44 protein-coding genes and 1 pseudogene (1 of these 45 only partly in view) are annotated in these 57,671 nt (G+C 66.1%); 26 read left to right on the forward strand and 19 right to left on the reverse strand.

All coding sequences use genetic code 11. The annotated features are described in order from the left end of the window. From AB5T46_RS12980 to AB5T46_RS12990, 3 genes are all read right to left on the reverse strand, one after another. On the reverse strand, nucleotides 1-1,447 hold the start of the coding sequence (locus AB5T46_RS12980) for an amino acid adenylation domain-containing protein (RefSeq protein WP_370564408.1). Its footprint begins 2,351 nt before the window's first position; the window shows 1,447 of its 3,798 coding nt (coding positions 1-1,447); it begins with the start codon at nucleotides 1,445-1,447; its stop codon lies off the left edge, out of view. A gap of 111 nt (nucleotides 1,448-1,558) precedes the next feature. Beyond that, nucleotides 1,559-2,221: a glutathione S-transferase family protein gene (locus AB5T46_RS12985; protein ID WP_370564409.1), complete on the reverse strand. Its 663-nt coding sequence runs from the start codon at nucleotides 2,219-2,221 to the stop codon at nucleotides 1,559-1,561. Between the two features lie 42 nt (nucleotides 2,222-2,263). Continuing rightward, nucleotides 2,264-2,584, reverse strand: a complete 321-nt coding sequence (locus AB5T46_RS12990; protein ID WP_370564410.1) for a DUF6958 family protein — start codon at nucleotides 2,582-2,584, stop codon at nucleotides 2,264-2,266. A gap of 609 nt (nucleotides 2,585-3,193) precedes the next feature. Between AB5T46_RS12990 and AB5T46_RS12995 the strand changes: the two genes are divergently transcribed. The 3 genes from AB5T46_RS12995 (at nucleotide 3,194) to AB5T46_RS13005 (ending at nucleotide 4,680) form a co-directional block, all read left to right on the forward strand. Further along, complete coding sequence (locus tag AB5T46_RS12995; RefSeq protein ID WP_370564534.1) at nucleotides 3,194-3,403, forward strand: helix-turn-helix transcriptional regulator; 210 nt, start codon at nucleotides 3,194-3,196, stop codon at nucleotides 3,401-3,403. Nucleotides 3,404-3,408: 5 nt separating this feature from the next. After that, a complete protein-coding gene (locus AB5T46_RS13000) occupies nucleotides 3,409-4,254 on the forward strand; it encodes a hypothetical protein (RefSeq protein WP_370564411.1) in 846 nt (281 codons plus the stop codon). Nucleotides 4,255-4,404: 150 nt separating this feature from the next. Continuing rightward, the gene (locus AB5T46_RS13005; RefSeq protein WP_370564412.1) at nucleotides 4,405-4,680 is read left to right on the forward strand and encodes a hypothetical protein; all 276 of its coding nucleotides are present in this window, start codon (nucleotides 4,405-4,407) and stop codon (nucleotides 4,678-4,680) included. Nucleotides 4,681-4,877: 197 nt separating this feature from the next. Here AB5T46_RS13005 and AB5T46_RS13010 read toward each other — a convergent pair whose 3' ends face one another. From AB5T46_RS13010 to AB5T46_RS13030, 5 genes and pseudogenes are all read right to left on the reverse strand, one after another. Next, on the reverse strand, nucleotides 4,878-5,357 hold the full coding sequence (locus AB5T46_RS13010; protein WP_370564413.1) for a VOC family protein: 480 nt from the start codon (nucleotides 5,355-5,357) through the stop codon (nucleotides 4,878-4,880). 129 nt (nucleotides 5,358-5,486) lie between these two features. Then, a complete protein-coding gene (locus AB5T46_RS13015) occupies nucleotides 5,487-6,431 on the reverse strand; it encodes an MBL fold metallo-hydrolase (protein WP_370564414.1) in 945 nt (314 codons plus the stop codon). Nucleotides 6,432-6,475: 44 nt separating this feature from the next. After that, nucleotides 6,476-7,168, reverse strand: a complete 693-nt coding sequence (locus tag AB5T46_RS13020; protein ID WP_370564415.1) for a pyridoxamine 5'-phosphate oxidase family protein — start codon at nucleotides 7,166-7,168, stop codon at nucleotides 6,476-6,478. Nucleotides 7,169-7,330: 162 nt separating this feature from the next. Continuing rightward, nucleotides 7,331-7,867: pseudogene (locus AB5T46_RS13025) on the reverse strand (VOC family protein); the annotation flags it as partial. A 197-nt stretch (nucleotides 7,868-8,064) separates the two neighbouring features. Then, nucleotides 8,065-8,778 (reverse strand): TylF/MycF/NovP-related O-methyltransferase, encoded by a 714-nt coding sequence (locus AB5T46_RS13030; protein ID WP_370564416.1) that lies wholly within the window; start codon nucleotides 8,776-8,778, stop codon nucleotides 8,065-8,067. 778 nt (nucleotides 8,779-9,556) lie between these two features. On the opposite strand from AB5T46_RS13030, the gene AB5T46_RS13035 reads away from it, so the two are divergent. After that, complete coding sequence (locus AB5T46_RS13035; protein ID WP_370564417.1) at nucleotides 9,557-10,516, forward strand: hypothetical protein; 960 nt, start codon at nucleotides 9,557-9,559, stop codon at nucleotides 10,514-10,516. Nucleotides 10,517-10,661: 145 nt separating this feature from the next. On the opposite strand, the gene AB5T46_RS13040 is transcribed toward AB5T46_RS13035, so the two are convergent. Beyond that, on the reverse strand, nucleotides 10,662-12,236 hold the full coding sequence (locus AB5T46_RS13040; protein WP_370564418.1) for an MFS transporter: 1,575 nt from the start codon (nucleotides 12,234-12,236) through the stop codon (nucleotides 10,662-10,664). A gap of 104 nt (nucleotides 12,237-12,340) precedes the next feature. On the opposite strand from AB5T46_RS13040, the gene AB5T46_RS13045 reads away from it, so the two are divergent. Continuing rightward, entirely contained in the window at nucleotides 12,341-13,132 is a 792-nt protein-coding gene (locus AB5T46_RS13045; protein WP_370564419.1) for a helix-turn-helix transcriptional regulator, read from the forward strand. A gap of 112 nt (nucleotides 13,133-13,244) precedes the next feature. Here the strand turns inward: AB5T46_RS13045 and AB5T46_RS13050 are convergent, their stop codons facing one another. Next, entirely contained in the window at nucleotides 13,245-15,233 is a 1,989-nt protein-coding gene (locus AB5T46_RS13050) for a metallophosphoesterase (RefSeq protein ID WP_370564420.1), read from the reverse strand. On the opposite strand from AB5T46_RS13050, the gene AB5T46_RS13055 reads away from it, so the two are divergent. Further along, on the forward strand, nucleotides 15,232-15,405 hold the full coding sequence (locus AB5T46_RS13055) for a hypothetical protein (protein WP_370564421.1): 174 nt from the start codon (nucleotides 15,232-15,234) through the stop codon (nucleotides 15,403-15,405). The genes AB5T46_RS13050 and AB5T46_RS13055 overlap by 2 nt on opposite strands. Here the strand turns inward: AB5T46_RS13055 and AB5T46_RS13060 are convergent. Then, nucleotides 15,377-18,175, reverse strand: coding sequence for a TonB-dependent receptor (locus AB5T46_RS13060; protein ID WP_370564422.1), 2,799 nt, complete (start codon nucleotides 18,173-18,175; stop codon nucleotides 15,377-15,379). The genes AB5T46_RS13055 and AB5T46_RS13060 overlap by 29 nt on opposite strands. Before the next feature lie 636 nt (nucleotides 18,176-18,811). Here AB5T46_RS13060 and AB5T46_RS13065 point away from each other — a divergent pair. From AB5T46_RS13065 to AB5T46_RS13075, 3 genes are all read left to right on the forward strand, one after another. Then, nucleotides 18,812-19,336: a hypothetical protein gene (locus AB5T46_RS13065; RefSeq protein WP_370564423.1), complete on the forward strand. Its 525-nt coding sequence runs from the start codon at nucleotides 18,812-18,814 to the stop codon at nucleotides 19,334-19,336. Nucleotides 19,337-19,463: 127 nt separating this feature from the next. Beyond that, nucleotides 19,464-19,739: a hypothetical protein gene (locus tag AB5T46_RS13070; protein WP_370564424.1), complete on the forward strand. Its 276-nt coding sequence runs from the start codon at nucleotides 19,464-19,466 to the stop codon at nucleotides 19,737-19,739. 660 nt (nucleotides 19,740-20,399) lie between these two features. Further along, nucleotides 20,400-20,786 (forward strand): hypothetical protein, encoded by a 387-nt coding sequence (locus AB5T46_RS13075; RefSeq protein ID WP_370564426.1) that lies wholly within the window; start codon nucleotides 20,400-20,402, stop codon nucleotides 20,784-20,786. Nucleotides 20,787-20,865: 79 nt separating this feature from the next. Here the strand turns inward: AB5T46_RS13075 and AB5T46_RS13080 are convergent, their stop codons facing one another. From AB5T46_RS13080 to AB5T46_RS13090, 3 genes are all read right to left on the reverse strand, one after another. Further along, nucleotides 20,866-22,035 carry a PepSY-associated TM helix domain-containing protein gene (locus AB5T46_RS13080; RefSeq protein WP_370564427.1) on the reverse strand — a complete coding sequence of 390 codons (1,170 nt, stop codon included), beginning with the start codon at nucleotides 22,033-22,035 and terminating at the stop codon, nucleotides 20,866-20,868. Between the two features lie 8 nt (nucleotides 22,036-22,043). Beyond that, nucleotides 22,044-24,131 (reverse strand): TonB-dependent receptor, encoded by a 2,088-nt coding sequence (locus AB5T46_RS13085; protein WP_370564428.1) that lies wholly within the window; start codon nucleotides 24,129-24,131, stop codon nucleotides 22,044-22,046. A 268-nt stretch (nucleotides 24,132-24,399) separates the two neighbouring features. After that, nucleotides 24,400-25,212, reverse strand: a complete 813-nt coding sequence (locus tag AB5T46_RS13090) for an alpha/beta fold hydrolase (protein ID WP_370564429.1) — start codon at nucleotides 25,210-25,212, stop codon at nucleotides 24,400-24,402. Nucleotides 25,213-25,417: 205 nt separating this feature from the next. Here AB5T46_RS13090 and AB5T46_RS13095 point away from each other — a divergent pair, with 205 nt between their 5' ends. Next, a complete protein-coding gene (locus AB5T46_RS13095) occupies nucleotides 25,418-26,098 on the forward strand; it encodes an alpha/beta fold hydrolase (protein ID WP_370564430.1) in 681 nt (226 codons plus the stop codon). Nucleotides 26,099-26,192: 94 nt separating this feature from the next. Here the strand turns inward: AB5T46_RS13095 and AB5T46_RS13100 are convergent, their stop codons facing one another. Further along, nucleotides 26,193-26,585: a GFA family protein gene (locus tag AB5T46_RS13100; protein ID WP_370564431.1), complete on the reverse strand. Its 393-nt coding sequence runs from the start codon at nucleotides 26,583-26,585 to the stop codon at nucleotides 26,193-26,195. 270 nt (nucleotides 26,586-26,855) lie between these two features. On the opposite strand from AB5T46_RS13100, the gene AB5T46_RS13105 reads away from it, so the two are divergent. The 5 genes from AB5T46_RS13105 to AB5T46_RS13125 all read left to right on the forward strand — a co-directional run bounded on the left by AB5T46_RS13105 (nucleotide 26,856) and on the right by AB5T46_RS13125 (nucleotide 33,348). Next, a complete protein-coding gene (locus AB5T46_RS13105) occupies nucleotides 26,856-27,896 on the forward strand; it encodes a S66 peptidase family protein (protein WP_370564432.1) in 1,041 nt (346 codons plus the stop codon). Nucleotides 27,897-27,994: 98 nt separating this feature from the next. Beyond that, nucleotides 27,995-28,213, forward strand: coding sequence for a hypothetical protein (locus AB5T46_RS13110; protein WP_370564433.1), 219 nt, complete (start codon nucleotides 27,995-27,997; stop codon nucleotides 28,211-28,213). A gap of 29 nt (nucleotides 28,214-28,242) precedes the next feature. Then, nucleotides 28,243-30,750 (forward strand): diguanylate cyclase, encoded by a 2,508-nt coding sequence (locus AB5T46_RS13115; protein ID WP_370564434.1) that lies wholly within the window; start codon nucleotides 28,243-28,245, stop codon nucleotides 30,748-30,750. Nucleotides 30,751-31,317: 567 nt separating this feature from the next. Continuing rightward, nucleotides 31,318-32,604: a hypothetical protein gene (locus AB5T46_RS13120; protein ID WP_370564435.1), complete on the forward strand. Its 1,287-nt coding sequence runs from the start codon at nucleotides 31,318-31,320 to the stop codon at nucleotides 32,602-32,604. Nucleotides 32,605-32,904: 300 nt separating this feature from the next. Then, nucleotides 32,905-33,348, forward strand: coding sequence for a fasciclin domain-containing protein (locus AB5T46_RS13125; RefSeq protein ID WP_370564436.1), 444 nt, complete (start codon nucleotides 32,905-32,907; stop codon nucleotides 33,346-33,348). A 138-nt stretch (nucleotides 33,349-33,486) separates the two neighbouring features. Here AB5T46_RS13125 and AB5T46_RS13130 read toward each other — a convergent pair whose 3' ends face one another. Next, on the reverse strand, nucleotides 33,487-35,730 hold the full coding sequence (locus AB5T46_RS13130) for a winged helix-turn-helix domain-containing protein (RefSeq protein ID WP_370564437.1): 2,244 nt from the start codon (nucleotides 35,728-35,730) through the stop codon (nucleotides 33,487-33,489). A gap of 175 nt (nucleotides 35,731-35,905) precedes the next feature. On the opposite strand from AB5T46_RS13130, the gene AB5T46_RS13135 reads away from it, so the two are divergent. From AB5T46_RS13135 to AB5T46_RS13150, 4 genes are all read left to right on the forward strand, one after another. Next, complete coding sequence (locus tag AB5T46_RS13135) at nucleotides 35,906-37,399, forward strand: PQQ-dependent sugar dehydrogenase (RefSeq protein WP_370564438.1); 1,494 nt, start codon at nucleotides 35,906-35,908, stop codon at nucleotides 37,397-37,399. A gap of 52 nt (nucleotides 37,400-37,451) precedes the next feature. Further along, nucleotides 37,452-37,928, forward strand: coding sequence for a GlcG/HbpS family heme-binding protein (locus AB5T46_RS13140; protein ID WP_370564439.1), 477 nt, complete (start codon nucleotides 37,452-37,454; stop codon nucleotides 37,926-37,928). Nucleotides 37,929-38,242: 314 nt separating this feature from the next. After that, a complete protein-coding gene (locus AB5T46_RS13145; protein ID WP_370564441.1) occupies nucleotides 38,243-39,106 on the forward strand; it encodes an alpha/beta hydrolase in 864 nt (287 codons plus the stop codon). 257 nt (nucleotides 39,107-39,363) lie between these two features. Next, nucleotides 39,364-40,533 (forward strand): right-handed parallel beta-helix repeat-containing protein, encoded by a 1,170-nt coding sequence (locus AB5T46_RS13150; RefSeq protein WP_370564442.1) that lies wholly within the window; start codon nucleotides 39,364-39,366, stop codon nucleotides 40,531-40,533. A 231-nt stretch (nucleotides 40,534-40,764) separates the two neighbouring features. On the opposite strand, the gene AB5T46_RS13155 is transcribed toward AB5T46_RS13150, so the two are convergent. Beyond that, complete coding sequence (locus tag AB5T46_RS13155) at nucleotides 40,765-41,313, reverse strand: SDR family NAD(P)-dependent oxidoreductase (protein ID WP_370564535.1); 549 nt, start codon at nucleotides 41,311-41,313, stop codon at nucleotides 40,765-40,767. Here AB5T46_RS13155 and AB5T46_RS13160 point away from each other — a divergent pair. From AB5T46_RS13160 to AB5T46_RS13175, 4 genes are all read left to right on the forward strand, one after another. Then, nucleotides 41,282-41,533, forward strand: coding sequence for a heme-binding protein (locus AB5T46_RS13160; protein ID WP_370564443.1), 252 nt, complete (start codon nucleotides 41,282-41,284; stop codon nucleotides 41,531-41,533). The genes AB5T46_RS13155 and AB5T46_RS13160 overlap by 32 nt on opposite strands. A gap of 416 nt (nucleotides 41,534-41,949) precedes the next feature. Further along, nucleotides 41,950-42,621, forward strand: coding sequence for a hypothetical protein (locus tag AB5T46_RS13165; RefSeq protein ID WP_370564444.1), 672 nt, complete (start codon nucleotides 41,950-41,952; stop codon nucleotides 42,619-42,621). Between the two features lie 169 nt (nucleotides 42,622-42,790). Beyond that, on the forward strand, nucleotides 42,791-43,870 hold the full coding sequence (locus AB5T46_RS13170) for a hypothetical protein (protein ID WP_370564445.1): 1,080 nt from the start codon (nucleotides 42,791-42,793) through the stop codon (nucleotides 43,868-43,870). Nucleotides 43,871-43,934: 64 nt separating this feature from the next. Beyond that, nucleotides 43,935-44,372, forward strand: coding sequence for a hypothetical protein (locus AB5T46_RS13175; protein ID WP_370564446.1), 438 nt, complete (start codon nucleotides 43,935-43,937; stop codon nucleotides 44,370-44,372). 704 nt (nucleotides 44,373-45,076) lie between these two features. On the opposite strand, the gene AB5T46_RS13180 is transcribed toward AB5T46_RS13175, so the two are convergent. Next, a complete protein-coding gene (locus tag AB5T46_RS13180) occupies nucleotides 45,077-45,481 on the reverse strand; it encodes an alpha/beta hydrolase (RefSeq protein WP_370564447.1) in 405 nt (134 codons plus the stop codon). Between the two features lie 59 nt (nucleotides 45,482-45,540). Between AB5T46_RS13180 and AB5T46_RS13185 the strand changes: the two genes are divergently transcribed. Then, nucleotides 45,541-46,089 carry a YdeI/OmpD-associated family protein gene (locus AB5T46_RS13185; protein WP_370564449.1) on the forward strand — a complete coding sequence of 183 codons (549 nt, stop codon included), beginning with the start codon at nucleotides 45,541-45,543 and terminating at the stop codon, nucleotides 46,087-46,089. Between the two features lie 82 nt (nucleotides 46,090-46,171). Here the strand turns inward: AB5T46_RS13185 and AB5T46_RS13190 are convergent, their stop codons facing one another. Continuing rightward, nucleotides 46,172-54,829 carry a GH36-type glycosyl hydrolase domain-containing protein gene (locus AB5T46_RS13190; protein WP_370564450.1) on the reverse strand — a complete coding sequence of 2,886 codons (8,658 nt, stop codon included), beginning with the start codon at nucleotides 54,827-54,829 and terminating at the stop codon, nucleotides 46,172-46,174. A gap of 561 nt (nucleotides 54,830-55,390) precedes the next feature. Between AB5T46_RS13190 and AB5T46_RS13195 the strand changes: the two genes are divergently transcribed. Both AB5T46_RS13195 and AB5T46_RS13200 read left to right on the forward strand, forming a co-directional pair. Next, on the forward strand, nucleotides 55,391-56,470 hold the full coding sequence (locus AB5T46_RS13195) for a winged helix DNA-binding domain-containing protein (RefSeq protein ID WP_370564451.1): 1,080 nt from the start codon (nucleotides 55,391-55,393) through the stop codon (nucleotides 56,468-56,470). Nucleotides 56,471-56,600: 130 nt separating this feature from the next. After that, the gene (locus tag AB5T46_RS13200; protein ID WP_370564536.1) at nucleotides 56,601-57,458 is read left to right on the forward strand and encodes an endonuclease/exonuclease/phosphatase family protein; all 858 of its coding nucleotides are present in this window, start codon (nucleotides 56,601-56,603) and stop codon (nucleotides 57,456-57,458) included. Nucleotides 57,459-57,671: the final 213 nt, after the last annotated feature.

Genomic DNA, 57,671 nt, shown 5'->3' on the forward strand with positions numbered 1-57,671 from the left:
GCATGGTCTTGCCACCGCCTACGTCGACGACCGCCGCCGCTGCGTCGTCCACGCCCTGCATCGACTCCAGCGTCGACTCGATCTCTTCCAGTTCGATCCGGAAGCCGCGGATCTTGACCTGCTGGTCGATCCGCCCCAGGAACTCGATCTCGCCGTCTTCCGTCCACCGGCATCGATCTCCGGTCCGGTACAGCCGTTCGTCCGGGATACGCCCGTTTATCGGCCCGTTCGGATCCACCTCGACGAACTGCTCCTTCGTGCGTGCGTCATCGTGGAGGTAGCCCCGTGCGAGCTGGTCTCCCGCAAGGTGCAGTTCCCCCGGGACGCCCACCGGAACCGGTTGCATGGCGTCGTCCAGGATGTACGCACGGGAATTCAACACCGGCTTGCCGATCGTGATCGTCTTCACGCCTGCCGGAACCTCGGTGGCCGTGCAATAGACCGTGTGCTCGGTCGGCCCGTACACGTTGAGCACGCGCGGCCGTTGCGCCAGCGCGTGCAGTTGCTCCACCAGCGGGCGTTTCAGCACGTCGCCCCCGAGCACGACGCAGCGCACGCCTTCCGGCAGCCCGCCGGCCGCGAGCAGCCCCTGCATCGCCGACGGCACCATGATGGTCGTCCGCACCCGGTCTGCCGACGGCAGGTCCGGCAGCGCCAATGCGTTCTCCGACAGCACCACCGTACCGCCAAGCGACAACGTCCCCAGGATTTCCATGACGGAGGTGTCGAAACAGACAGAGGCCGCCGCCAGCACGCCTGCGAGCTCCTCGTCATCCAGCAGCTTGCGCATCGATCGGGTCATCGCAACGACGCTTCGATGCTCGACGGCAACGCCCTTGGGCTGTCCTGTCGAGCCCGATGTGTAGATGACATAGGCGAGGTCTCTCGCCGAGGGCCCGGCCATCGTGTCCGGCGTCCGTTCGCTCACCGCATCGAGCCGTACCAGCTCGGCTGCCCCGGCGCAGAGCTCCGCCGGCTTATCGCCGTCCACGATGACAGCCGCCGCCCGGGCGTGCTCCAGCATGTAGCGCACCCGTTCCCGTGGGTACTCCGGATCCAGCGGCACGTACGCACACCCCGCTCGCAAGACTCCCAGCAGAGTCGCCACCAGTTCCCACTTGCGGCCCAGGCACACGCCGACCAACGCCCCCGGCCGCACGCCCCGCGCCACGAGCTCGCCCGCGATCGCGTTCGCCCGTGCGGCCAGGTGCGCGTAGTCGATCTCCGCGTGTCCATCGATGATGGCCGTGCGTCGCGGATGTGCCTGCGCCTGTTTCTCGACGAGCCCCCAGATCGTTTCCGTCTGGTCGTACGCCTGCGCGGTCCGGTTCCACTCGACGAGCACGCGGTGCGCCGCGTCCCCGTCCAGGGAGGAAGTGCTCTCGGTAGGCGCGATTGTGTCCTGCGTCACATCCTCCGGCACGTGATGTCGTCCAGGCCGCTGCATCGAGCACTCCTTGGGGAAGAAATCGGCTTGGCAGTCTAGTGCCTGCGTCGCCGAAAGGGCACGGAGGTGATGGATATGCAGTGACGCGGTTATTTGCTGCTCAGGACGATCTCACGCATGCCCACTGGTCGCGGCGCTGGCGGTAAACACCGCCCGTTGCGCGGCGAATGCGCGCCGGTAGGCGGGTCGCGCTTCGCCGCGGGCGACGTAGGCGGCGAGGTTGGGGAAGTCTTCCAGAACGCCCATGCCGTCGGTCCGGCGGAGCACCATCACCATCATCAGGTCGCCGGCACTGAACGCGCCGTCGAGCCAGTCGGCATCGCCGAGGCGATTGGAGAGCTGGCCCAGTCGCTCGCGAATCCGGCTTTCGAGCAGGGGCTGGCGTTCCTTGTGCCAAGGCTTGTCGCCTTCCACGTACGGCGCCTGTTCGCGCTCGACGATCGGCGGTTCCACCGTGTTGAGCGCGGCGAACATCCATGCGATCGCGCGCGCGCGGGCGTTGGCGTCCTTCGGCAGCAGGCCCTCATGGCGCTCGGCGAGGTGCAGCACGATTGCCCCCGACTCGAACAGGACGAGATCGCCCGCTTCGAAGGTGGGGATCTGCCCGAAGGGATGAAGCGCCAGGTGCGCGGGTTGCTTCATCCCGCCGAACGACACCAGGCGCACGTCGTAGGGCTGGCCCACTTCCTCGAGCGCCCAGCGCACGCGCATGTCGCGCGCCAGTCCCTGGCCGCCATCGGGCGAGCGTTCGAATGCGGTAATGGTGGTTGTCATGGAGGCTCCTGTGGTGTGGACGACGCGTCCGCCTGGGTGGAATCAGCCGCTGGGTTCCTGCTTGAACAGCCGGACGGGCCGGGTCGGCCCGCGCACGATCACTCCCTTGGCTTCGAGGTCCAACTGGACGGCTTTCAGCCACCAACCGGCCTTGTCGCCGCCAGGAAAGAACTCGTCGGGCAGGGCGGCCAGCAACGCTGCCTTGGCCTCCGCGACCGTGATTCCCGGCGCTGCTTCCGGCAGCACGCCGAGCAGTGCCTTCCGCATGGCCAGGTACTTGGCACGATCTACCCGCTGGACGTGTCCTGGCGAGGTGATGCTCTCGATCTCGATCTTCTCGTCTGCCCGACGGACCAGGGACATGTCGTGCCTCCTCATGGATTTACATCCACGACGGATGGCAGGGTGGGTTTTCGACAGGCGCTGCGACGGGTTGGTGGTGTCGTACGCAGGCCCCCGATGGGGTCTGGATTCCCTAGCCAATTGTCCCTGACACGAATGGCGCTTACTTAAGGTGCTTCGCCCGATTGCGGGATACCACAGCCGTGCGCCGCTGCTGCGTAGGAGCGCGCCATGCGCGCGATGCCGCGCCAGGCAGCCTTCTCCGCTGCAGTATGGCCCGGCCCGTCGCCACGGGCGGTGTAAATAGGCAGCCGAGCCCTTCGCAATGGGCTAGCAAACAAAGGCTTGAAGCGCGGGCTATTCATTGGCGACACCCGTGGCGACGGCCCATCTCCCACCGCGGCGGTAAGGATTGCCTGGCGCGGTATCGCGCGCATGGCGCGCTCCTACGGATATCCGGCCGTGTACCTGGGCCGCCCGGCCGATGCCTTGCATGTCCACGCAGACAGGCGAAGCACCTTAAGTAAGCGCCATTCGTCCCTGACACTTTTTTTGCAGGATCTCTGTAAAGAGCTCTTGACAGGCGTGGAGCGAACCTGTAAAGAGTTCTTTACAGACAGGAGGATCGACTTGGAGAATCGCTTGAAGACGCTGCGCGAAGCGAAGGGGTGGAGCCAGGGCGAGCTTGCCCGGCGGCTCGGCGTCTCTCGGCAGACGATCAACGCGGTCGAAACCGACAAGTACGATCCCAGCCTGCCGCTGGCTCTGCGCATGGCGAAGCTGTTCGGCGTTGCCGTGCCGGAGCTGTTCATCGACCACTGGGAACCGGGAGAGGAATGATGGCCATGGCGACTGACAAGCCCACGCCCAAATGGCGCAGTTTCGCAGCCTGGAGCGGTGTAGGAGCCCTCTTCTACATCCTCGTCGTATGGGGCATCTCCTCGTTCCTGCACGAGGACGGCATGGGCGCGATGCTGCGATCGAAGGAGGTCGCTGCGATGCTGGGCCTAGGCTTGATATTCTCGATGGCGGTGACCGGCTTCACCAGCCGGAAGCGGCCCGTCAGCCTCCGGACTCTCCGCAATTTCGTGATCCGGGACGGAGCGGCCGTCGTCGCCTGCTTGCTCGTCGTGTGGGGCTTCAGCGCGCTCGCCCGCGCAGGCGCCCTGGGCGCGATGGGCGCCTCGGAGTGGGTCGCCGCTGTGGCAGGCTCGGCCCTTGTCGTCTTCGCTGTCCTCGGCACCCTCGCCACCGCGAGCGCTCACACGGGCGCCGATCTCATCGACGACGAGGCTGCCGAGGAGATGCGCGAACGCGGCCGGTTGCTCATTTGCAGCTTCGTCTGGATGGCCGCTTGCGGCCTGTTGCTGATCGTGCTGGGCCTTGCCGGGCCCAGAGGCGTGCTGTCCCCGGCGGCCGCCCTGGCAGGCACGCTGGTCCTGATCGCCGCGCTTACCGTGCTGGGGATTGCTGTTTGGCGGCTGATGGACGAGTTGGATCGCACCCTGTCGTACGAGGCCGGCGATATGGCCTTTCACCTGATCCTGGTGCTCGGCGGCGGTTGGGCGATGCTGGCCCATCTCGGCTTCGTGGCCGGGCCTGCACCGCTCGACTGGCTGACGCTGTTCACCGTGCTGATGTTCGTGGCGAGCGTCATTGCGGTGGGACGCAGGAGACTGCTCGCGCGCTGAGCGCCTCGCGCGCTTCCAGGCAAAAATGGGTGCCCGCCTGACGGAAACGAGAACCAGTGCTCGCTGTAACCCACGCGCTATCTGTTTTTAACGTTACTTTCTCGGAAAGCCGGCAGGGTGCGGGTTCAACCCGACAACATGGAGTGTGCGATGAACAAGTGGCGTCTTTCCGCCTCTGTATTCCTGATGACAGTCGCCTACAGCGCTGCCGCGCTCGCCGACGTTCATCATTTCGAGGTCATCGGGGAAGCTTACGGGCACACCAGCGAAGAGGCGATCGACAACGCGTTGCGCGTGGCAAGCACCAAGTGCTACCAAAGCTGGGGTCGTTCTTCGCAGGAGTACACGGTTCTGGCCGAGTGGGTCGACCCGGGCACGGGGTATCCGTACGCCAGAGTGTCCGTGGGATGCGCGGTCGAGGATTGACCCAGGTTCGAGAGCAGGGAAAACAGGGGTCAGAGTCGACTTTCTCACGCCCCCGTGAGTCGGCAGGCCGCCTTGCGCGGCCTGCCGACCTTTGCAGGGCCGACCGTCGACCCGACCGGGCCTCGATCGCACGGTGGAACCGGCCCGGTCCGTAGAGGTGCCGTCGCTGCAGGTGCAGGCGGGTGCCCCAGCAAGTCTCAACCTCGCCGCGCAGCCTCGATCGCCGCGATGTCGATCTTCCGCATCTCCATCATGGCGTCGAACGCACGCTTGGCCGCCGCCCGGTCCGGATCGTTGACGGCGTCTGTCAGTGCGCGCGGCGTGATCTGCCACGAGAGGCCCCACTTGTCCTTGCACCAGCCGCAGGCGCTTTCCTGGCCGCCGTTGCCGACGATCGCGTCCCACAGGCGGTCGGTCTCGGCCTGGTCGTCGGTGGCCACCTGGAACGAGAACGCCTCGTTGTGCTTGAACGTGGCGCCACCGTTCAAGCCGAGGCAGGGGATGCCGAGCACGGTGAACTCGACCGTCAGCACGTCGCCCTGCTTGCCGTCCGGATAGTCGCCGGGTGCGTGATGGACGGCCGTCACGGCGCTGTCCGGGAAGGTTTCGGCATAGAACGTCGCGGCGTCGAGGGCGGTGCCGTCGTACCAGAGGCAGATCGTGTTCTTGCTGGTCATGTTCGTTCTCCCAGAGGCGCGGGACGGGATGTGCCTGGACGACGAGCGGGGCGGCCGCGATTCGACAGGCCGGGTGGGACGAAGCTGGAATAAGGTGTCAGGGACGAACCTGTCGCGAAAATGTGATGCTTAGACATCGTCATCCTCCGGTGTGTCGAGGTCCAGGCACTGAAGGTCCGACGGCACGAGTATCGGCGCTTGGTAGTAGGTACGGAGACCCTCGATGACGGCTGGCATCGATGAGAGCGACCACACGTGAGCCTCGTCCTGATCGGGTGCGCCAGCCATGAGATGACCGAGCACGACACGCTTTGCCTTCGCTTCCGCGGCTCGTCTGCCAAGAGTCTCGGGTAACGCAACGACCTGAGCGAGTGTATGGCCTGCTGCACGGGGCGACAGCATCGCGTGCAGGACCAGGTAGTCGGCGCCCTGCGCGAACTTCGAGAATCCCGGATCGAGCCCGGTCTGGTCGCCGCCGAACACCACGCTGAAGTCCGGGCCTTCGATGCGATAGGCCAGCGTGGGCGCGCGGCCGTGAGGAACGGGATACGCGCTCACTCGAAGCCCGTTGTGCTCGAATACGCGGCTTGCCCGGGCCTTCACCGTCTCGATGGCGGCGAGTTCGAGCTGGAACGGCTCGCCGCTCAACAGTCCTTTCATGTCGGGGAACGCGCCCTCCGCTCCGAACTGCTTCTCGAGGAAGGCATCCAGCGACCGGAAGTCCTTCGCCCCGGTGGGTCCTGCGATTGCCAGCGGGCGACGTCGACGCGTCACCATCTCGCCCCACAGGAACGCTGGCAGATCGGACACGTGATCCGGATGGAAATGACTGATGAGGACCGCATCCAGTTGTGCTGCCTCGACGCCGGCGCGGGCCAGCGCTACCGTCGTGCCGCCACCGACGTCTATGAGGATGGACGGACGGCCCATCGACCAGAGGAGATAGGCCGCAGATCCGCGTCCCTGCCCATGCATCGGTCCGCCGGAGCCGAGAACCTGAAGTGCGGAGCCGCCATTCCTCCCACAGGTGTCTGCGGGACGCTCCGGAGCGGTTGCATCAAGGACTGCGCTCATCGCAACGACACACAGGAGAGATGGGACGACGACCGCCAGCCGAATCACGAACATCCCACGAGCTTGGGCGTGGCAGGCGGCGAATGCTGCGTGTCGGCACAAGGATCGTCGGCTTGCGGGATGCCCGCATGGAGGGTCAGCGGAATCACGCCGGCCCAAACCGGCCAGTCGACATCGCGCCTGTCCTCGACGTTCTGCCCCTCGCGGACTTTCGCGGAGAACTCCGAGATTTCCAGGTAGAGAATGCGGGTTGCCGCGAGTTCCTGGGGTTTGACCGGACGCAGCGCCGTCCAGCGGCCCGGGTAAAGGGACTCCACCAGGTATTCGAGTTGCGCGAGCCGTTCGGCTCGATCGGTGAGCTCGGCGGCACGGCCGAACAGCACGGCGGACCTGTAGTTGGCGGAGTGATGAAAGGCGGAGCGCGCCAGCACGAGGCCATCCAGATGAGTGACCGTGAGGCAGATCCGAGCGCCGGCGATCGAGCGCAGCATCCGGCTCGCTCTGGAACCGTGCCAGTAGACGCGCGAGCCATTCCGCCAATAGAGCGTCGGGATGACGACGGGAGCGTCCTCGTGCACGAAGCCAATGTGGCAGACGAGCCCGGCATCGAGGATTGCGTCCAAGGTAGCCCGATCATAGCGGCCGCGCTTGGCGAGTCTGCGCACGCGCGGCGCGGCAGCTTGGGATTTCTGCGGGTGCGATGCTGTCACGCGGCGGTCGATCTCTCGGCGAATCATGCCAGTATACTGACGAGGTGGTTACTCGAAAGATCCAATTTTAACCAGCTGGAGATAGCCAATTGCAGGGGCGTGACATCACCGGAAATGCGCTGCTGCATCTGTGCCTGGAGCGCAACGGGCGCGAGTCGATGTCGCGACAACTCTACTTGCAGATCCGCGAGCGGATTCTCTCGCCGCGATGTCGATCTTCCGCATCTCCATCATGGTGTCGAACGCACGCTTGGCCGCCGCCCGGTCGGGGTCGTTGACGGCCTTGGTCAGCGCGCGAGGCGTGATCTGCCACGAGAGGCCCCACTTGTCCTTGCACCAGCCGCAGGCGCTTTCCTGGCCGCCGTTGCCGACGATCGCGTCCCACAGGCGGTCGGTCTCGGCCTGGTCGTCGGTGGCTACCTGGAACGAGAACGCCTCGTTGTGCTTGAACGTGGGGCCGCCGTTCAAGCCGAGGCAGGGGATGCCGAGCACGGTGAACTCAACCGTCAGCACGTCGCCCTGCTTGCCGTCCGGATAGTCGCCGGGTGCGTGATGGACGGCCGTCACGGCGCTGTCCGGGAAGGTTTCGGCATAGAACGTCGCGGCGTCGAGGGCGGTGCCGTCGTACCAGAGGCAGATCGTGTTCTTGCTCGTTGAGATCTCGAACACCGCCGACACCCGCTCGGTGAAGTCGATCGTTGGCTGCAGGTAGCGGCCGCTGTCCATGCGGCTCCCGGTGACCTGGGAGCGGGCATCCGCAGTCGGGGTTCCTGGCTGGAATTGTCCCTCTACAAGCACCGCTACAAGCACGACGAGGGCGCTTGGGTGTACTTGTTTGCATTCAAGGTTGGCAAGGTCGCGGGGCCGACCAAGAAAGCGGGAGACGACTTAATTGCCTCCGTCCCCTTTGTTGCAGTCATTTCCTATCTAAAGACCAGATCGCGCGCGCGGCGAGCAATCCCGCCCAGACGGCCCCCACGAAAACGGTCCCGAAGCGGAACTGCAGGTTTCGGAAGGAGGTCGCCGCCTATGACCTGAAAGAGCGGGCGTTTGTCGATTCTCGTTCCCCAGCCGCTTGGTTCTCGTAAAAACTCAGCGATTCTGACTGTGCGAAGACCAGTCTCGTGTGACCAATCTTCAAAGGCGCGTTTCTCGGATTCCTTTTCCCCGAGAAACTCATCGAAGAGCAGGAGGCTTCCTGATCCCAGCAGAGGCGTCAGCCACCTCAGGGCACACGATGTGGACGAGTACAGATCCGCATCGAGTGAAGCAAATGCAACTCGGCCCACCCTCGCAGCCAACTCTGGGGTGAGGGAGTCCTCGAAATAGCCTTTTACTATTTCTACGCCACGGATTCGCGGCGGGTTACATGCAAAAGTACCTATCTCCGCATTCTCGAACTTCTCTCTGAGCCCTTCGAAGGAATCGCAGGCATAGATGCGCTTCTCCGAACGCCCCAAAGCACGTCGCAGGATTCTGGTTGAATCACCATTCGCGACGCCGAACTCGACGATATTTCCAGGCACGCGCCGAGACAACGCAACACAAAGCTCAAGCACAGACTTCTTGGGAGCGACGGTGATGCGCCTGTTCAGGTATCCCCACTCGAGGCTTTCGGGAGCGACATCCTCATGCATCAGATTCCTCCTGTGCCATCGTGATTCAACGCCGAGCGTGACCAGGTTGTCATCCTGGGTCGTCCCGACCAGACTGCCTACCTTGGCCGGCCACATCTCCTGAGGCCGGCGCGACAAGCCGGCACACTAGGGCAGCGAGAATATCACCACCTTGATAAAGGCGCCCCTCACTGCCGACGACAACGACTTCGCGCCGATCTTGCCCAGTTGGTGCGCCGCAACGATGGTGATGGGGTCGTCACATCACCCCGCTGTCACGTGATTCGAAAAACAATGTCGTCCCGCAATACGCGGGTCGCGTGGCTGAATAGGCGGTCCAGCCCACGCCGCGCTTCGAAGCCGTCTTAACATGCATGAAGCGCGCCAAGTGGCATGGCCTGATCTGGCAAACCCCGCCGTTTGCCTGTTTAGTGCTCCAAGGAGGTCAACTTGATGAACGCGCATCGAGTTCGTTCCGGAGGCCGGCCCCTCGCTCAAGGGATCGACGATTGCCGCAACGCCGGCCCCGACGCCACGCATCCGAACACCAACCCCTTCGTCGGCGCTGATGTTTCGTGCACCCGATCGCGCCAAGGCGCGCGGTTGCACGCAGCGCAGCCCTGGGCTCCCTCACACGCCTGCAGCAAACACATTCCGCAGCGCGGCGCTCCTGGCTTGACCGACCTTGACGGGTGGGGCGGCGCGTAGCCCAGACGCCGACGTCGCGCAGCGGCGACGACGTGCTGATTGCTCGTTCGCGGCATTCGATGGCCGGCATCTCGTTGAAAAGGTGAAAACAATGTCCTTCGAATACCTGCTAGAGAAGATCAACGCGGCCGAATTCGGACATGAGCCGTTTTCGCATCTCTACATCAAGGATTTCTTCAACGACCAGCACCTTTCGCAGATCACGGCTGCGCCGGAAATTGCGCTTCGTGCCCGGGATTCGGACGACCAGCTCTTCGATGAGTTGTTCGAGGCCGGCTACAAGATCATCGATTTCCCAGGCTGCATCACTAACAAGGACACTTATATAAGCTGGCACAGGGTCAAGGGCGCAAAGCAGACGCATAACAATTCGTCGTGTGAAGGCTTCGGGGTGACGCTGCGCCTGATGTCGGCGGGAACACCGTTCATATCCGAGTTGATGCAGTTCATCAACGGCCAACGGCTCCAGGATGTACTCGCTGCGAAATTCGGTATCGACCTGGATGACGTTTTCTACGACACGGGGATCCAGAAGTATCTGGACGGCTATGAAATAAGCCCACACCCGGACATCCGGAAAAAGGCGCTGACGTTCATGGTGAACATCAATCCTGGGCCCGGGTCGGAGGAAAAGGAACACCACACGCACTACCTCGTGTTCCGCGACGCATACAAATATGTCCAGGCCTATTGGGAAGGTCATCCCGAGGCAGAGAGGTGCTGGGTCCCATGGAGCTGGTGCGACACCAGGAAAATGCAGCGGGAAAACAACAGCATCGTGATCTTCTCGCCCACCAACTTCACCATGCACGGCGTCAAAGCGCGCTACGACCACCTCGGCAGTCAGCGCACTCAGCTCTATGGAAACCTCTGGTATCACGCGCAAACCGTGACAAGCCATCCCGAGTGGGAAGACTTTGTCATCACCCAGGCAAAGCCGAAACTGGCGGCCTCCATCAAGAGCAAGGTGAAATCGGTCGTGCCGGCCTCGATGAAGGCTTTCATCAAGAGCCGCATCACCGGCGGCAAGCATGTGGCCAGGAAGTTCTAACGCACCCGCCTTGCGTCCGGGCGATCGGCGGGTGCGGGCAGGCCGGCAGCCATGCCGGATTGCGTCATACGGATTTATGGTCGTGGCGTGATCAGGAATCCATGCGGATCCTCGAGCAACGACGCCGGAGATGTAGCAGGGCCATTCACCTGGCCCCTTTTTCGGGCAGCGGCGGGATTTTCGCACCTGTTGCCCCGACATGCCGCAGGCTGACAATGGAGATCAGCGCCAGCACCAGGGCGACGATGCCGCTCACCGTGGCAGTCACGTTCAGCCCGGCCGTGAAGGCCTGCTGGGCTTGCTGCAACACGCCTTCGGGAAGACGTTCGCCAACCAGGACGGTGGCCCAGAGACTGTCTTCCACGGCACCGGAAAGATTGGCTGCCAGGCCATCGGCCAGGATCCCGCTCATCTGCGTGCGATAGACGAAGGTGGCCAGGCTGCCCAGCAGGGCCACGCCCAGCGCAACACCCAACTCCTGGACCATCTCCGACATGGCCGAGGCCGAACCGGCCTTCTCCGCCGGCGCGGCGCCCACCACTAGGTCCGTGCCCAGCGCGGCAATGGTGCCCAGGCCAAGATAGACCAGCGAGAACCCTGCTATCGCCATGCCCACTCCGCGGGAATCGACCCCAACGCCTGCCAGCAGCCAGTAGCCAATCGTCGACAACGCCAGGGCAGCACCCACGACATGGCCCGGCCGGATGCGGCGCGCGAGCAACGGCGCCCCGATGCCCGCCAGCACCATCGCCAGCGCCGGCAGTCCCATCCATAGCCCCGCCGCCAGCGGTGTGAGCCCCGCCACCAGCTGCAGGTACTGGGTGACCAGCAGCATCACGCCGGAAACGCCAACCAGCCCCACCAGCAATACGACCAGGGCGGCGCTGAACGTGCGGCACGCGAACAGCCGCATATCGAGCAGGGGATCAGCCAGTCGCCGCTGGCGACGCACGAAAGCGGCCGCCAGCAGTCCTCCCGTCACCATGGCCAGTGCAGCGACGGGTTCGAGCCCCGCCCGGGCGATCTCCTTCACGCCATAGATGGCCGGCAACACCGCCGCCAGCGAGAGCAGCACGCTGACCAGGTCCAGTCGCCCGTTGCGTGGCGCGCGATATTCGGGCAACAGCACCGGGGCCGCGATCAGCAGCGCGGCCACCACGGGCACCGCCACCAGGAAGGCCGAGCCCCACCAGAAGCGCTCCAGCAACAGGCCACCCACCACCGGTCCCGCCGCCATGCCCAAGGCGAACATGGTGGCCCAGATGCCGATGGCCAGGGCACGCTGGCGCACGTCGCCGAACATGTTGCTGATCAACGCCAGGGTCGACGGCATCAGTGTGGCGCCGGCAACCCCCAGCACTGCACGCGCGGCGATCAGCATGGCCGCGCTGGTGGCGTGGGCCGCGATCACCGAGGTGATGCCGAAGGCGGCGGCGCCGATCATCAACAGCCGCTGGCGGCCGATGCGGTCGCCCAGCGTGCCCATCGTGATGAGGAAGCCGGCGATCAGGAAGCCGTAGGCATCCATGATCCACAGCGCCTGGGTGCTGCTGGGTTGCAGGTCCGCCGCCAGTGCGGGCAGCGCCAGGTAGAGAATGGTGACATCGAGGCCAAGCAATAAGGTGGGCAGCGCCAACACCCCCAGGCCGGCCCATTCCTTGAGGCCCGCCCGCTGCCTGGCCGAACGTGAAATCGCCTCCTGCCCAGCGTGAGAAGCCATGCCGCCTCCTGTTCGTACCTAATGGGCAGGCATTCTTGGCAAGAAGTTATAGGGTTACAATGTAGCTGGTTATCCTATTACTCCTGGCGACCACCCAGCAGCCCATGGCCGGACACAACCTCGCCAGAACCCGTAGCGACCTCACCGATTTCCTGGTGCGCCACCGGAACAGGCTGACGCCGGCCGACGTCGGTCTGCCCGGTACCGGCCGCCGGCGCACACCGGGGCTGCGGCGCGAGGAGGTGGCCACCCTCGCCGGCGTCGGGCTGACCTGGTACACGTGGTTCGAACAGGGCCGCGACATCAATGTCTCTGAGAGCTTCCTGCTCGGCGTCTCCAAGGCCCTCAGGCTCGACGACGCCGAATGCTGCCATCTTTTCCTGCTCGCGCATCGCCGCCCGCCGCCGGTCGAGGCCTATCAGTGGCAGGCGATTCCGGCACTGGTGCAGACGCTGATGGACGAGATGGCCCGGCCCGCGTACGTGATGAACCTGCGCTGGGACGTCGTCGCCTGGAACGCCGCCGCCGATGCCTTGTTCGACTTCAGCGCCAGGAAGCCCGACGAGCGCAACATGATGCGCCTGCTGTTCGCCGACCCAACGCTGCGCAGGCGTCTTCCCGACTGGCGGCAGGACGCCTCCCGCCTGCTGGCCCAGTTCCGCTGCGGCCTGGCGGCCGCTCCGGATGATCCAGCGATGCTGAAGCTGATCGACGCGCTCAGCAAGTTGTCGCCCGACTTTCGCCGTTGGTGGGAGCAGCCCGACCTGGAGGCCTACGGTTACGGCATCGGCACGATCGTCGATGCCGATTCGAACCACGGGAGATACCAACACGCCATGCTGCTGGTCGACGAGCACCGGCATCTCAGGATGGTGGTGTATGTCGGCGAAGAATAGCGGGGGCAGTTTCGTTTGCCTTGCGTCGCGTTCGTCGACCGGTGCAACAGTCGAAAGCAATCGAGTACACGGCGGGAGCGACCGCAGGTCCGACCACGGCTCAGGCGCGCCATCAATCCCCCGACAGGTCGATCAACGTGTTGTTGCTCAGGTCCAGGCGCACATGCTCCGACGGCGCGCCCGCCGCGAGCTTGCGCATGATGGCCAACAGCGGCTTCAGGCGTGCCTGGAAGAAGTCGCCGGCCGTGTTGTCGCTGCCGACGCGCGCACCGTCCATCCGCAGGCGCGCGTCCGTCCGCTGCAGGGCCCGGGCCAGCAGCCTGTACTGGGCCGCGCGCCCGGCGGGGATGTCGGCGAAGGCCAGGTCCCCGGCGTTGGCCAGGCGGACGAAATCCCCCGCCAGGTCGAGCGCCTGCCAGCGGGCGAAATCCTCCAGCTGCAGTCCGTTGGCCTGCGCCAGCGCGCGGGCCCTGGCCCGGGCGGCGGCCAGGTCGGCCGCAAACGCGGGGTTGCCGGCGCCGCTGCCGCGTGGTCCGGACAGGCAGCCGAAGAAGGCCGTGGACAGCCCGCCATGCGTGCCGGTGTGGGCGAGTTGCTCGAGCGTCACTGCCGTCCGCAGCTGCGACGCCACGAGCAGGTCGGCGCCCGACAGCGGGCTCTTCACCAGTTCGCGCATGTCGCAGGGCCAGTGGTCGTCCAGCAGGCGCAGGCGGACCAGTTCGGTCATGTAGCGATGATTGAAGTCGCCGTAGTCGGACGCCTCCAGGATGGACAGGTCCCACCGCGCCGGCGATGCGTAGGCGTGCTCCGCGCGGTAGAGGTCGAACAGCTCGTCGAAGCGCGGCACGTCGTCCAGGCGCACCGTGCGCACCTCGATCCGGTCGGTGCCGTCCAGCGTCATCAGCTTGTAGGCCGGCACGTAGGCGGCCATGGAGGGGGCCTGGATGTTGAACAGCGCGGTGTCGCCCCCGTAGCGGCGCACGGCCATGTCGTTGAAATGCATGTGGCCGCCCACGTGCACCTTCAGGCCGGTCCCGGCCAGCGCGCGCGTGGTGTCCTCGCCGGGGCGGCGGGCCATCTGCATCGCGCCGGCGCCGAGCAGCGCCTCGATGTCGCCCGACGCGCCGTTGTAGAACCCGGCCATCGGAAAGTGGCTGAACGCGATCACCTGCTTGCCCTGCGCCTCGCCGCGCGCCACCACGTCGCGCAGCCACGCGATCACATGCGGCTTGTGCGTGAGCATCGCGTTGTAGCCCTGGTCGCCCGAACCGGTGAAGTCGTTGGCGCCGGGGCCGGTGGGCACGTAGACGTTGGCGTCCAGGCCGACCAGCCAGACGCCTTCGACCGGTTCGACCAGGTAGGACGTATCGATGACCTGCCGGCAGAAGGTGTGGCCGGCGGGCCTGCCGGGGCCGCCGGCGCCTTCCCGGCAGATCTCGTAGCGGCGGTTGCTCCAGGCGGCCTGGCCCAGCGCCGTCCGGTAGCCGTAGTCGTCGTAGGCGTAGGTGCTGTAGGGCGTTTCGTAGTAGCGGTACTGCGGCCTGGGCATGAGGCCGTGCTGCGCCAGCGCCCGGGTGATGCCCGCGTAGCCCATGTGCAGGACTTCCTGCGTGCAGTAGCTCGCGCCGCTCCTGGCCCAGTCGCCCGCGTACGGGGCGCTGCAGTCGGCGTTGCCGCCGCGGCTGTAGACGGGTTGCGGGGATCCGATCTCGCCGGTGACGGGGTCGCGGCCCAGGTAGTCGCGCTTGCCGTTGGCCTGGTCGAACGGACGCACCGGGTCGTGGTTGCCCGGCGCGGCGAAGAACAGGATGCCGTGCCTGGCCGCGTAGTCGTCCATGATCCTGACCAGCCCGCGCACGTGCACGGGCTGGCCGTCGTCCGAGAAGTCGCCGGGCAGCGCGATGAACTTCACCCCGCGCGCGACCGCATCGTCCAGCGCGGCCAGGAAGGCGAAGTAGTTCTCGTTGAACAGGCGCGTGGACGTCAGCTGCGCCTGCATCGTGCGGATGGTCGCGTTGCGGCCGTTGCGGGGGTTGGGGACGCCCGGGAACGAGCCGTCCCGGAACTCGGCGTAGACATCGTGGAAATGGATGTCGGGCATGAACGCGATCCGGACCGGCCGCGACGGCGACACGGACCGCTCCGCGGCCGCGGCGGCGGTCGGCCTGGTGTGGTCGCTGCCGGCGCAGGCGGCCAGCAGCAACGCACACGACAGCGCCCACGCCGCGCGGGCAGCCGGCCGGATCACAGGTCGAACCGGATCCCCAGGCTGATGCGGCGGCCCGACAGCTCGTACATGGTCGGGAACGACGGATCCATGGTGTAGCCGGTGGTCGCCCGGTCGGTCAGGTTGATGCCCTTCAGGCTGAGCTTGACGCTGTCGGTGAGGCGGTAGCCGATGGAGAGGTCCAGCTGGCCGTAGGCGTCGCGCCAGATCGGGTACAGGTTGTAGCCGATCGACTCCACGTACTCGTCGGTGTGGTTGTAGGACACGCGGGTGTCGAAGCGCTCGTTCTCGTAGTACGCGGTGACGTTGTAGGTCTTCTCCGCCAGGCCGGGCATCGGGGTGCTGATGCCCAGGTCCGACTCGCCGGCCAGCGAGCTTTCCAGCATCGTGTAGTTGGCGTTGATGCCGAAGCCCTCGAGCGCGCTGTGCAGGCCGCCCAGCGGCAGCTGCGCGATCAGCTCGATGCCGTCGACATCGTAGGAGCCACTGGCGTTGACCGGCTGGTACACGTCGAAGTCGTAGTGGCCGGCGAGCGTGCCGTTGGCGTTGTACACCGCCACGTCCTCGACCACGCCGGTCAGCGAGCTGATCACCACGCCGTCGATCCTCTTGCGGAAGTACGACGCCGCCAGCAGGCCGCCGTTGTCGAGGTACTTCTCCAGGCCCACTTCCCACTGTTTGGCGTAGGTGGGCTGCAGGTCCGGATTGCCGTCGGTGAAGCGGTACGAGCTCCAGCTGGCGGTGCGCTTGTAGGCCAGGTCGGTCAGCGCCGGACGAATCAGGGTCTCGGAGGCCGCCGCGCGCAGCAGCAGGCCGCCGGAGAGTTCGGCGGACAGGTTCAGGCTGGGCAGCACATCGGTGTTGCCGCCGGCCTGGGACACCGGCGTATCGGTGTAGCCGGTGCTGCCGTCCGGATTCTGGACGGGGTGGTAGCCGAAGGACTGGACCGAGGTGTCCACGTAGCGCGCGCCGGCATTCACCGCGACCGGCACGCTGCCCACGTCGAAGGCGAAATCGGCCATCGCGTACAGGCTGGTCGTCTCCTCGTCCACGCGGTAGAACTGGCTGTCGTCGAACGGGGTGGAAAAGCCGGGGTAGCGGAAGAAGCCGCGCGCATAGCCGTTGTCGACCTGCTGCCACCGCAGGTCCTTCATGCCGTAGTCGCCGCCCGGCACGATGTCGCCGATCCACTGCAGCGGGCTGTCGGCCAGGGTGCGGGAATCGACCCAGGAGTTGTCGTCGGCGCTCGGGCCGCCGATCTTGCGCTCGCCGTAGCTGCGTTCCTTGGACTTGTCGGTGTAGCGGCCGCCGAACTGCGCGCTGCGCAGGGCCGGCAGGAAGGCCAGGTCGAACGACCTGGCTGCGTTCACCTGCGCGGCGTACTTGTCGTCGCTGGTCTTTTCCAGGGTGGTTTCGTAGGCCTCGAACAGGTAGCGGTCGGCCGCGTCGTACATGTCGATGGTGTCGGGATCCGCGCTGGGCACGGTCTCGCCGCTGCGGCCGGTCCAGCGCGTGCGCGATGGCGCGTAGGCCACGTGCTTGAGGTTGGAGTAGTCCAGGGTCTTCTCCGCGCCGGAGTAGCCGATCAGCGCGTCGAGGTCCCATGCGCCCCCGTTCCAGTCCATGGCCAGGCTGTACTGGGCGAAGTCGGTCTCGTTGATCCGCTCCTTGCTCAGGAACTCGTGCTGGGTGGCGGTGTAGGACACGTCGCGCAGCACGACCATCCCGTACCGCGACAGCGTGTCGGCGTCGTATTCGTGGATGGTGTCCAGGGTGCTGCGGCTGGAGGCGGAGTAGGCGGCTGCGTCGTACTCGTCCTCGGTGGTGTCGTAGCCGCCCACCATCGCGTCGAACGTCAGGCTGAAGTGGTTGCCTGGCCGGTACTGCAGCGACGTGGTGGCGCCCCACTTGTCCTGCTCGTTGAGGAAGACGCGGTCGCCCACCTTGTCCTGGAACACGATCAAATTGGTCTCGTCGGTATCGGTACGGTCGCCGATGACCAGGCCGGCGTCGCGCTCGAGCACCGCCTCCGCCTGCTCTCCGCGGCCGTCCGAGGCGCCGAGGAAACGCGACATCGGCCGGAAGTTGATGCCCGAGGTCGCGTCGGTGCGGTTGGTGCGCCTGGCCTTGGAGAACGACACCAGCGCGCCCCAGTCGCCCCAGGTGTCGGCGGCCAGGAACGAGAACTTGGGGTCGTTCTCTTCCGAGATGGAGTTGTGCGCGCCTTCCAGCGTGGCCACCAGCTTGCGGTCGCTGTAGTCGAACGGGCGCGCGGTCGAGATCTTGACCGAGCCGGCGATGCCGCCTTCCTCGTCGGCGGCCGTGGGCGACTTCACCACGGTCACCTGCTGGATGATCTCGGAGGCGAAGATGTCGAACTCCACGTCGCGGCCGCCGCTGCCCGAGGCCGTGGCGAGATCGTTGATCGAGACGTGGGTGTAGTCGGACGGCAGCCCGCGCACGTTGACCGTGCTGCCCAGCCCCTTGTTGCGCTGGATGGTCACGCCCGGCATGCGCTGCAGCGCCTCGGCCAGGTTCTGTTCGGGAAAGTCCGCCACATCGGTGGCGACGATGGAGTCCGAAAAGCCGATGCTGTAGCGCTTGATGTCGACCGCCTGCTCGAGGCTGCGGCTGTAGCTTCCGGTCACTTCCACTGCGTCCAGTTCCGTCGGCGTTGCTTCGGCATCCGTTTCGCTCTGGGCCAGCGCCGGCAACGACACCGACGTCATGCCGGCGGCCAGCAGGCAGTGGATGGTGCGGCTGAGCAGCCTGGACCGCGGGGTTGGGACACGGGGAAACCGACGGCAATTCGACATGCTGCTCTCTGGGTTGGGTCGCGGGGGGCCCTGCGGCGGAGAAGCGATCGGTCCGAACGGTCCGGAGCCGGTTCCCCGCCGGGGATCCGGACAAGGCTAGGCAGGCAATGTGACGCCGTGATTTCCATCGTGCCGCCATGGAGACTGCTTGGCGCGCACGGCGCGCAGGCGCATGCCCTACGACAACGCGGCGATGGAGCGTCTACCGCGGCATCACGCGCGAAGCTGGCCGGTCGCTCCCAAGGGCGCAGAGATCGTCGACGCGGCGCGGGAACTCGAGCGATCCGTCGCCCTGCGGTCGGCAGCGCTGAGCCCTCCATTTTTCCATTTTCTGACACCATTTTTCGTCGGATTCCTGGTCTCGAAGACCAGCCCTTGCAGGCTTGATCGGCGGCAATGGACAGGTGGCACGCGGCCGGGCTCGTTCGCGACATCAACGCCTGGTCTGGCGAACGACGGTCGATCCCGGCATTGTGGATCGTTCACTAGACGATCCTTTCGACGTTCTGGATGAGGGAAGCCTGCTGGCCCTCGATGCGACGCTGTGCGGGAAGGGCACGGGGCGATCGAGAAGGCAATGCCATGGCATCCCTGAAATCTGCCGGGTCCGGCAGATCGAACGAAGAGGAGAGACGCATGAACATCGTGATACGCAAGCTGTCGGTGAAGAATCCGGGCGTGTTCGTCAAGGCCGCGTCCCTGGTGGTTCCGCTGGAGGATCGCGAGTACCTGGTGGACGATTCGATGTCCGAGTCCGGCCTGGAGGACTATGTGTTCATCGCGCAGCTGTGCTCGGTGATGTCGGTCTTCTGGCTGCTCGGCGAAGTCGGCGTGGAGTACGCGAGGCTGTCGCTGAACAAGCAGCGCGAGATCGCCGAGGTCGTCATCCGCAACGCCACGCCCGCCGATCAGTTCGAGTGGGCCAGGGAGAAGCTCGGATACCGGCTATGCAACAGTTTCGGCGAGGTCAGCAATGCCAATCCGAACGCAGACTTCGCGTTCTATACGGCCCGCCACGTTTGCGCAGGCAGGATTCTGGGGCCTGACCGGGTGGAGATCTACGACCCGGAGACCGCCGAAGCCGAGGAGTACTCCCTCGACGACGCCCGCATTCTCTATTTCAACCACTCCAGCAGCTATCTGTACGAGTGGAACGGCTAGGACGGGCGTTTTTGCCGCCGGTGCTGTCGACTATGCGATCGAGCGCGCCGCTGGCCACGGATGCTCCAGTCACATCGGGATCGCGGCCGGGCAGTGAGCAGGGGCGCGCCATTCCCGTGCGAATCCAATGACCATCAACGAGAAGGAGGGCGCAATGAGTGCTAAAACAGGTTACTTCTGGCTGGCCTACGACCTGAACCAGACGCACAGGGTCGTCACCAGCGAGGAGGTCTTCAGCAAGAAGCATGTCCACGGAATACAGCCTTCCGAGAAGCAGATCCGCGGGAAGCTGCCGGAACTGCGGGACAACGTCAGGGCGAAATGCGAGGAGTTGGGCATCGCCTATCCCGGTGATGCAGTCGTCGACGTTGAAGGGGAAGTTTGCACCCGGAGCGCCCGCTGAACTGGTGCAGGTATCAGTGAAGCGTGCGATGAGCAGAACAGGGTCGCCATTTCGCCGTCCGGGTCAACAGGCGCACAGAAGCTTCTCCCGCTCCCGGGTTGGAGTGACACCTTTCTTACCTTCTGACACCTTTTCTTACCTTTCTTGCCGGACCGCTATCCGTTCGGCGCGCAGTGCATCGAGCAGGAAATGCACGGCCCTGTCGCCCTCTCCGCGCGCGACCAGCTGACGGGCGGTGGCGCCGCCGAGCGCGGCGATGGGAAAAGGTGTCAGGGACAATCTTCGACCTCGTGCTGAGGATCTATCCGCCGGCCGGTTCCAAGCATGGATGGAGGCGCCTGTAAGCAAGTTTACTTGGCCGGCCGGCCAGGGCGTCCCCGGCCGAGGCAAATTGTCCCTGACACCTTTCTTGAGGCCGCTATCGGCGACGCGTACTATTTCGAGCACGACTGACCTGCGAGCTCCTTCACCTGCGGCTGGGACAGTGCGCCCTCGAACTCGCAGACGAGGACCGGGCGAAGGACGAACTCATGCGTGCCTACATGGGCGGCGGCGCGGAGATTTTCGAAGAGGGCGATCCGAAGTGCCTGCAATTCCTCAGACGGCACGCCATCCTCGATTGATGCATACACCCTACCTTGTTCGATCCATGAGACCGCCATGGCCGCCCGCTTCCACCGCCTGTTCGAGATCGAAACCGACAAGTTCCCCGGCGTTGCGCCGCGCCCCGACGCGATCAACGAGATGATCGGCGGCGACGAACTGGCGGCGTGGCTGCACGACCGCCTGATCGCGCAAGGCTACGCCTGCCGCGACATCTACACCGAGGACCACGGCTGGGACTTCGAGGTGACACGGGACCGGCGCCGCTATCGCGTGGTCTGCTCCTGCGATTTCGAGAAGGAAGGCGTACCGGCGAGATGGCATTTCGTGCAGGTTGCGCAGATCAAGGGCGAGCCGGTGGAGCCGGACCCGCTGCTGGCGGAGGTGCGCGTCATCCTCGTCGCCGGCGACGACATCCAGATCGTCGCCGACGAGGCGAAATAGCCGTCTGCCTCAGCTGCAAACCGAAATCCCGCTTATACAGAATTCTGCGCACCCTAGAGCCGAGGAGGAGCAGGTAGATTTACCTGACGCCATTTTCCCGGCCCACGCCCACCGACCGCCGCCTGCGCCACCACAGCCACACCCCGGTGATGCACAGCAGCGCGGTGGCCAGCCCGGCGACGAACACCGTGATCCGCCCGGCCAGCCCGAAGGCCTTGCCGGAGTGCAGGGCGTATTGCCAGACGAAGAACAGGTCGCCGGCGCTGGTGCCGCGGTCGTGGCGCTGGCCCAGCGGGCGGCCGTCGTCCATCGCCACGTAGGTCCACAGCCGGCCCTGGTCGTCGACATCGCGGGGGTCGAAGGTGCGGACGGCATAGGCGCCTGCGCGCGGCAGGATGCGCAGGCTGTCCACGCGCGCCGCGGGCATCCGCTCCCGCACCAGGGCGATGGCCCGGTCGGCGTCGATCGTGCGCGTGGCGTCGGCGACTTCGGGCAGGGAGAAGTCCAGGCGCTCGGAGACGGGCGACACCAGGCGCACCGCGTCGCGGCTGGCCTCGGGCCAGGCCAGGGTGACACCGGTCAGGGACAGCACGAACGTGGGGACCAGCAACCACATGCCCGGCGCGCGATGCCGGTCCAGGCGACGGCGGCCGCTGCCCGGCCGGCCGGACAGGCGGAACGCATCCCGCCATGCGGCCATGCGCGGCACGGACAGCAGCGCGGCGGCCACGTGGTCCAGCAGCCAGAGCAATGACACCAGGCCGAACAGCCAGGTCGCCACCGGGCCCAGCATCAGGTCGACGTGCAGGCCATAGACCACGTCCATCAGGTGGCGGCGATCCAGCGCAAGGCGCCCCTGCTCGCGCCAGCCCAGCACGCGGCCGTCGGCCGGGTGGGCGAACAGTTGAACGCCGTGACCGTCCGGATCTTGGCGCCCCAGCATCCACAGCGTCCGCCCCGGCGTGTTGGGCAGGTCGATCATCCAGGGCCGGAAACCGGGCAGCGCCCGTTGCGCCTGCTCGATGGCGCGCTCCACCGGGATCGGCTGCGCCCCGCCGGGCACGGCCTCGCCGGTCGTGCGCAGGTCGGGGTTGAGCCAGGTGTCGAGCTCGTCGTAGAACGTGATGGCGCTGCCGGTCAGCGCCAGCAGCAGCAACCACAGCGATGCACCCAGGCCGAACCACCGGTGCCAGGCGAGCAGGGCCTGGCGCCAGCGCGTGCGCCGGCGGCGTTGCGGCGGCGCGTGCAAGGCGCTGCTCAGAACCGCAGCGAGGCGCCGAGGCGGATGTTGCGGCCCGGCTCGTTGAGGCCGACCACGTTGCCGTAGTCGGGGATGGCGGTGTAGTCGCCGACGCTGGCATGCGCGCGGTAGGTGCGGTCGAACAGGTTGTAGACGCCGGCGAACACCTCGAAGCGGCCGGTCCGCAGGGGCTGCCAGCGGGCGAACAGGTCCACCACGGTGTAGCCCGGCTTGTCGATGAAGCGGGTCTCGGGCACGAAGCCGAGTTCGACGTCGCGGAACAGCACCTCGATGTCGTCCAGGTCCTCGACGTGGCTCACGCCCAGCTGCATGCTGAAGCGCACGCTCGGGTCCCAGCCGAGGGTGAGCTGCCAGCTGTCGCCCATGGAGTTGCCCAGCGCGATGTGCTCGTAGCCCTCGATGCGGCGGTCGTTCAAGCGCGAGTCGTAGCGGTTGTAGTACGCATCGGCCGAGAACGCGCCACGCACGTAGCCGGCGCGCAGCTCAACGCCGTCCGAGCGGAACGTGCCGACGTTCTCGTAGTACACGGCGCCCTGCGGGGGCGGCCCGGCGTAGAGCTGGTCGAGCATCACGTCGTCGATGGTCATCCGGTAGTAGACGGCCGAGGCGCTGACGCCGTCGCGTGCGTAAGACAGGCCGATCTCGGCGTTGTCCACCTTTTCCGGCCGCAGGGTGGGCGAGAGCGTCAGGCGGCCGGGGCGTTGTTCGAGGGTGAACGCATCGCCGATCTCCTTCCCGCGGAACGCCTCGGCGTAGCCGGCGTTGAGGGTCAGGCCGGGCGCGAGCCGGTAGCTGCCGCCGGCGTTGAGGCTGACGCCGTCGCTGTCGGTGCCATCGCCGTAGGTCACCAGGTCCAGGTCGTAGTGGTCGTAGCGGGCGCCGAAGCTCAGCAGCAGGGGATCGGCGACCTGCCACTGGTCCTGGATGTACAGGCCGTAGAGCGTGCCCTGTTCCTCGAAGTAGCCGACGGCCGGGTCCCACGCCCACGGCTGCCAGGTGGCCGGGTCCGCCATGAACTGGCTGGACACGGTGTCGTCGCGGTGTTCGACGCCGACGACGAGGGCATGGTTGCCACCGGTCCAGCGGCCGCGCAGGTCGAAGCCGAAGGTGTCGATGTCGGCGCCGTAGCGGCCCCAGCGATCGGAACGGTCCTGGATGAAGGAGGAGGTCGTCCAGTAGCCGGTCGTCTCGAGGTCCAGCGAATCGCTGGCCAGGAAACCGTAGTTCAGCACGGCGGTGCGCCGCTCGCCCTCCACCGGGAACAGCGGCTCGCCCTCCAGGACCGGCCAGTTGGGGCGGGCGCCGAAGCGGCCTTCCTCGCGCCGGGCCTCGTAGCTGCCGGTGAAACGGTGGCCGCCGCCAAGGTCGCCGCCGATCTTCAGGAAGCCCAGGCGCTGGTCGGCGCCGGTGCCGCGCAGGGCGGTGCCGTCGCCATCTTCGTAGTCGTCGCGGTCGACCTTCACGAAAGAACCGAGGATGCCGACGTCGCCGGTGAGGCGGCCGAACGCGGTCGTGCTGACCTTGTGCCCATCGTTGCTGAACCAGCCGGCCTTGAACAGCGCGCCGGCGTCGCGGCCGGGCTGCAGCAGGTCCACCGCGTCGCGGGTGCGGAACCGGATGGCGCCACCGATGGCGCCGAAGCCCGAGGTGGCTTCGCCCGGGCCGGCCTGGACCGCCACGGTCTCGAGCAGCTCCGGCTCGATCGCGACCCGGCCGATGTGGTGGAACAGGGTGCCGCGCTGCGGGGCGCCGTCCACGGTGACATTGAGCAGCGAGTCCTCCAGGCCGCGGACGTAGATCTTCTGCGCCAGGCCGACGCCGCCGCCCACCGTCACCGATGGAATGGCCCGGAACAGGTCCGCCAGGTCGTTGGCCTGGGTGCGCTCGATCTGCTCGCGGTCGAGCACTTCGTCGGTCATCGCGCCAACGACGACGACCCGGTCGAGCTCGACGGGGGACAGGGCACCGTCAGGGTCGCCTTGGGCCACCGCCACGGCCGGCATGGCCATCAGGATGCCGGCAGCCACGCGGGTGAGGGGCAGGTTCGAGGTCGCCTGGCGGCGGGAAGCGCTACGTGCGTTCAATGTCGGAGCCCCGGATGCAAGGGCTCGAATTCTGGATGAGAATGAGAATGATTGTCAAAAGATGCCGCCCGTTCTTCGTCCGCCGCTTCGCCGGCATGTGTCGGTCTATCCTCATCCCGACCCGCCGTGCCCACTGGATGGCGTCACCAAAAACAGATGCGCCGCGCGCCAGGCCCGCCACTACGCATGGCTTGATCATCGCCTGCAGGTGATGCCGGCGGATTGAAACGGGCCAACTTCGATCCCGTCATCAGCCCTCGGCTTCGCCTCACAAAAATGCGGTCAGACGCCGCAGCACCAGGTCCGGAGCTTCAAGCTGAGGCAGGTGGCCAATACCAGGGAGCGTTTCGAACGATGCTTGCGGGATAAGCGCATGGAGTGCTTTGCCTCGCTCCAGCGGAATCCATGGATCGCCCTCGCCCCAGATTATCTTTACCGGACAGCGTGTGTCGCCAAACATTGGCTCGACTTCGGCGGTATATCTTTCATTGGCTTGCGCAAACTGCCGATAAAAGCTCCCTAGTCCTTCCTCCGATAGCCATGGCTCGACAAGATTCTTGAAATCCACTGAATCGATGTCGTTGACGATCGCCCCCTTGATGTAAGCCTCCACGACTGCTTTGTGGATATGCGGCGGCAAACCCAAAAACGCTTCCACATGGCGACCGACATGATCAAAGAACTCCGATCCCCACGGGCGCATCGCAACAACATTCATCAGGACGTATCGATGGAAGTTGCAGCCGTGCAGCAGATGCGCGCGTAAAGTCGTTGCTCCGCCCATGTCATGGGCAACGACGGTCGGCTGCTCCAGGCTCCAATGCGCGAGCATCTCGGCGAAGACCAGTCCTTGTACATCGAGCGACGTGCGATACTCCGCGCTCTTTTCAGACTGCCCGTATCCGGGCATGTCGTACCAATGGACGCGATACCGCCTTGCGAGCTCCGGAATGAGCCGATGCCATGAGAACGAGGACCACGGCCATCCGTGGGCCAGCACGAGTGCAGGACCGCTACCGAGTCGACCCGTTGCAACCGTCCCCGCAGATGTTCGCACGGTCTCGTCAAGTTTCCACGACATGCAATACGCTCCGTCTGGCTCTTCGGACAGCGCCGTCCATACAAGTTTGGTCCGCAACCTTATTAGTCGGAGACCGCTTCCGCAAATCTGCGGGAAATGGTGTCGGGGACAATTGCAGATCGAGGAACGTCCAGCAGTTGGCTTCTGGGGGCGTCAGCGGGAGGCTGTAGTAACGTGGCAGCCCGACCCAGGGGAGCTTTGCAGAATGGCCACCTTCGTACTGATCCATGGCGCCGGCGACGTCGGCTGGTCCTGGCATCTGGTGGAGGCCGAACTGCGTGCCCGCGGGCATGACGTGGTCGCCCCCGATCTACCTTGCGAGGACGAGACCAAGGGCCTGGAAGAGACCGCCGACATGGTGGTCCGGGAGATCGGCGGCCGCCGGGACCTGGTGGTCGTCGGCCATTCGTTCGGCGGTTTCATCGCGCCGCTGATCGCCGACCGGCGACCGGTCGAGGTGCTGGTCTACCTGGCGGGGATGATCCCGGCTCCCGGCGAGCGGCCCGCGGACTGGTGGGACAACACCGGCTACGCCGAGGCGGCCAAGAAGCAAGCGGCCAGGGACGGCGGGCTGACCGGCAACGACGACCCGTTCATCAGCTTCTACAACGGCGTTCCACGCGAGCTGGCCGAGGAGGCGCTGAGCCGGGAACGTGGCCAGTCGAACGCCTCCTACCACAAGCCGTGGCCGCTGCGGGCGCACCCGGACGTGCCGACGAAGATCATCCTGTGCAAGGACGACCACTTGTTCCCCGCCGCCTTCTTCCGCCGGCTCGGGCCCGAGCGGCTGGGGGTCGTCCCGGACGAGGTCCCCGGCTGCCACTGCGTCGCGCTTAGCCACCCCAGGGAGCTGGCCGATCAGCTGGAGAGCTATCTCGGCAAATGAAACCGTAGGCGTCCGAAAATGGTCTGGGATCCTTGCGCCCATGGACGGCTTTCAAAAGGAGTCGGGTTCAACGCCTTCGTGCGGTTCGTGCGACCTATTCTTCGAAGCGACTCGTGGCGTCACGATCGCGGTCGTATCGCCTCGTGAGCGGAAACGGCGGCAACCAGGACTCGCGACGGATGGTCCAGAGTTCGTAGGTGGGCATCAGTTGGTCGGGGGCGTCCAGGGATCCCAGGTTCACTTCGATTTCGTCCGCGCTGCGGCCGAAAACGGACGAGCCGCAGCGGGGACAGAAAAACCGCCCGGCGTAGTCGCGTGTTTCGCCCTCGATCGTCACCACATCCTGGGGGAACACCGCGGAAGCGTGAAACAGGGCCCCATGATGCTTGCGGCAGTCGAGGCAGTGACAAAGGCCGACCCGGTATGGGAGCCCAGACGCCACGATGCGCACGTTGCCGCACAGGCAGCCGCCCGTGAATCGGTCCATGCTGCGTCTTCTCCAGCATCAAGCAGGCCGAACGTTTACAACGAACAGCGCGGTCATTGCAATTGTTGGCTGCGGGCGGGGCCGCGTGCCGCCGTAAACGGTGTCAGCACAGTAAAAGGTGTCAGGGACAATTATCGACGCTCTCCATCACCAGCTCTTGCCAGCGCCCGCAATCGGGCAGGGTCTAGCCCGCTGCCGTGGCTTGCCGATTGTTGGGTGCAGGGTCGGTTGCTAGTCTAGTCCGGGCACCCCGAATCGGCAGGCGGCAACATGGACAGGCGACAATTCATCGGAAGCGCTGCGCTGGCGGCCGCGTTGATGCCGCTCGCCGGCGGGCGCGGTGCGATGGCGGCCCCGCGCGGGCGATTGCTGCCGGTGGCCCTTAACAAGGGCGACACCGTCGCACTGGTCAGTCCGTCATCGGCCGTGCATGACACGTTCGACCTGCAGCTTGCCCAGGAGGTCATGGAGGCGCTGGGCTTCGAGGTCAGGACCGGGGCGCATTACGCGGCGAGGCGAGGGCACCTCGCGGGCACCGACGCCGAGCGCGCCGGCGACATCAATGCGATGTTCGCCGACAAGGCGGTCAAGGCCATCATCTGCACGCGCGGAGGCTCCGGCGCCGCGCGCCTGTTGCCGCTGCTCGATTACGACGTCATCCGCGCCAACCCCAAGGTGCTGCTCGGTTATTCCGACGTCACCGCCCTGCACAGCGCGATCCACGCGAAGACCGGCCTGGTCACCTTCCATGGACCCATCGGTGCGGGCAGCTGGAACCGCTTCAATGTCGACCAGTTCCGGCGCGTGTTCTTCGACCGCGAGCTGATGGAGTACCGGAACGTGGTCGATGCCGGAGACGAACTGGTGCCGCGCAAGAACCGCACCATCACCATCACCGGCGGAAAGGCCCGCGGCGAACTGGTGGGCGGCAATCTGACCGTGTTGACGGCCGTGGCCGGCTCGCCGTACCTGCCCGACTTCACCGGCAAGATCCTGTTCCTGGAGGACGTGTCGGAGGCGCCGTACCGCGTCGACCGCATGTTCAGCACGTTGAAGCTGATGGGCGCGCTGGACAGGATCGCCGGCTTCGTCTTCGGCGAGTGCACCGATTGCGACCCCGGCGAAGGGTATGGCTCGCTGACGCTGGAGCAGATCCTCGACGACCACATCAAGCCGTTGAACATCCCCGCCTACCGCGGCGCGATGATCGGGCACATCCGGCAGCAGTTCATCGTGCCCGTGGGCGGCAGGGTGGAAATGGATGCCGATGCCGGGAGCTTCCGCTTGCTGGAGCCGGTGTTCCAGGGCTGATCCGCCAAAAGGCGAGGGCAGAGCAGGCCGGCCCGGGACGCGACGGAGCCGAACATTCCTATGCTAATGTCCGCGCGGGGGTCGGCCCAGGGGGAGACATGTCGAATTTGCTCGATCTGATGAGGAAGCTCAGCAGCGATGCCGCGCTGGCTGCGGAGTACGAAAAGGACCCGGAGGCGGTGACGCGGCGTGTCGGGCTGTCGGACGATGAGCGCAAGGCGATGCTGGGCAAGGACTACGCGGCGATCAAGCGGCTCACCGGGCTGACGGACGGAAAGTTCGCCACCAACCACATCATCAAGGCTTACGAAGAATAGCCTTCGCCCCTGCCGTCAGGCGCCAGTCCATGTACAGGCTGATCCAGATCGCGTTGTTGTCGCTCGCTTTTGCCAGCGCGCCGGTGCTCGCCACCGACGCGCTGGAGGCGCAGGTCCAGGAGATCGAGCGGCTGGCGGTGACCGCGCACTGGCGAGAATCGAACGCGAAGATCGAAGACTTGTCGTCGCGGCTGGATGCGCTCACGCCAGAGCAGCGCCACCGCGTCGCGTTCGTGCGCCTGCGTAACCTCGGACTCGCCGGCGACGAACGTGCCGCGCTGAAAGGCTTGGCCGATCTGCTGCAGCAGGATATGCCCACGGCGCTGCGTATTCGCGTCTATGTCACTGCCATCAGCATCGCGGCCAACGTCGAGGACTGGCCGCTGGCATTCACCTGGCTCGGCGAGGGGCTGTCGTACCTGCCCGAGGCCCCCGCCGAATCGGCCAAGCTGCTCGGTGTCGCCAGCTACCTGCACACGCTCGTCGGCGAGACCGGGAAGGCGCGGGAACTGGCACTGCGGGCGCTCGACCTGGTGGAGTCCGGAAACGACCCCAGGGCGCTGTGCCTGGCCTTGGGCGACGTGGCGCTGGCCGAAGACCACGCGCGCAACTTCCGCGAGGCGGAAGCCTGGCGACATCGCCAGATCGACGCGTGCACGCGCGCCGGCGACCTCGTCTTCGTTGCCAACGGCAAGTACGGCGTCGGCAAGATGGCGGCCAGCCAGCGCCGCCATGCCGAGGCGCTGGAGTGGGCCCGCCAGGCGCTCGCGGAGTTCGAGGCCGCGGGCTTCGCCGCCGGCGCATGGAGCGCGAGGCTCGTCGTTGCCGAAAGCCTGATCGAGTCGAACCGCGGGCTCGACGAGGCGCACGCGCTGCTGACCGATACGCTGCAGTACTACCGTGCGCAGGAATCCGACCTGGCCGTTGCCGAGACCGAGCGCCTGCTCGCCCGGCTGGCGGAACGGCGCGGCGACCTCGCCGCGGCGCTCGCCCACTTCAAGGAGGCCATGTCGGCCTCGGAAGCGGGCGGGCGCGTCGCGCACGAGCGTCGCCTGGCCTACCTGCAGGTCGAGTTCGACACCCGGCTGAAGGAACAGCAGATCGCCCTGCTCGAGGCCGAAAACGAACTGGCCGCGCTGCAGGCCACCGCGACGCAGCGCCGGCAACTGCTGCTCGGCGTGGGCATGCTCGGGTTGCTGGTCACCGCCCTCCTGCTGTCGGGGCTGCTGCGCCACTCGTTCCGCGAGCGCCGCCGCTACCGCTGGCAGTCCGAGCACGACAGCCTGACCCGCCTGTACAACTACCAGCAGGTGCGCAAGCTCGGCGAAGCGGCGTTCGCGCGCGCGCGCGATACCGGGCCGTTCACCGCGATCGTCGCCGACATCGACCTGTTCAAGCAGGTCAACGACCGCCATGGCCACGCCGCCGGCGACGAGGCGCTGCGTTCGCTCGGCACCTGGATCAGCGAAGCCGTCGACGGGCGCGGCATCGCCGGGCGCAGCGGCGGCGACGAGTTCACGATGCTGCTCGAGACCGACGCGGCCGAAGCCGAGGCGCTGCTGCAGCGCCTGCGCGGTCGGATCGAGCCGATCACCGTGTTCGGGCGCACCTTCAGCTTCAACATCAGCTCCGGCGTATGCCAGGCCGACGGTCACACCGCCACGCTGGAACAGCTGATCCACGAGGCCGACCAGGCCTTGTACCGCGCCAAGCACGAAGGCCGCGACCGAGTGGTCTGCGCGAACGACCATGCCGCCGTTGCGCCCGAGCCGGCCGCGGGCCTGGTGGTGGTCGGCAGCGGCATCGAGTTCGGCCGCCACGTCAGCGAGCGCGCCCTGTCGGAAATCCGCGAGGCCCAGGTGGTGTTCTGCCTGGCCGATCCGTTCGCGCTGGCGATGATCAGCAGCTTCCGCCCCGATGCGGTCAACCTCGGCGTCCATTACGCCGTCGGCAAGGACCGGCGCCAGACCTACCGCGAGATCGACGCGGCGATCATGGCCGAGGTGCGTGCCGGCAAGCGGGTGTGCGCGGTGTTCTACGGCCACCCGGGCGTGTTCGCCGACGTGCCGCACCGGGTGGTGCGCAAGGCGCGGGAAGAAGGCATCCAGGCGCGCATGGAACCGGGGATTTCCGCCGAGGCCTGCCTGTACGCCGACCTCGGCATCGACCCGGGACAGCACGGCGTGCAGTCGATGGAGACGACCCATTTTCTGGTACACGATCGCCGCCCGGATACCGCCGGCCTGGTGCTGCTGTGGCAGGTGGCCCTCGCGGGGGACCTGTCGTGTACTCGGTTCCATGCCGAGCATGAAGGGCTGCAGGCCCTGGTCGACAAGCTGCTGCGCTGGTACCCGCCGGAACACGAGGTGATCCTCTACGAGGCGGCAAGGCTTCCGATCGAAACCCCGCGTGCCGAGCGGCTGCCCCTGCGCGACCTGCCGACGGCGCACTACGAGGAATACACAACGCTCGTCATCCCGCCGCTCGACAGCCCCACGGAGGAGCGGCTCGGGGGAAAAATGAGCGGCTCAACCTGACCTCATTTTCGGCGCGCATGGCCGTCAGTCCTTCTTTGGCTTATGCCTTCGAAGGCTGCGCCATGCGCGCACTCGTTTCCACTCAGATCACCGCTAACAGGCTGATCTCACACAGGAAAGCTCGGGGAAAAGCTCAGAGCCTGATCCTTGTTTCCTGTCCATCCACGTGCTCAGCCAACGTTGGAAGGCGATCCATCACTGGCGACCGGCGCTGGAAGAATTCCAGATCGTGTTCGGCGACGAGCGGGTTCCACTCTCGCCGCATGAGCATCAACCGCAGTTACACAGTTGGTTTGACAGATCCTCGCGGGGAGCTTGACTGACGACAGGATTAGGCGGATAAGAACTTCTGTTGTGCTGCCGTGACATGATGTGGGGAATCACGGCATTGGCCCAATCGAGAAGTGGACGCGAAGAAGCGAGGCCGGATTCACTTGCCGCCTGCTGAAAGGGCAGGGCGCTTGCGTCATTCAACAAGGGAAAAGAATGATGAGAATATGGACGTACCTCCTTCTCCTGATCCTGTGCGTTCCGCCAAGCGCCAGTGCCGCCATCTTGAAGCTGTATATGGCACCGAATGGTGCCGACACGCGCAGCGGTTTGTCTGAAGCGCAAGCGGTCAAGACGCTCGGTCGAGTACAGGCGATCCTGCAGCAGACGCAGCCGGTCGATGAAGTAGAGGTCCACATTGCGCCAGGAACGTACCTGGGGCAGGAGGTGGCCTGGACTTACTACAACGGCAAGCCCATCACCTTTACTCCTAAGGGGTTCTCGGACGAGGTGCCGGTCTTCGACGGACAGAATGGTGCGACTTGGTTTGCACTAAGGGCGTCCGGTGGCCGGATGACCAATCTTCGCTTCCGCCATCTCAGAATCCAGAACTACGGAACGGCGGTGTCCTTCAACGGTAATCGCAACGATCTAGATGGATGGAACGGCGGCAACGAGTTGCTGGAGATGTACTTCTACAACATCGGGGGATCTTTCAGTGCCAGTCGATCGACCGCAGCGGTAAGGCTGGTGAACTCGCGTAACAACGTCATCGTCGATTCAATGTTTCAGAACGTCCTCGATCCTCCACCAGCAACGACGGCGGCGCACCTGCATCCAATCTATGCAGCGCATTACGCCCACGATAATCTCATCTATGGCAACGTTTTCATCAACGCGGTCGGTGATCCGGTCAAGTTCAGGGATGCTTCCAACAACAATCGCGTCCTCAACAACAGTTTCGTTAAAACCGGTTATTTCTCGTTCTACCAGGAATCGTACTGCGAGCCGTCCCGTCCGGATTGCACGAAACCTGCGCCTGAGTGTCCTTCGCAAGGCAACGAGTTCCGGAACAACACGCTTTACGGCGGATACTATGGTGCGGTCGTTCCTTGGATGGTTCACGGTGCAGAACAACCTCCGGAATGTGCGCCCCCGACCCTGCCGCGTTTACAGGCGTCGGCGAACCTCAGCCCGAGCGCGACGTTCGTGAGCCAGTCCGTTCCGTCCACCATGATTGCTGGACAGACGTACTCGGTCAGCGTGACGATGAGGAACGACAGCGGCGACCACAGCTGGAAATCGTCGGAGGGATTCTATCTGCGCACCTCCAATCCGCCGCACCAGAACGTTTGGGGGCTGGGAAAGGTTGCCGTACCGGGTACGGTTGCGCCGGGTGCTGCTGCCACGTTCAACTTCACTGTCAGGGCGCCCAGTACCCCCGGTAGCTATCCCTTCCGGTGGCGATTGCACGATTATGGCGTCACCTGGGTAGGTCAGCCCAGTGCGAACCTGACGATCCAGGTGACGGCAGCACCGCAGATTCCACCTCCTTGCAATCCGGGTCCCGAGCTTTGCCCGTGATGGCTTGGTGTCCCGTGCATCGAACACCTCCATGCGAGGACTGTCCTCGCTTTGTGGTGTCCGAGAAATCAGGGGCGGCTGAACCTGACCCCATTTTCGCGGCGGACTTGACACGCAAGTAACAGTCGAAGGCGTAGGGTGTGCCTGCACTACGACGCAACGTCGTAGCGGCCACTCAGCCGCGCCGTACTCCCACTCACTCTCCGCACTGGGCATCGCACTCCTGCAGTCTGCAGGAGGCTTGGCTTCGGCCATCCTGGATTCGCAATTGGCGAGTCTTCTCTACAGGCGATCAGTATCATGAACATTCAGACCAGTCCTTCAACCCTCAACGTGCTTGACACCGCCGCTGCGAGCGGCACGTTCAAGACCTTCAGCACCGCCGTGGAAAAAGCGGGCATGGCCGAGACCCTCCGCGGCCCCGGGCCGTTCACCGTCTTCGCTCCGACCGATGCGGCGTTCGAACAGCTGCCGGCAGGCCGGCTCGAAACGCTGTTCAAGCCGGAAAACAAGGCGGAACTGACCTCGATCCTCAACTACCACGTCCTCAGCGGCCGCAAGAGCGCGGAAGACATCGGCAAGTGGGACAAGGCCAGGACTGTCAACGGCCAGTCCGCTCCGGTCAAGCTGACCGATGGCAAGGTCAGCATCGACGGCGCCCAGGTCACGTCGGCCGACATCGAATCAAGCAACGGCGTCATCCATGGCATCGACAAGGTCAACATGCCCAGCAAGGTGAATTAACCGTTCCTCTTGTCTGCAGTGCAATGGCGGGGAGAGATCCCCGCCATTTTTTTTTGAGAGAAGAAGGGAGTTGTCGGATGTGGGTGCGGAGGTCCCGGTGCCGTCACCATGGATGCCGGACGGGGTCGAGTTCGATTTTCACCGCGGCACCGCCAGCCGCAGATCGCTTTCCCGCATCATCAGCTCCGAGAAGATCACCTGCGTATGGTCCGGAGACAGGTCGAGCCCCCATCCCTCGAACGACGGCGGCAGCGCGACGATGTCGGTCACGGACGAACTCGCATAGTCGAACAGCGACAGGGCGGGCGCGCCTTCCGCCGGACGCCGCACGAAGTAGACGCCGTCGCGTGCCGGCACCCAGTTGGCGCCGTCCTGGGGCTCGACGCCGGCAATCAGCAGCGCTTCCGATTCCGCCGCGGCGCCGGCACCCCAGTCTTCCCTCGGCCGCTGCCACAGTCCCCGCGCATCGGGCTTGCTGTAGAGGAGCCGGCTGCCGTCGGCGGATTCCCGGGGATGGGCGCCTGTGCCGGCCGTGATCGCGACCGGCGGCCCGCCGGCGGCCGGTTGGGCATGGATCCGCCACTCGCCGCTGCGATTGGATTCGAAATAGATCCACGCCCCGTCCCGCGACCACGCCGGATTGCGGTTGTCGCCCGGCCCGTCGACGATCCGTCGCGGCGCTCCCCCTTCCGGCGAGACGGTGAAGATCGCGGTCTTTCCTTCCGGGCTGCCGTCGAATGCGATCAGCGCGCCGTCGGGCGACCATGCGGGGTTGTCGACGAAGGCGCCGTCGAAATCCGCGATCTGCACGGCGTTTCGTCCATCGCGGCCGCTGACCCAGATGCCGTAGGGGCCGCTGCGGTTGGAGGCGAATGCGATCCGCGCGCCGTCGGGCGAGTAGGCTGGGTTCGAGTCCCAGCGGGTCGAGCGGATGTATCGGCCAGTTTCGAGTTCCGTCCGGCCGGCGAGGTCGACCTGCCGCAGTTGCGACCGATGCATCCACTGCTCGAAGGCGATGGCGTCGACGCCCGCCGCCGTCGATGGCTGTTGGACATTCTCGTTGCCCAAGGGCACCGGTCGCAGATCGCCGCCGTCCGGATCCGCCGACCAGAGGCCATACGTGCCAGACCGGGTCGAGGTGAACAGGAGCCGCTCGCCGCGGGGCGACCAGGCCAGTCCGTTGATCTTGCGATTGTCGAAGGTCAGGCGGGTCGGCTCGCCGCCGTCCAGGGTGAGCCGGTAAAGATCCTTGGTGACCTCATTGACGGCGCGGACGAAAACGATCGACTGGCCATCGCGCGCGAATCGCGGGTCCATGTCGCCGAGCGAGCCGGGCTCCGGACTCGAGACGATCCGCCTTTCTCCGCTCTCGAGCGTGGCCAGGACGATCCGGTAGGGGGCGGTGGAGTTTTCCCGGCCGGCGTAGGCGGCCTGCGCGCCGTCCGGCGACAGGCTCATGCCGCGGATGTCGGTGGCCGCATCGTCATCGAACACGCGGGTGAAGCCGCCGCCCAGCGCCGAGATGCGCATGATCGAGATCCCGGCGCCGCCGGGACGCGCGAACAGCAGTGTCCGCCCGTCCGCGGACCAGACGGGATGGCGCTCGCCGGCGTCGCTGTTGGTCAGGTTGAGGACGTCTTCGCTTCCGATCGTTTTCACGTAGACGTCGAAGGCGCCGTCGCCGCCGTCCCAGATGAAGGCGACGCGGCTGCCATCCGGCGACAGGGCGGGTTCGAGTTCGCGGCCGACGAAGCTCGTCAGCGGACGCACCTCATAGCCTTCGGCGACGCCGGAAGCATTTCCCGCCGGCCGCGAGCCGAACAGGAAAATGGCGGCCGCGGCGGCGGCGATGCAGGCGGCGGCCAATCCGTACAGGGCGGGCCTGCTCCGGAACGCCCGGAATGTCCCGGAAAGTGGCGCTCGCCCGGCGGGCTGCGCATCGGGCTCCGGCGGGTCCGCCGCAGGCGGGTCGGGGACATGCGCGGCGACCGCTGCGGCGACCTTGGCAGGCGCAATGGGAGCGATGAGGCGATAGCCGGTTTTTCGGATCGTTTCGATGTAGCGCGGGGCCTGCGCATCGTCGCCGAAGATCTTCCGGAGTTCCGAGACCGCCCGATTGAGGAGATAGTCGTCGGCGACGGTGCCGGCCCACACGGTGTCGAGAAACGTCTCCCTGGCAATCACGGTGCCCGGACGCTCCGCCATCAGGACCAGCACCTGCATGACCTTCGGCTCGACCTGCGCGACGTGCCCGTGGATCGAGATCCGGTTGAGCGAGGGCTGGATCAGCGCTTCGCCCGCGGTGAAGCCCGGAGCTCCTCCCCGGGCCGCCCGGTCTCCACGCTCTGCATCGATCTTCCCGATTGTCGTCCGTTCGCTCACCCGCGCCCACCGCCCGGAGCTGCGCTCTTCGGCGACGCCCACCAGCGCCTACATGGAATCTATCGCAAAACCATAGCGTTCCTCCATTCAGGCAGGGGGCCATTCGTCCTCTCCTTGCATCGTTCCGGTCCAGGTGACCGCTTCTTGAACGTTCGCAGCCAGGAGGAAGTGTTCCATGCCCGGTTTTCGTGCCCGAACGACCGCCCGCGCGGCGGCAGTGCTGGCCCTGGCGGTCGCCGCAGGCGCGCCGGCGGCCGCCCAGACCGACGCGTCGGTGCTGTACCAGAGGAATTGCGCGTCCTGTCATGGCGCCGATCGACAGGGCACGGGGCTGGGCCCGCCGCTCTCGGCCCGGACGTATCGCTATGGCGGCAGCCGCGACGACCTGGCCCGCATCATCCGAAACGGGATCGCGTCGCAGGGCATGCCGGCCTTCGGCGGGACCCTCGCGCCGGAGGAGATCGCCGCGCTCGCCGAGTTCCTGCCCGCCCGCCAGGGCGAGCCGGAGCCCGATCCGGAAGAGGTGCAGGCCGCGGCGGAGGCCGAGCCGCGCGAGTTCGATGCCGTCCCGGGCGTTGTCGACACGCTCGACTATGCGGTCCGCGCCGAGCTGTTCGCCGACGGGCTGGAAACGGTCTGGGCGTTGGCGTTCGTGGATGCGGAGACGGCGCTGGTCAGCGAGCGGCCCGGCCGGCTCAGGATCGTCAGGAACGGCGTCCTGGCGCCGCAACCCGTGAGCGGCACGCCGCAGGTCTACGTCCACGACCATATCTGGAACCAGGGCGGCCTTCTGGATATCGCGATCGACCCGGATTACCAGGAAAACGGCTGGATCTATCTCTCCTACAGCCATCGCCTGGACGAGACCGGGCCCGAAGGCGATCCGCTGGCCATGACGCGCGTCCTGCGCGGCCGCATCCGCGGCAACGCCTGGGTCGACCAGGAGGTCCTGTTCGAAGCCGATCCGGCCGCCTATGGCGAGCCGTTCTGGCACTACGGTGGACGGATGGCGATCGACGGCGAAGGACGGCTCCACTTCTCCGTCGGCGACCGCGGCGCGCGGGAACTGGCGCGGGAGCCCGGAAGGCCCAGCGGCAAGGTCCACCGCATCATGACGGACGGGTCGATCCCGCCGGACAACCCGTTCCGCGGCCGCGGCGATGCGCTTGCGTCGATCTACACCCTCGGCCACAGGAATCCGCAGGGCATGGCGATCGAACCGTCGACCGGACGCCTGTGGGCGACGGAGCACGGTCCGCGCGGCGGCGACGAGCTGAACATCATCGAGCGCGGCGGCGACTATGGCTGGCCGGTCGTCTCCCACGGCATCAACTACGACGGCACGGTCCTGACGCCGGACACGCGGGCCGAAGGCGTGGAGCAGCCCGCCTATTACTGGCGGCCCTCCACCGGGGTCTCGGGCCTGGCCTTCTACCACGGCGACGAATTCCCCCTCTGGCAAGGCAAGCTCCTGGTCACCGGCCTCTCGCCGCGCGACCTGCGCCTGCTCACCCTCGACGACGACCGCGTCCAGCACGAGGAAATCATCTTCAAGGCCGAGGGCCGTCCCTATGAGCCGGTGGTCGGGCCCGACGGCGCCATCTACCTGGTCACCGACGATCCGGGACAGATCCTGCGGCTGACGGCGCAGGAGGAGCGCCGGCAGTAGCGGGCCGGCCCGAAGCGTTCTTGTGCGTGTCATTCCTACAGAGGAGAGCAGGATGAAATCGATCGTTTCCGCCAGTCTTGTCGCGTCGGCTGCCTTGTTCTGGAGCATGGGATCGCAGGCGCAGACCGCGCGGCCCGTCCTCGACTTCGAGACGGCGGACGCCATCCGCGACCATTGCCTGGCCCATGCCGGACAGGCCGGCCATGCGGTCGCAGTCGCGATCTTCGACGATGGTGGGGACCTGGTGAGTTTCGCCAACCATGGGGCTTCGCCGGCCGCCGCCGCCGTGGCGCAGTGGAAGGGACGCTCCGCGGCGATCTATCGCAGGTCGACGCGCGAAACGGCCGCATGGAACGTGCCGACCGCGCCGATGATCGCCGCCATGGAAGGCGGCGTGCCGCTCTTTGCCCGGGACGGCACGGCGATCGGCGGCGTCGGCGTCTCCGGCGCACCGTCCGAGTTCGATGCCGAATGCGGTACCCGGGCGGCCGAGGCGGCGAGCCTGGTGGTATCGCGCACGGAAGAATAAGAACAAAGGTCTAAACAAGGGTCAGAGTCTGCGGCTTCCCCCCATTTCTTGGTGTTCCCGCGCGCTGCGGGGGCCGGGAATAGCGCAGCGATTTGCTTCGGCCGTGGCTCTGTTGGGCGCCCGACAAAGCCACTGCAAAAGCAAATCCCCCTCAATCCCCCTTTTTCAAAGGGGGAAGACAAGCGCTAGGAGATGTGGGAAACATTAGACTCTGACCGCGGTTTTGGCATGTGGCATGCTTGCCATGGAACCTCGGGACCTGTCATCCGCGTTCGAAAAGGCCGGGGCATCGCATCGAATGGAGGCACCAGCCCATGTCTCGCCTGGCGTTGCTTGTCATCCTGCTGCTTCCGCTTGCCGCCTGCAGCCTGGACATGTCGCGGACATCAGTGGATGACGTTGGCGCGCGCCGCAACGCCAGCATTCCGCTCGATCACTTGCCCGCGCTGGCGGGCGACTACCTCCCGATCACCTCCACGCACTCCGGGCGCACCTACCACGTGTACGTCCGGTTGCCGGAGGGCTACGACCCGCAGGAGGCACGCCGTTATCCGGTGGTCTACCTGCTCGACGGCGACAGCCTGTTCCCGCTTCTGGCGCCCACGCACCTGCTCCTGACCTATGACGAGGATCTTCCCGAAGCCATCCTCGTGGGGATCGTCTACGGCGGCTTCGACCCCTCCGTCAACAAGCGCGACATGGATTTCTCGGCCCCGGCGCCCGATGCGGCCGCGGGCGAGGGCGGTGCGCCCGCGTTCCTGCAGTTCCTGGCGCGCGAGCTGATCCCGGAAGTCGAGAAACGCTATCGCGCGGATGCATCCAGGCGCGTACTGCTGGGACAGTCCCGCGGCGGGACGTTCGTGCTCTGGTCCGCGCTCGAAGCTCCCGACCTTTTCTGGGGCCGCATTGCAAGCAATCCGACCCTTCTTCCGGGCCGGGAGCGGTTCTTCATCGACGCGGCCCCGCATGCGCGTGGCGACCTGCAGGTGGCGGTTGCCAGCGGTTCGCGCGATACGGAGCGGCGCCAGCGCAACGCGGTCGAATGGACGCAGGCCTGGTCCGGCCGCAGCGATGCGCCCTGGCAGGTGGCGCTGCTGCCGATCGAAGGCGGCACGCATGCGGCGTCGATTGGCGAGGCATACCGCCAAGCCATGTTGTGGTTGTTTCGCGACGAGTAGCGTCGGACAGCGAAGTGTGGCTCGTTGGCAACGAGGAGGCCGACGTCTTTGAAAGAGGTTGCAATGCGGTTCGAACCGAACGCCGGCGGAAGAAGGTGTCAGGGCGGAAAGGGGAGCGGAAAAGGTGTCAGGGAAAAGGTGTCAGGGACAATTCTTGTACCGATTGACGCGTACCAGCCACGAGACGGTAGAAGTGGAAGCCAGCACGAGTGGCTCGCCGTCATGGAACCGGCCGGACGACCGCCGCAGCGTTCAAATTGTCCCTGACACTGTTTTTCCTCAGCGATCTGGCCCCAGCCCGAACTGAGTTGGTAATCACGAAACGAGCGCGCCAAGCTCCTTACCATTGCACCTCGGTCATCAACGAAGGGGAAAGGATGATGGGAAGAAAGTTGCTGTTCTGCGCGCTGCTGTTCTGCGTGCTGCTGTTTGCGGCCGGGCTTGCCCAGGCCGCACCCTACAAGTTATTTCTCTCGGCAAGCGGCCAGGACAGCAACAGCGGTCTCACGCCGGCCGCGCCTATTAAGACCCTCCAGCGGGCGAACCAGCTGCTGGAAGCCGCTTCTCCAGCTTCACCCGTCGAGATCCATATCGCGCAGGGGGTCTATTACAACCAGCAGGTCAACTGGACGTTCATCAACGGACAACAGATCACCTTCACTCCGATCAACTTCACGAACGACCGCCCGGTCTTCGAGGGCAATGGCGAGGCCCTGTGGTTCAATTATCGGGGGACGAACGGAGCCAGCAAGCTCAATTTTCGCTATTTGCGGGTCCAGAACTACAACACGGCGATGTCTTTCAGCGGCAACCGGAATGACATCAATGCTTGGAACGGCGGCAACAAGATCCAGGGCATGTACTTCTACAATATCGGCGGGGTCTACAGCATCACTGGATACTCCACAGCTGCGCTACACCTGGTAAATTCCAGAAACAACCACATCGCCAACAATCACTTCGTCAACGTGCTGAACCAGGTAGGAGATGGCGCGCACATCCATGCCATCTATGCCGCGCATCATTCCAGCTCCAATGTTATCGAGCGCAACAAGTTCGTGAATTCCAACGGTGATCCGATCAGGATTCGGGATGCTTCGGATTTCAACAAGATTCTCGAAAACCGCTTCTTCGATACCGGCCTGGGGTCTTTCTATTCGGACTGGTACTGCACCCATGACCGGACCGATTGCACGAAGCCGACACCGGAGTGCCCCTCCATCGGCAACGAGTTTCGCTACAACGAACTGAACGACGGATACGATGGGTGGATCAGCGTTTTCAAGCTGTACGGGCCCGACAACGCCTGCGGCGTTCTCCCCCAGCCCCGCCTGAGAACCTCTGGTAACTATCGGCCAGAGCCTACTCCTCCCGTGCCCCCGGCCGAACCCTGCCCGCCACCTGATCCCGATACGCTCTGCCACTAGCTTGGATTCCGCCAGTCGTTTTTTGAGGCGGAGCGAGCGATAGGTCGGCACCACCCTGGATTTCGTGTGTTGGCCGGCACGTTCCCTGCCAGCCAGCTATCGTCTCGAGGTCGAAGCACCTGCTGGTGCGCCGGCAGGGCTTCAAGTCAGGGTAAAAAACGGGGTCACCATTTCGCCGTCTAGGTCAACAGGCACGAAGGAGCTTCTCCCGTTTCCGAGCTGGAGCAACGCTTAGAGAAACATCCCGCCCGAAGCCTCGATCCTCTGCGCGTTCACCCACCGGTTCGCCGGCGACAGCAGCGATGCGATCATGCCGCCGATGTCGTCGGGCACGCCGACGCGGCCCAGCGCGGTGTTCGCTGCCACGTAGGCATTGAGCTCGGCGTTGTCGCGCACCGCGCCGCCGCCGAAGGCGGTCTCGATCGCGCCGGGGGCGACGGTGTTCACCGCGATGCCGCGGGCGCCGAGTTCCTTGGCCAGGTAGCGGGTCAGCACTTCGATCGCGCCCTTCATCGCGGCATAGGCGCTGTAGCCGGGCAGGGCGAAGCGCGCGAGGCCGCTGGAGATGTTGACGATGCGTCCGCCGTCGGCGATCAGGGGCAGCAGGGCCTGGGTCAGGAAATACGCGTCCTTGAGGTGCACGTCGACCAGCTGGTCGAACTGCTCGGGCGTGGTCTCGGCAAAGGGCGCACGCACGCCGTGGCCGGCGTTGTTGACGAGCTGGGGGGCTTCGCCGGCCGCCGCCGCCGTGGCGCAGTGGAAGGGACGCTCCGCGGCGATCTATCGCAGGTCGACGCGCGAAACGGCCGCATGGAACGTGCCGACCGCGCCGATGATCGCCGCCATGGAAGGCGGCGTGCCGCTCTTTGCCCGGGACGGCACGGCGATCGGCGGCGTCGGCGTCTCCGGCGCACCGTCCGAGTTCGATGCCGAATGCGGTACCCGGGCGGCCGAGGCGGCGAGCCTGGCGGTTTCGCGCCAAAAACCGGGCTCAGAGTAGACTTTCTGCCGGCTCGGATTATGCGGGCGCTTTGCGCGGTCGTCCGATCCTGGCGGGCCCGAGGGTGCGCCCAGCTGTGCTTCGATCGCATGTCGGAAGCAGTCGGGTCTATGGGGGGCTGACGCTGCAAATGCAGGCGGATGGCGTCGGTTTCCCGTGGATCGACGGTGTCCATGACCAGCGTCCGCCATGCCGCCTGGTGCGTCGGCTGGTCCGCCTCGAGCGACAGCCAGGCCCGGTGCGGCGCGAGCAGATCGTCCGGCTCCCCGAAGCCGTTGCCGGGAAAAGTCCACTCTGACCCCGGTTTTGATATTCCTCCCTCCGGACGGTTCACGCCGGCGCAGTTGCGACGTTCAACAAGGGCAGAGCGGGACGACCTGTCCTCTCGTCCATCGGCAACGCAAGGGGAGAACGACATGATCGGTGTAAACCACGCCGCGCTGCGATCGCTGTGGTGGCTGGGGGTGTGGGTGTGTGCCCTGGGCTGGAGCAGCCCCGCCGAGGCGCAGTGTCCCGGCGGCGATCCCTGCGAAACCATCCATGTCTATCGGCTGCAGTCGAGGATGCCGATTGCCGCAGATGCCGACGGCCGTCCGTTCGTATCGCTGCAGGAAGCCAACGCCAGCGACGCGACCGCGTTCCGCGGCCTCCTGAATGCAACGGCCTCCACGAAGTTGGCGATCCGCTTCCAGGTGACCCGCATCGCGATCCCGCCCAACGACTACTGCAACTGCAATCTCGAGTACGCGGGCAAGGGGTGTCACGAGGGGACGCCACCGACGACGCTGCAACAGTGCGTGCGCGTCTGCCGCTACAACAACGCCGCCTGCAAGGTGGCCGGTGTCGACCAGAAGTCCGACAGCGGCGGCCGCTGGTACGCATTTCCGGCGGCGACCCAGTGCGTCGGTGCCCGCAACAACTGGCAGAAGCAGGCCTTCCGTTTCAGCCCCGCGGACTGCGACTGGCGCGAAGAGGCGCGCGTCATCAAGGGGGCCGGGTGCCTGGCGCGTGTGCTGAGCCAGGCACCGCAGACCTCGCTCGACGTGCTGTTCGGCCCCGACTCCCCATGTCCCGACGAGCAGCCGTAGGCGCGGCCCGCACGCGCGGAGGCCAGCGCCGCGAGCAGTTGCGGCTCGGGGCGCTTGCAGCGTTCTAACAAGGACGTGCAGCACAAGTCCGTTCCCCGCCTGCCCGGCACCACCGGAGCAGCGCCCATCCAATCCATCGGCAAGGCACCACCACACTCGGGAGCACGACATGATCCATTGGAATGCACAGTTCACTCAGATGATCCGCAAGACCAACCAGGCCTACTGGGGCAACTGGTCGCTGAGCAGCGAGATCGCGCCCGGCGCGGTCGGAATCGTCGATCCGGCCACCGGCCTGTTCAAGCTGATCGCATCCGCGATTCCGGGCGTTAGCGAGGACAACTTCCTGCGCAACAAGGTCAGTTCGGATTGGAACGCGATGACCAGCGATGTCTCGCGCACCGAGACCGAGGTCGACCTGAAGGGCGAGGTCACGGACCCGGATACCGGGGTCACGGCCAAGGCCGGCTTGAAGGTCGAGTGGAAGTTCGGCCGCGAGGGCTCGATGATCTCGAAGTGCGCGCTGGACTCGGAGAGCGTGCTCAACAATCCGGATGCCGTCCTCGGCGGCAACCTCGACTGGCTGGCCGAGCGCGCGGCCCAGTCCGGCATGGGCTCGGACGGTCGCATCGCGCAGGGGTTCGGTGTCGTCACCGGCGTGCTGTACGCGCGCAGCGGGCTCAACGTCGGTTCGATGGCGGCCGACAACACGTTCTCGTTGACCGGCACCGCTTCGGGCGTGCAGAAGCTGCTCGGCGAGGCCAGCGGCAAGGGTTCGTTCACTTCCACGAGCGCGAGCAAGAGCGTCGACAAGCACCTGTGGCCGAGCGAGGCCGGGGTGTTGCCCAGCGGCTCGGTGCCGCTGGCGTTCACCTTCGCCTCGTTCGACGGCCGCTTGTTGCTGCCGCGTTGGATCAACCACATCAGCGCCTACCAGCTGGTGATCCGCAACACCAACGGCGGCACCTACATCGTCGATGCCAGGCTCCAGTACGACACGCCGCGCGGCCGCAAGTCGACCGAGGTCCGCGTGTCCGGCGCCCTGACCGCCACGATCGCCGACATCCCGCTGGACGCGAGCAACCTCGAGCTCGCGCTCGTCTTCCGCGGCGTGAGGACGGACGAGACCCATCACCTGCGGTGGAGCAGCCCGCGCGGGCAATGGGTCAACGGCGTGCGCCACGTCGACCTGTACGGCGTGTGGCCGGGCCAGACGCGCGCGGTCGATGTCGAGGCCGGACTGGCGTAGGACGTCCGTGGACCTGGAAGGCCGATGCCGATCCGCCCCGCAGCCCGTCAACAAGGAGATCACCATGCCAGAGATCCACATCGCCCAGAGCTGGCCGGAGTTCAAGATAGCCTATGAAACGTTCGTTGATTCCATCCAGCCCGACAAGGACAACGGCCGTACGGCAATTGCCAAACAGTGCATCAACGGTCTGGCGATGTTCTGGGAACAGAACGTGCGCAGGGGAGAGCGTTATCTCTACGTCACGAACGGCGACGCGGTCGAAGCGCTTGCACGGATCCAGGTCGAGCCCGAGTCCGTGAAGCTGCAAGACGTGGTGGGCTATGCCGGCTCGGGCGCACTCCTCGTCGACAAGACGATCGAGATCGCGAGGGAAGAAGGCAAGCCTCGTGTGTGGCTCGAGGCGGCCGACGCCCGGGTAGGCGAGTACTACGCGAAATATTTCCAGTTCGTGTTCGTCAACCCACGCGCAACGTCAGGCAGGATGGAGCGCGACGTCTAGCCAGGCATGCATGCGGGCTGCGCTCGTGCTACCGCGCCGTGCCGGTGACGCAGGCACGGCCGGTGGCGAGCGACGGATCGCCGACGCCTGCTCGATGCTGGCGTTCGGGAAGCCGCATCTGTTGCTTCGACCGGTCCGGGATCTACAGCAAGAGTTTCGGCGCTCCCGAACCGGCGGGGTAGGAAAGCGACGGCGGAGAAGGCAATCGGCTGCCGTGCTTCCTGGGCTTTGTACAAGTCCGCGAGTGACTGTCGGTCATCGTGCTGGCGTCACCCGCCAGACGGTGTTCGAAAGATCGTCGGCGACGATGAGGGCGCCGCGCGCATCAACGGTCACCCGACCGGCCGGCGGGAAAAGGTGTCAGGGACGAATGGCGCTTACTTAAGGTGCTTCGCCCGATTGCGGCATACCACAGCCGTGCGCCGCTGCTTCGTAGGAGCGCGCCATGCGCGCGATGCCGCGGGCATTGCGCCGCCATGCGATTCCGTCCACCGGCGCGCCTTCCGGTTCGCGGCGGGCCGCCGATCGCCGAAGTCCGACACATTGCCGGTATCGCGCGCATGGCGCGCTCCTACGGATCTCCGGCTGTGTACCTGGGCCGCCCGGCCGATGCCTTGCGTGTCCACGCAAACAGGCGAAGCACCTTAAGTAAGCGCCATTCGTCCCTGACACCATTTTCTTTTTCCTCAGTGGGGCCGAGATGCCTATTCGGTCACGAAATCCGGCGCGCGCATGCTTTCGATGCAGGCGGCGTCGAGATGGGCCGCGTCCGCCGAGTCCAGGAACGCAACGATGGTCGGGTCATAGCAAGTGTCGAGGTCCGACATCCCGTCCACGATGTGGCCCGCGCCCGGCAACACGATATGGCGCCCATTGGGAAACAGAGGGAGCAGGTCGTCCACCCATTCAGGCGGCGTCACCGGATCGTACTCCCCGGAAACGAACAACACCGGTGTCTGCACCGGTTGGGTCGGAGATGGCGGCATGCTTGGTGCAACAGGCCACGCAGCACATGCGGCGCTCTGCCGGCGCAGGCGATAGTCGCCAGGGAAAAGGCACCAGGGACAATTTCCGGCGCGCAGGCGATGGGAAAATGGTTTCCGGGACAACCCAATTCAAATCGCGCCGCGCCAGTGACGCAGGCACATGCCAGTGATATCGTGCCGCCATGAGCAAGCTCGCTGCGAAGATCCGGTTCACGGCAAAGTTGCTGCGGCCGGCGAGTCCGAAAGGGGCGTCCTGGGCCTTTCTCGTGCTGCCCGCAAACGCCAGCGCGAAGCTGCCGACGCGGAGCATGACGACCGTTGACGGCACCCTCGACGGCCACCCCTTCCAGGCCACGCTCGAACCGGATGGTCAGGGAAGCCATTGGCTCAAGCTGACCAGGGCGATGCGGGAAGCCGCCGGAGCCGTCGTGGGCGACACCGTTACGCTCGAGATCACGCCGGTGGCAGAGGAACCGGAGCCCCGCGTTCCAGGCGATCTTCGGAAGGCGCTCGCGGCGACCCCGGAGGCGCGGACGCAGTGGTCCGGCCTCACACCCGTGGCGCGAAGAGACTGGATCCACTGGATCACCTCGGGAAAGAAGGCGGAGACGCGCGAGCGCCGGATCGCCAACGCCTGCTCGATGCTAGCGTCCGGCAAGCGCCGTGCCTGTTGCTTCGACCGGTCCGGGGTCTACAGCAAGAGTCTCGGTGCTCCCAAACCGGTGGAGTAGCGGAAAAGGCGAAAATTGTCGCTGACGCGATTTCGGGGCCTGCTGCCCTTCATGGCCTCGGTCTACCTGGCAGCGGGCGAGGTCATGGGCGCGGCCGTGTCCGTGGCCAGTGCGCCAGCACGTTGTGAACGGAACGATCGTCGACCAGTGGGATATACAGGTCGGACTGTTCGACGCCATCCAGCGTCATCGTGGCCGGCCCATCCGCGGTCTGCACCACTTCGATCATGTACAGGCTTTCGCCATGGCGGTATTGCAGGCGATAGCCCGGCCAGTGCGCCGGGATGCAGGGCTTCACGCGCAACCGGTCGCCGTTGCGCTGCAGGCCCAGCAGCGATTCGGTCAGCAGCCGGTACATCCAGCCCGCCGAGCCGGTGTACCAGGTCCAACCGCCACGCCCGACGTGCGGTTCGACACCGTAGACGTCGGCCGCCAGCACGTAGGGTTCGACCTTGTAGCGGCCGACGCTGTCGGCATCCTGGGTGTGGTTGATGGGATTGATCATCCGCGCCAGTTCCCACGCGCGTTCGTCGTCGCCCAACTGCGCGAACGCCATCGCCGCCCACACCGCAGCATGCGTGTACTGGCCGCCGTTCTCACGCACGCCGGGGACATAGCCGCGGATGTAGCCGGGGTCCTTGCCGGTCTTGTCGAACGGCGGGTCGAGCAGTTGGATCAGTCCGGCGTCGCGGCGCACCAGATAGCGATCCAGCGATGCCATCGCTTGCCGCGCCCGCTGCGGGTCCGCGGCGCCGGACAAGACCGACCAGCTTTGCGAGATCGAGTCGATCCTGCACTCGTCGCTCAGTTTCGACCCCAGCGGAGTGCCGTCGTCGAACCAGGCGCGCCGATACCATTGCCCATCCCAGGCGTGCGCATCCAAGCTTTCCTGCAGCAGTTGCGACGCATCGCCGCAATAGCGGACGAAATCGTCGTCGCCGCGCGCCTGCGCGATGCGCCGGAACCGTTGTAGCGCGGCGAACAGGAAGAAGCCCAACCAGACGCTTTCGCCTTTGCCGCCTTCGCCGACGCGGTTCATGCCGTCGTTCCAGTCGCCGGTACCGATCAGCGGCAGGCCGTGCTCGCCCAGCAGGCCGTAGCCGCGCTTGAGCGCACGCACGCAGTGGTCGTAGAACGACGAGCGCACTCCGGATGCCGTCGGCAGATCGTAATAGGATTCTTCGTCGGCACCGACCGGCCGTCCTTCGATGAAGCGAATCCGTTCGTCCAGCACGCTGGTGTCGCCGGTGACGTCCAGATAGCGGCAAGCGGCCAGCGGCAGCCACAGGTAGTCGTCGGAACAGCGCGTGCGCACGCCGCGCCCCTGCGGCGGGTGCCACCAGTGCAGCACATCGCCCTGCGGAAACTGATGGGCGGCGCTGAGCAGCAGATGCGCGCGGGTCAGCGCCGGCTTCGCATGCACCGTCGCCATCGTGTCCTGCAACTGGTCGCGGAAGCCGAACGCGCCGCCGGACTGGTAGTAGCCACTGCGGGCGACATACCTGCAGGCCAGCGTCTGGTACAGCAGCCAGCCATTGGCCAACACATCCATGGCCGGTTCCGGCGTGGCGACCCGCACCGCGCCCAATGTGTCCAGCCAATGCATGCGGACGGCGTCCAGCGTGTCGTACGCGATCGCCGGGCCTTGCGCCCGCATCGCCAGCGCGGTTGCGGCGGGACGGTCGGCGGCGGCGCCCAGGCGGAAGACGGTCTCGCGGTGTTCCCCCGTCGCCAGTTCGATCCCGACCTGGATCGCGGCGCAGGGATCCAGCCCGACACCGAGCTTTCCGGAAAGCCGCTCACGCTGCAGCGCCGCCGGTGCGGCCAGGCTGCCGTTGCGGCCGATGAATTCGGCGCGATCGGCGGTGAAGCTGCGACTCTGCGCATCGGTATCGAAGAATGCCACGCGCCCGTTGAACTCGGTGTTGTAGGGATTGCGTGCGGTCAGCGCGCCGCTGCTGCCGTCGATTTCGCTGACCACGTGCATCTGCGACTTGGCGCGGATATCTCCCAGCACCCATTCCACATAGCCGGTGGCGGACAGGCGCCGCGCGCGCCCGGACAGGTTGCGCAGCCTGAGCACCGAGAACTTGACCGCGTCCTCCAGCGCCACGTACACCCACAATTCGCTGGCGATGCCGTCCTCGATGTGCTCGTACACGCTGTAGCCGAAGCCATGGCGGGTGCGGTACGCGCCTTTGCCGGGGCAGGGCAATGGCATCGGCGACCAGACCCGGCCGGTTTCCTCGTCGCGCAGGTAGAACGCTTCGCCGCCGGTGTCGGAAACCGGATCGTTATGCCAGGGCGTCAGCCGGAATTCGTGCGCATTCTCGAACCAGGTATAGCCGGGCGAACTTTCGCTGACCACGGTGCCCAGGTGCGGGTTGGCCATCACGTTGGACCACGGTGCCGGCGTCGGCGCACCTTCGCGCAGCACGCACAGGTATTCGCGGCCATTGTCGGAGAACGCGCCGGTGCCATTGTCGAACAGGACCGCATCGGCGGCTGGCTCGAACGGCCACGGATCCTCGTCCTCGCCCAGCACCTGCTGCGGCGGCAGTCCCGGCACCGAGTCCGCATCCGGCGGCGGCGGTTGCGGTTGCTCCGGCGCGGCCGGTGCCCCGTCGGGAAACAGCAAGGCCACGCTGCGTTCGGGCGGCACATGATGGCCGACCTGCGTGGCCAGCGTGCCGTGCCGGTCGCTGACGATCACGCGCGCGATCGATTGCAGCAAAATCCGGTCTTCCTGCGAAATCTGCTGCGCCGGGCGCACGAAGATGCCGCCCGGGCGCTCGAGAACGTTGAATTCGGGGTCGGCCGAGACCAGGCCGAGGATCTGTTCCTGCAGCTGCTGCCGGTAGCTGGCCTGGCTCTCGTTCCAGATCACCAGATCGGCATGCAGGCCCTTGAGTCGCCAGTAGGCGTGCGCCTGCACCATCTGGCGCACCAGCTCGATATTGTCGGCATCGGCGACCTGCAGCAGCACGATCGGCAGGTCGCCGGAAATCGCATGTCCCCATAGCCCGGACTGGCCGCGGCGATTCTGCAGCAGGATTTCACTGTCCGCACGCAGGAACGGGTGCGCATAGATCATCAGCCCGGCCAACCTTTCGTAAAGCTGCGCATCGGCCTGCGAGGCGTTGATCTGACGCCTGACCACCTGGCTATGGGTCCAGGCCAGGTCGAACACGCGGTCGGCCAGATGGCGATCGCGATACTTGTCGACCAGCGACGCGCAGGCGTCGCGATCGCCGCCGACGCCGGTGACCATGTCGATGATCGCGGTCTGTTCCGGCGCCAATACGATCCGGCAGCGGATCGCCACGATCGGATCCAGCACCGAACCGGCCGAATCCGACAGCGGCTCGCGCCGGGCCAGCGCATCGGGTCGGTGCGGTGTGTTGCCGCGGCCGAGGAAGCGCGCGCGGTCGGTCTCGTAGGAGATTTCGCTGATGTCGGCATCATGCACGGCGACCAGGTGGAACATCCATGGCGGCGTTTCGCCGTGCGAACGCGCCCGCCGCGTGCACAGCAGCGCTTGTTTCTCGCGCACGATCTCGGTCTGCACGAACAGGTTGCTGAAAGCCGGGTGCATTTCGTCGGCGATGGCCGGCGCCAGCACGACTTCGGCATAGGTGGTGATTTCGATCACGCGTGGCTGGCGCGAACGGTTGCTCAATCGCAGCCGGCGCAGCTCGATGTCGTCCTCGGACGAGATTGCGACCTCCAGATGGGTCTCGTAGCCGCGCTTGCGGCCACGGAACTCGGCCTTGGCGTCGGAGAAGATCGCCTCGTACTGATCCACCGCCACGCAGGTCGGCTGATAGGCAGTGGACCAGAACTCGCCGCTTTCCACATCGCGCAGATAGCAGAAGTTTCCCCAGTGGTCGCAGGTACCGTCCTCGCGCCAGCGGGTGACGGCCATGTCGCGCAACCGGCTGTAGCCGCCGCCGGTATGGGTCAGCATGCCGTGGTAGCGGCCGTTGGACAGCATCTGCACGGCGGGCCGCGGGGCGTCAGGGCTGCAGAAGACGCGCAGCTGCATTTCGTTCTCGGAATCGGCCGGTGCGGCGCGCGCGATATCGGCTTCGTGCGGGTGGAACACGCCCGTGCGCGGAATGCGCTCCTGCAGCAGCAGCAGCGTGGCCTGGAATTCGGCATCGGCGACGAACCGCTTCTGCATCGGCTGGTCGCGCAACAGATAGTCCAGCGCCAGCAATCCCATGCCCTGGTGATGGGCCATGAACGAGTGCACGAGCGCATGGTCCTGTCCGGGCGGCACCCGCGACGGGGTGAAATCGATCGCCTCGTGCAGACCGTAGTGCCCACCGAAACCCATGTCCGTCATACGCTGAAGATTCGTGCAGGCTGCCTCCGGCGCCACCATCAGCGCCATCGTGCTGGCGTACGGCGCCACCACCAACTCCTGGCCAAGACCGCGCTTGAGCCCCAATCCGGGTACTCCGAACGCGCGATATTGATAGTTCGTCCGCGAATCGACGGTGTTGTAGCCGGATTCGGAGATTCCCCAGGGCACATCGCGTTGCGCCCCGTAGATGATCTGCGCCTCGACCACATGCCGCATCGTCTGATCCAGCAGCGTGTCGGGGTAGCTGGGCATCACCAGCTGGGGCATCAGGTACTCGAACATCGAGCCGCTCCACGACAGCAGCGTGGCGGCGCCATTGACTTCGGTCATCAGGCGGCCGAGCGCGAACCAGCTTTCCTGCGGAAGCTGTCCCTGCGCAATGGCGACGAAACTGCCGAGCCTGGCTTCGGATGCCAGCAGGTCGTAGTAGCTGGCATCGATCCGGCGTTCGTCGACGTTGTAGCCGATCGACAGCAGATGGCGGGCATGATCGTAGAGGAAGTCGTACTCCATCAGCGAGTACTGGCCGGCCTGGTGCGCCAGCCGTTCGAGCTGATGGATGCGTTCGCACGCACGCTGCTGCGCCGGCGCGCCCAGCGATCCTTTCGCCAGCTCGCGCAGGCTGGGGATGCCCTCCGCGCCCTCCGCGCCCGCTGCACCGGCAGGTTCGTTTTGCGCGCCCTGCGGCGGCGACAGCCAGGGTGCGAAGTGCAGCAGCTCCGCGTGCGCCGCCAGGCAGGCGTCGACCAGTATCGTCGGCCAGTGCGGCGCCGGCTCCTGTTCGGCCGCGTCGTCGGCGGCGGGCCACGCCGTGGCGATCGCTTGCGCTTGCGCCAACAGCCAGGCAAGCACGCTTTCGGCATCGGCCAGGGTAGCGGGCGGTTGCGCCAGGACGGCGTCGAGCCGGTGACGGAACACGACCAGCGCCTGTTCCAGTCCTTCATCGTCGCCGGTCGCGGCCCGACGGGTTTCCTCCAGTATGCCCAGGGTGTCGGACATTCCACAGAAGGTGCAAGGCGCCAGCACCGGTGCGTTCGCCAGCGCCAGCAATCCCTGGCGCAGGGTCAGCAGGTGTCCGGCCAGGTTGCCGCTGTCGACCGTCGAAACGTAGTGCGGGGGCAGCGGCTGCAGCGTCTCTGTGTCGTACCAATTGTAGAAATGCCCGCGATAGCGCGGCAACAGTTCCATCGTCGCCAATGTCAGGCGAGTGCGTTCGATGACGCCGCCGGTCTGCAGGTAGCCGAGGTCATGGGCGGCCAGGTTGGCCAGCAGCGAAAGCCCGATGTTGGTCGGTGACGTGCGGTGCGCAATCAGGAACGTCGGGTGCTTCTGGATATTGTCCGGTGGCAGCCAATGGTCTTCGGCGCGGAGATGGGTTTCGAAGAATGACCAGGTGCGGCGCGCCAACCGGCCCAGGAACGCCAGCTGCGCAGGCGACAGGTACGGGCGTCGCTGCCTGAGCGGGCGGCCCAGCCACGCCATCAGCGCCGGCGCCGACAACCAGAGCGCCAGGACCGGGGCAGCCACCCACAGCGCCAGCGGATTGGTCCACCACAGCAATGCGGCCACGGCGATGGCGAACAGCGGCGCAAAGGCCATGCTGCGCAGATCCGCACCGCTGCCGCTGCCGAGGTTGCGTTCCACTTCGCTGGACGGGTTCCATTGCAGCAGCCGGCGACGGCTGATTGCCATCCGCCATAGCGTGCGCGCAATCGCGCCCAGGCTGTAAAAGGCCTCGTAAGGCAGGCAGGCCAGATTGACCGCCGCGCGCCACGACTGACGCAAGACATCCTTGCCGACCTGCAGCCAATGGGCTTCCAGCGTCATGTCCAGGGGTTTGACCGCGGCGTCCCGCACCGCAGGCACCAGCACCGGAAGCAGCCACAGGCACAACAACCATAGCGTCCATGCCAACGGCTGCGGCAGCAGCGCCCAGCCCAGCACCAGCAGCGCCGCCGCGGCAGCGGGCACCAGGCTGCGACGCAGATTGTCGAGCAGCTTGCCGCGCGACAGCCACGACAACGTATTGCGTTCGTAGCCGCCGTGCATGCGCGGAGCCCATGGCAGCAGCCACGGTAACAGCTGCCAGTCGCCGCGTATCCAGCGATAGCGCCGCTTCACATCGATGGCATAGCGCGACGGATAATCCTCGAACAGGCGGACATCGCTGACCAGCCCGGCCCGCGCATAACAGCCCTCCAGCAGATCGTGGCTGAGAATACGGTTCTCCGGGAACCGGTCTTCCAGCGCATGCTCGAACGCATCCACGTCGTAGATGCCCTTGCCGACGAACGAGCCTTCGCCGAACAGATCCTGGTACACGTCCGACACTGTGCGCGTATACGGATCTATTCCCGGTTCGCTGCCGAACATGCGCGCGTAGCGCGAGATGGGGCTTCCGCCCATGCTGCTGCCGATGCTGGGCTGCAGGATGCCGTAGCCGCGGGTGACGCGCCGGCAGCGCGGGTCGAACCGCGCCTGGTTCAACGGATGCGCCAGCGTACCGATGAACTCGCGTGCCGCATCGCGCGGCAGGCGGGTGTCGGAGTCCAGCGTGATCACATAGCGCACATTGGCCAGTGGTTCGGTATTGCCGATCACGCGGATGAAATCGTCTTCAAGGCTTTTTCCGCGCAGCAGCCGGTTCAGCGCGGCCAGTTTCCCGCGCTTGCGCTCGTAGCCCATCCATGTGCGTTCGCTCCGGTTCCAGCGGCGCGCGCGATGGAACAGGAAGAAGCGGTCGCCGCTTTCCGGCGCATAGCGTGTGTTGAGGCGTTCGATCTGTTGCGCCGCGTGCGCAAGCAATGCCTCGTCGCCGGGAAGATGCTGCTGTCCGGCGTCCAGAAAGTCGGTCAGCAACGCAAAATGCAGATGCCGATCGCGATTGGCCAGGAAACGGATCTCCAGCCCATCGACCAATCCGTCCACCGCATCAAGGCTGCCCAGCATGCTGGGCACCGCCACCAGCGTTCGCGATTGCGCGGGTATGCCAGTGGAAAAATCCATCCGTGGCAATGGCCGCGGCGGGATCAACACGGTCACCATCCAGTTGACCAGGGAGATGCCGAGTTCGCTGAAAGCGAGCAGGGCCAGCACCGCCAGCAGCCACAGCACCGCCTGGTGAATCTGCGCCACCACTGCGCTGAAAAGCAGCGCGGTGGTGAACAGCGCGGCAATCAGCACGATGGGCGCCTGATACGCCGGCAACGGAATCCTGCGTGGAAGCAGCCATACCTGCCGGTTGGCGGAAGCCGCCACCGCTGCCTGGGTCTGCGCCAGGCCGTCATCGACCAGGTAGTAGCCCACATGCGTCTGGGGGTCGCCTGGTGCCGGATGCGCCTGTGCCATTCGCAGCGCGATGCATGACACTTCGATCTCGCTGGCGCCGCTGCGCCTTGCGAGCTTCTCCACCACATGCCGGTACGCATCGCGCGTGCTGAAGTCCATCGACGCGTAGGTACCGGCGGGGTCCTCGCGCAGGGTCTGGTCGACGACGCTCATCGTCTCGACGAAAACGCGCCAGTCCATGTTGGCCAGGAAGCGCAGGCTGCCGATGCTGTTGCTGATCGATACCTGGTCGGCGGCCTGCTGCTGGCCCTCGGCGTGCACCAGTTCCTCGATGCTGTGGCCACCGTCGGCCACCCATTGCTCGACCCAGATGGCCGCCATCGACAGCAGCGCTCCGCGGCCGTGCAGTCCTCGCGCCAGCTCGGCCACGAAGGCACCGGATAACGGCGGCTTCGAACGCGCCATGTCGGCAATCACCAGCACCACGTCCTTGGGACGATGGGCCGCGGTCTCGTTGAGCAGATCCGCCCAATCGGCTGCCAGCCGATGGGCGGTGCCGTCGCGCATTACCCGCACGGCGACCCGTCTCAGGTTCTCGATCAGGGCCAGTCGCAGCATGATCGGGATCGCCCACAGCTCGCCTAGCTTGAGCGGACTGAGCGACTGGTAGGCGACGACGAAGCGGCTGATGGTCTCGGCGTCGATACGACCATCGCCGTGAGCGATGACCTGGATCGACATGTCGTATACCCGCGGCAGATCCGCCGACGGGCCTTCGCTCAGCGACGGCAGCTGGCGGCTGTAGCCCTTGGGCAGATGCCGCCGCGCGGTACGGATCTGCTCTTCGACCAGGTAGTAGTTGTCCAGCAGCCATTCGCCGGCCGGGCTGATCCGCACCTCATCCTGCACCATGCGCGTCAGCATGGTGGCAGCATCGTCCAGCAGGCCCTCGTTCTCCTTCAGCCGCGCCAGCAGCATCTCCGGCCCCGGATGCGAACGCAGGCGGTGCGCGTGCGCCAACGCACGGCCATAGACTTTCATCTGTTCGGCGCTGAGCAACTGCGAACGCAGCGGCTCTTCCATCCGCGGGATCTTCTGGATCGCCGCACGTTGCCATCGCCACAAACGGCGGCGAAGTTGCAGCCAACGACTGAGAATCCTCCAAGCGTGCGACATCTTGGATCCTATGAGGGCAGGCGGCCGTGATCGCCAGGATCCTCAACCACCTGGGACGCCAATGTGAGTTCCGGCCGGATCGGCATGGGCGGCAACGATAACGGCGGCGACGGCACTACCGGCAGCATCCGGTCGACAGTGACAGCCATGGCGGTTTACTCCTGATGGTCGTCGGGTGAGGCACTCACGGACGAAAATTCATGTCGGTGTGAAGATCGACAGGACGAGACTACCGCTGTCATCGTCGACATCGTGCGACGAAGATGGCCGGTCAAAGGGTAGGAAGCTCTGCGCAGCCGCGGCCAGGCCGGAGTCCTGATTGGCGACTAGGAGCAGGCAGCAAAGTAAAACAGCGGAAGAGCAAAGGGGCGGAGCGCGGTTCTCCCGACCAGGGAATGCGCTCTGGCCCGCATTCGTTTAGAGATGGTGAAGTAAGCTCGTCCCTTGCCAGTGATAGGGAACGTGCGGATGGATGCTTTCCTTGCGGCGCTGCCGCGCATGCGGCTGCAGGCGCATGGCGTCACCGACCCATGCGATGACGCCGTGGCCGTCGTCCGCCGCCTGGGTGCGGTGCAGGCGCAGGACTATCGTGCATCGTTGTGGGCGGTCGGCTCGCGCACGCGCGCGGGTACCGAGGCGGATGTCGAACGGGCCATCGCCGATGCCCGCATCGTGCGCACCTGGCCGATGCGCGGCACCCTGCACCTGCTGGCGGCCGAGGACGTACGCTGGATGCAGCGATTGCTGGCGCCGCGCGCGATTGCCCGGGACGGGGCGCGTCACGAACGCGAATACGGACTGGACGCGCGCGAGTTGCGGCGTTGCCGCAGGGCGGTGGAGAACATCCTCGGCGATGGCCGGCCGATGCCGCGCCCGGCGTTGTACCGCGCGCTGGAAGCCGCGGGCATCGCGACCGCCGGCAGCCGGGGCCTGCATATCTGCGGACGCCTGGCCCACGACGGGCTGATCTGCGGTGGCCCGCGCGAAGGCGCGCAGCCGACCTTCGTGCTGTGCGACGCCTGGCTGCCGGACACGGCCGGGCCCGATGGCGATGAGGCATTGGGCCTGCTGGCGTCGCGCTACATCGCCGGTCACGGCCCGGCGACCGCGCATGACCTGGCGTGGTGGTCCGGCCTGCCGGTAAAGCAGGCACGGGCGGCGCTGGCGATGGTGTCCTCGCAACTGGACACCATCGACATCGGCGGCACGACCTACTGGCAGGCAAGGGATGCCGCTCCCGCCGCGCGTTCGCGCAGCGTCCACCTGCTGCCTGCGTTCGACGAGTACCTGCTCGGCTACAAGGACCGCACGCCGGTGCTGGAGCCGGCCCATCACCGGCGCGTGTTCACCATCAACGGCATCATTCATCCGTGCGTGCTGGTGGACGGGATGGTGGCCGGCCTGTGGCCGCGCAGCGCCGGGCAGGGCGGCGCGCCCATGACGCTGGGCCTGTTCCGGCCGTTATCGGATGCCGAGCGGCGCGGCGTACGGACGGCGGCAAAGCGTTACGCGAACTTCCTCGGCCGGACCGTCGACGTCATCGGGTAGGGCGTGAAGCCAATCCCCCCTGGCCAACATTTCGACCCGTGCCGCAAATGAGCGCGCCCGCCACGCAGGCTCCATAGCCGGCCGCTATGCTATTTACGACATCCACATCCAGGTGCACCACATGCCCGCCCTGCCGCGCAGCATCGCAGCCCTCGCCCTTGCTTCACTGACGCTGGCCACGACGCCGTCGCATCCGCAGACGCCTCCGCAAGAGCAGGCGTTGCGGGTGATGAGCTTCAACATCCGCCTGCCGGTCGAGTCCGACGGGGCGGACCGCTGGGAGCGGCGCAAGGCGCTGATCGCGCGCATGGTGCGCGCGCAGGATCCCGACGTCATCGGCGCGCAGGAGCTGCACAAGGCGCAGGCCGACGATCTCGTCCGCCGCCTGCCGCAGTACACGTGGTTCGGACGCGACCGGCGCGGCGGTCACGACGACGAGCACATGGGCGTGTTCTACCGCAGCGATCGCCTGCGCGTGGTCGAGTCGGGCGACTTCTGGCTCTCCGACACGCCCGAGGTGCCGGGCAGCATCAGCTGGGGCCATCCGCTTCCGCGCATGGCGACCTGGGTGGTGTTCGAGCGGCTGGCGGACGGGCGCCGCTTCCATCTCGTCAACACCCACCTGCCGTATCGCGGCGAGGACGAAGACGCGCGCGAACGCGGCGCGCGGCTGATCGCCTCGCGCCTGTCGATGCTGCCCGAGGGCATCCCGGTGATCGTCACCGGCGACTTCAACACCACGCCCGACCGCCGCGCGCACGCCCTGCTCACTGCGACGCTGCGCGACGCCTGGGACGCTGCGCCGCGACGCACGGGTCCGGCCGCGACCTTCCACGGCTTCACCGGCGAACCCGAGCGCCGCATCGACTGGATCCTGTACCGCGGCCTGCAGCCGCTGTGGGTGCGCACCGTCACCGAACACGAGCGGGGCCGCTATCCGTCGGATCATTTTCCGGTGGTGGCGGAGTTCGCGTTTCCGGCGCCGTAGGCAGTCAGCGGTCGGATCGCTACGCCCACCTGCTGTCGGGACCGGTGGACATCGATGCCGTCGCCGCGCGCGCCGGCGCGCACCTCGACCGAAACGCCAGTCTCGGCATTGGGGGCGCGCTTGCTGGCGCTGGAAGCCGAAACGGCTTTCGGTCCGTGGACCGTGAAAGCCCAGCGGCCGCGGTTGCCGCGGTCGCACCGAGGATCGCGATGA

Source organism: Luteimonas salinilitoris (assembly GCF_041300785.1).
Lineage (GTDB): Bacteria > Pseudomonadota > Gammaproteobacteria > Xanthomonadales > Xanthomonadaceae > Luteimonas > Luteimonas salinilitoris.

Bases quoted from the DNA above. Each gene is read 5' to 3' on its own strand.
- AB5T46_RS13185 (WP_370564449.1), top strand. From the start codon at position 45,541: ATGAGCAAGCTCGCTGCGAAGATCCGGTTCACGGCAAAGTTGCTGCGG.
- AB5T46_RS13165 (WP_370564444.1), top strand. From the start codon at position 41,950: ATGATCGGTGTAAACCACGCCGCGCTGCGATCGCTGTGGTGGCTGGGG.
- AB5T46_RS13070 (WP_370564424.1), top strand. From the start codon at position 19,464: ATGACCATCAACGAGAAGGAGGGCGCAATGAGTGCTAAAACAGGTTAC.
- AB5T46_RS13000 (WP_370564411.1), top strand. From the start codon at position 3,409: ATGGCGACTGACAAGCCCACGCCCAAATGGCGCAGTTTCGCAGCCTGG.
- AB5T46_RS13005 (WP_370564412.1), top strand. From the start codon at position 4,405: ATGAACAAGTGGCGTCTTTCCGCCTCTGTATTCCTGATGACAGTCGCC.
- AB5T46_RS13105 (WP_370564432.1), top strand. From the start codon at position 26,856: ATGGACAGGCGACAATTCATCGGAAGCGCTGCGCTGGCGGCCGCGTTG.
- AB5T46_RS13045 (WP_370564419.1), top strand. From the start codon at position 12,341: ATGGCCGGACACAACCTCGCCAGAACCCGTAGCGACCTCACCGATTTC.
- AB5T46_RS12985 (WP_370564409.1), bottom strand. From the start codon at position 2,221: ATGACAACCACCATTACCGCATTCGAACGCTCGCCCGATGGCGGCCAG.
- AB5T46_RS12990 (WP_370564410.1), bottom strand. From the start codon at position 2,584: ATGTCCCTGGTCCGTCGGGCAGACGAGAAGATCGAGATCGAGAGCATC.
- AB5T46_RS13090 (WP_370564429.1), bottom strand. From the start codon at position 25,212: ATGTCGTGGAAACTTGACGAGACCGTGCGAACATCTGCGGGGACGGTT.
- AB5T46_RS13115 (WP_370564434.1), top strand. From the start codon at position 28,243: ATGTACAGGCTGATCCAGATCGCGTTGTTGTCGCTCGCTTTTGCCAGC.
- AB5T46_RS13040 (WP_370564418.1), bottom strand. From the start codon at position 12,236: ATGGCTTCTCACGCTGGGCAGGAGGCGATTTCACGTTCGGCCAGGCAG.
- AB5T46_RS13170 (WP_370564445.1), top strand. From the start codon at position 42,791: ATGATCCATTGGAATGCACAGTTCACTCAGATGATCCGCAAGACCAAC.
- AB5T46_RS13100 (WP_370564431.1), bottom strand. From the start codon at position 26,585: ATGGACCGATTCACGGGCGGCTGCCTGTGCGGCAACGTGCGCATCGTG.
- AB5T46_RS13135 (WP_370564438.1), top strand. From the start codon at position 35,906: ATGCCCGGTTTTCGTGCCCGAACGACCGCCCGCGCGGCGGCAGTGCTG.
- AB5T46_RS13145 (WP_370564441.1), top strand. From the start codon at position 38,243: ATGTCTCGCCTGGCGTTGCTTGTCATCCTGCTGCTTCCGCTTGCCGCC.
- AB5T46_RS13010 (WP_370564413.1), bottom strand. From the start codon at position 5,357: ATGACCAGCAAGAACACGATCTGCCTCTGGTACGACGGCACCGCCCTC.
- AB5T46_RS13125 (WP_370564436.1), top strand. From the start codon at position 32,905: ATGAACATTCAGACCAGTCCTTCAACCCTCAACGTGCTTGACACCGCC.
- AB5T46_RS13020 (WP_370564415.1), bottom strand. From the start codon at position 7,168: ATGATTCGCCGAGAGATCGACCGCCGCGTGACAGCATCGCACCCGCAG.
- AB5T46_RS13120 (WP_370564435.1), top strand. From the start codon at position 31,318: ATGGCACCGAATGGTGCCGACACGCGCAGCGGTTTGTCTGAAGCGCAA.
- AB5T46_RS13035 (WP_370564417.1), top strand. From the start codon at position 9,557: ATGTCCTTCGAATACCTGCTAGAGAAGATCAACGCGGCCGAATTCGGA.
- AB5T46_RS13015 (WP_370564414.1), bottom strand. From the start codon at position 6,431: ATGAGCGCAGTCCTTGATGCAACCGCTCCGGAGCGTCCCGCAGACACC.
- AB5T46_RS13140 (WP_370564439.1), top strand. From the start codon at position 37,452: ATGAAATCGATCGTTTCCGCCAGTCTTGTCGCGTCGGCTGCCTTGTTC.
- AB5T46_RS13030 (WP_370564416.1), bottom strand. From the start codon at position 8,778: ATGCATGAGGATGTCGCTCCCGAAAGCCTCGAGTGGGGATACCTGAAC.
- AB5T46_RS13195 (WP_370564451.1), top strand. From the start codon at position 55,391: ATGGATGCTTTCCTTGCGGCGCTGCCGCGCATGCGGCTGCAGGCGCAT.
- AB5T46_RS13050 (WP_370564420.1), bottom strand. From the start codon at position 15,233: ATGCCCGACATCCATTTCCACGATGTCTACGCCGAGTTCCGGGACGGC.
- AB5T46_RS13060 (WP_370564422.1), bottom strand. From the start codon at position 18,175: ATGTCGAATTGCCGTCGGTTTCCCCGTGTCCCAACCCCGCGGTCCAGG.
- AB5T46_RS13055 (WP_370564421.1), top strand. From the start codon at position 15,232: ATGAACGCGATCCGGACCGGCCGCGACGGCGACACGGACCGCTCCGCG.
- AB5T46_RS13065 (WP_370564423.1), top strand. From the start codon at position 18,812: ATGAACATCGTGATACGCAAGCTGTCGGTGAAGAATCCGGGCGTGTTC.
- AB5T46_RS13190 (WP_370564450.1), bottom strand. From the start codon at position 54,829: ATGGAAGAGCCGCTGCGTTCGCAGTTGCTCAGCGCCGAACAGATGAAA.
- AB5T46_RS13110 (WP_370564433.1), top strand. From the start codon at position 27,995: ATGTCGAATTTGCTCGATCTGATGAGGAAGCTCAGCAGCGATGCCGCG.
- AB5T46_RS13095 (WP_370564430.1), top strand. From the start codon at position 25,418: ATGGCCACCTTCGTACTGATCCATGGCGCCGGCGACGTCGGCTGGTCC.
- AB5T46_RS13075 (WP_370564426.1), top strand. From the start codon at position 20,400: ATGGCCGCCCGCTTCCACCGCCTGTTCGAGATCGAAACCGACAAGTTC.
- AB5T46_RS13175 (WP_370564446.1), top strand. From the start codon at position 43,935: ATGCCAGAGATCCACATCGCCCAGAGCTGGCCGGAGTTCAAGATAGCC.